Source organism: Gordonia sp. CNJ-863 (assembly GCF_001942325.1).
Taxonomy (GTDB): domain Bacteria; phylum Actinomycetota; class Actinomycetes; order Mycobacteriales; family Mycobacteriaceae; genus Gordonia; species Gordonia alkanivorans.
Genome location: NZ_MKKG01000055.1, coordinates 115,344 through 170,708, shown reverse-complemented (window position 1 = coordinate 170,708; position 55,365 = coordinate 115,344). Strand labels below are relative to the sequence as shown.

The following is a 55,365-nucleotide window of genomic DNA, read 5'->3' as shown; positions in this document are numbered from 1 at the left end:
GGCTTCAGGTGTTTCTCGGAATGGTCGTCACGCGTCGTGGGTCGGGAGTGGTTTGCGCGGGCGGGCTGCGGCGAGTGCGGCCAGTCGATCGAGGTCCTCGGCGAGTGCGGCCCGCCGATCGCGGTGCCCCTTGATCAGGAGCCAGTAGATGCGGTCGAAACCCGGTGCGACATGGAGCACGTCGTAGGCCTGCACGATCCGCGTGCCGCCCGCTTCCGGTTCGAGCGTGATCCGCCATTCGGTGCTGTCGATCTTGCCCATCAGCCCGGTGGTCTTCCAGGACAGTAGATGTGGTCGCTCGACGGTGGTGAACACACACGACCGGCTCCACAGGTAGATGCCGGACTTGTTGGTGCCGCGGAAGCGGACGCCCGGCGCCGCTGCCTGCTCTGGACCGACCCAGTGCGCGCCGCGGCACTCGTGACTCCACTCGCCGACCCGCGTCACATCGGAGACGATGTCGAAGACGGCCTCGGGCGGCGCTTCGGCATACGACTCTGTGCGTCCATGGTGGGCCACGCGCCGCGTCATGATGCGCTCTTCGCGCCGACGGTGACCGGGCCGATCCTCGACGCCCCGCCGTGTCCCCAGATGAGTTCGGCGCGGCGTCGGTAACCCCGCGCGAAGCCGTGGACGAGGATGAACCTCGGTACGGCCGGCACCACGCCGAGGATCAATGCCCGATCGTCATCACTGAGACCGTCGATGGCCCAATGCCCCTCCCGGCCGAGTTCGACGAATCCCTTTGGTTTGACGAAGTATTCGTGTTCGACATCGCGATACTCCGCGGTGCTGATCGTGGCCGCGACGACCGGCATCGCCTCGAGCTCCTCTCGTTCGAGGTGGGGGAGTAGGACTTCGGAGAGCCGATCCAGCGCGTCGAGAAGCGTGTTCCGTGCCTCCGCGTCCGTGCGGTAGGCAGAGGCGGCGTCGACCAAAGCGTCGACGGCGGGGGCGATGCGAAGGTGGTCGGCTTCCATGTCATCGAGAAGTGCTGCGGCACCGGGGTTTCGCGACCGGATGAGCGGCCACAGTCCCTCGTCCTCGCCGGTGTGGTGGAGATGGAGGAAGTGCATCATCCACGTGAGGTGGTCGGCGAGGGCGCGTCGTCGGGCGTCTTCGGGATAGGGCGGTGACGTGAGAACGACACGGGCACGCCTTAAGTCGCGGCGGAGCGCGCTGTGCACGACGCCCATGCTCCGGGTGTCGGCGGGTTCGTGCGGGGTGGTGGACATGGCGCTGTCCTCTCATTCGAAGGGCTGGAGTCAATTTGGACCGAGCAGCCGCAGGGTGGCGTCGGCGAGCCAGTTTTGATAGCGCGTCTGGCTCCATCCGGCGTTGTTGACGAGCAGGTCGTAGACCTCGGTGCTGATCACCGCCCACAGCCCCCCGGCTTCGTCGTCGGTGAGCGTGCGTCCGGCGATCGATTCGCCGGCGGTCCGCACGTCCGACCGTTGACGGCGGTACGCGTCGGCGAGCCGGGCGGCGAGTTCGGGGTCGAAAGAGGCGCCTTCCCGCAGCGCGCGGTACAGACCCGCGGTTCTGCCGTAGACCTCGGCGGCCAGGGCGGCGCCGGCTGCCGCACGTTCACGACGATTGCCGGCGGACATCGCGGCGAACCCCGGGCGCTCGACGAGGGGGACCGGACGATCGTCCCCGACGACCGCCACGTCGAACGCGGCGAGGAAAAGCCTTGTCTTCGAGCCGAATTTGGCATAGACGGTCTCGAAGGACACGCCGGCCCCGGCCGCGATCTCGCGTACCCCGACCGACCATCCACGCTCGGCGAACATCCTGATGGCCGTGTCGAGCACACGTGCGCGGGTTTCAGCCGCCTGGTCACGTCGCAGTGACGAGTCGTAGCTTCTCCGCGTCGCGGTGGCTGCGGAGGACTGCGGGTCTGACGTGCCCATACCTGAGTATGCGACTGGGTTCAATTCAATACAAGGGGTGTCAGACGAAAAGTTCGAGCGAGTGATCTGCGCGGCGCCGTTTCATAGCTCGAAGCCGCGGTGGGCGCGAGTCGGAGCTATGGAACGCGCTGATAATTCCTGCCCGGAACGATCGGGTCCGGGGCCATGCAGAGGGACCATGATCGTGGACGAAAGGAGAGCCATGATCGGCACGCTCAACGCACTCGTCGACCTCGTCGACCGGACCACCGACGAGCCCATCGACCTGGCCGGATTCGCCCGGTCCCACGGGACGACGGAGTATCACCTGCGTCGGATGTTCGCCTCGCTGGCCGGGATGCCGTTCTCGGAGTACGTGCGGCGTCGTCGGATGACCCTCGCGGCAACGGATCTCGTGAGCAGCCACACCGGCCTGCTGGATCTCGCGGTGCGCTACGGCTATTCGTCGGTCGAGGCGTTCGGCCGGGCCTTTCGCACGGTTCATGGAGTGTCACCGTCGGACGTGCGGGCACATGGCGGTCCTTTCGAAACACAAGCCGTACTCAGGTTTCGCCTGATCGTCGAAGGGAGTCGTCCCATGGACGTCACGATCACCGACCGACCCGCATTCGTACTCGCCGGGCACGCAGCACAGGTGCCGCTCATCTACGAGGGGGTCAATCCGCACATCCAGCAGCACATCGCGTCGATCGCGCCCGAGGAACACGCCCGACTCAAGTCGCTCAACGACACCGAACCCGCCGGCATCCTGGCCATCACGGACGGAAGCGAGCCCGACGCGCCCGAAGGGATACTGGTCACCTACCTGCACGGTGTTGCGCTGCAGCACGATTCGACGGTGCCGGCGGACCTGTCGGGCATCCCGGTGACCGCCGGGGCGTGGGCCACATTTCGGTCGTCCGGTCCGTTCCCGCAGACGCTCCAGAAGACCTGGGCCGCGACGGCCACCGAGTGGTTCCCGTCGAATCCGTGGCGACTGCGGCCCGGCCCCACATTCGTGCGCTACCTCGAACTGACCGCGTCGTACGCCGACGCCGAGATCTGGATGCCGGTCGAACGAGCCTGAGCACCACAGAACGGCGGCGAGGCCGACGAGGCGGTCACCAGTTGTAGTCGAGGAACTTCCCGTCGAAGGTCACGACGACGCGGTCGCCACCCGGGTCGGCGCGACGCGCGATGTCGACCTTGAAGTTGATCGCGCTCATGATCCCGTCGCCGAACTCCTCGTGGATGAGTTCCTTGAGCGCCGGACCGTAGACGTCCAGGGCCTCGTAGAAGCGGTAGATCGTGGGGTCGCTGGTCGCGGCTTCGTCGGGGGTCCGGGTCGGTTGTCGGCGCAGGCTCTCGGCGACGCCCTCGCCGAGGCCGAGCATCTCGACCACCGCGGTGGCCTTGTCCGCCGGGACGGGATGTTTGCCGAGCAGGGCCGCGACCGTCCACACCAGCGGCGCGTCGATCTTCTCGGCGATCGCTGCCCAGGTGAGTCCCTGCCGGATTCGGGCCGCGACGATGAGGTCGGCGGCGTCGGACTTCGGCATGATCGGGGTGGTCATCGTGTCTCCTCGGTCGGTTCGGTGATGCCCGTCGACGCGGGGATCGGCGATCTGGTCGAATCCTGTTGATACGTCGAGGGTGATCTCCACCATGCGCACGTGCCGGCGGATTTCCAAGGTGCTGCCGGACTCAGCCGAAGAGTTCACACGACGGACACGGCGGTACGAGGAAGAGGTAATCGCGGTGAAACATCACCGCGGCGAACCGCTCGAGAGAGGTCGATGTAACACCGGGTCGTCCCGACGACACCTCCACGACATGTGGCCTCGTTTCGATGGGGGACAAGAGTCACGAATCGAAACGCTCGGGGAGAATGTCTTGTCTTATGTGAATCCGTCCGAATTCGCGGTGAAGATGGTGGACGCCGGTGAGGCGAAGGTGTTCCTGTCCACCCGCGACACGATCATCCGCGCTTACATGGCCGGAGCGATCCTTGCTCTCGCGGCCGCATTCGCTGTGACGGTCACCGTCCGCACCGGTGAACCACTGCTCGGGGCGTTGCTGTTCCCGGTCGGCTTCTGTCTGCTGTATCTGATGGGTTTCGACCTGCTCACCGGGGTGTTCACGCTCGTCCCGCTCGCCCTGATCGACAAACGACGCGGTGTGACGGTGAAATCCATGCTGCGCAATTGGAGTTGGGTGTTCCTGGGGAACTTCCTGGGCGCCTTCACCGTCGCGGTGATGATGGCGGTGATCGTGACCTACGGCTTCAGTGTCGACCCGGACGAGGTGGGCCGGCAGCTCGGCGAGATCGGGCACAGCCGGACCGTCGGATATGCCGAGCACGGCGCCGCCGGGATGCTCACGCTGTTCATCCGTGGCGTCCTGTGTAACTGGATGGTGTCCACCGGTGTCGTCGGAGCGATGATGTCGACGTCGTTGCCCGGCAAGGTTCTCGCCATGTGGATGCCGGTGATGGTGTTCTTCTACATGGGATTCGAGCACTCGATCGTCAACATGTTCCTGTTCCCCTCGGGTCTGATGCTCGGTGGCGACTTCTCGATCGGCGACTACCTCGTCTGGAACGAGATCCCCACGGTCATCGGTAATCTCGTCGGTGGTCTCACCTTCGTCGGGCTCACGATCTACATCACCCACGCACGCACCGCCGCCGACCGTCGGCCCGTCTCCCATGATGAGACGGCCGAGGTCGACGTCGCGGCACCCGCCGAGATCGAGAGCGTCAAGACGGTCTGACCGGAGTATCCGCTCCCGGGGTTGTCGTCGGCGACCCCGGGACGCGTTCGCCCTGGAGCGCCCTGGCATACCAGGCGCCGAGCCCCAGCAGGATCAGGCCCGTCACGATGAACACGAGGACCCGGAAGATCCCGTCGAGGGTGGCAAGGTCGAACAGGAACAGCTTGGCCATCGCCGCGGCGACGAGCACCAGACCGCCGGTGACCGCGGCGGTGCGCTCGTTGCCGGTATGGCGCCGGGCGAAGGCCAGCGCCGCGCCGGCGAGAACGACCCAGCAGGTGGTCGCGACGACATGCCCGCCGAGGAATCCGTCGGCCCCGGCGAACAACACCCCGGCGTTCACGCTGATGGCGGTCACCGCGTACACCACGACCACGCCAGCCGCGGCGTAGGCGACACGGGCCAGATCCCCAGCGGTCAGCCGGGTCCACCCGACGGCAATCGCGATGGCCCCGACGGCGGCGAGCATGCTGCCCACCAGGATCGACAGGGAGGCGTTGTCCTCGACCAGTCGCGCCTGGGCCAGGACGTAGGGCGGCATGTCGTCGAGCAGTGCCGCGAAACCGATGCCCCAGATCACCGTGCTCCCGGCCAGCAGGACCAGCGACGTCGCCGACCAGGCACGGGCGACCAGGGCGGTCACCGTCGCGAGGCCGAGCACCGCGGACACCGCCACCGTGCCGTCGAAGCACACGAGGATCGCGACGAACAGTACGACGAGCGAGGTCGCGGTCCAGATCTGAGCGACCACGTCGGGGAGTTCGAAGTGCTCGGTCCGGACCGCCGAGCAGGTGACGGCGACACCGATGACGAGCACGGCGACCGCCGCCTGCAGCGCAACCGCACCCGCGGTGTCCAGGACCGCACCGGCGAACAGGACCGGGATCGTCGTGGCCGACGCCAGACCTGCGAACAGCTCACGGAATCGGGTGGTGGGCATCGCCACGAGCGCGCCCGCGAACCCGAGGACGATCACGACGAGTGCGGCACCGGCGAACTGGAATCCGGTGTTCGTGGTGCTCGTTCCGCCCAGGGCGGCCAAGCCGACGACGGTGAGCGGGATCGTGGGCGCGGCCAGTCGCACGGTGTGCAACCAGATCCAGTCGCGGCCCCACTGAACCCACGCCGACGCAGCGGCGAGAACCACCATGAATGCGATCAGGGTCATGTCGAGACCGCCGGTCAGCATCGGACCGAGAACGATGAGCGGAACCACCACGAGCAGGCCGAGATGTTCACTGCGCCAGCGATATGCGAGGACCAGGCCGCCGGCCGCAACGATCCCGGCGACGGTCAGTCCCGCCACGATGGGCAGCCACTCGTAGATCTTGGTGGCGGCCAGGACGTCGAGATAGCCGGCCGCAATTCCTGTTGCGGCCGTGGCGATCGCGCCGATCCGGCCATCCGGCTTGCGGCGCAACCAGATCGCGGTGCCGACGAGCGCAGTCGCGAGCATCGCGCCGCCCGCAACGCGGAACTCTGGGCGCAGGATGCCGGCCTGTGCGGCCAGGACCAGCAGCAGGGCGATGCCGATCAATGTGACGCCCACACCGGCGGTGGCGAGAATCTTGCCGATCAGACCTCGCTCGGCGGCCGCGGCGACACGCTCGGACAACGGGCGCGCGGGGGGACGCGGCTGCGGAGGAGCGGCCGGCGGTCGCACCATCGGACCGTACGCGGGATGCGGCCCCGGACGTGACGGAGCCGGCGGGATGGGCGGTCCGTAGGCGTACGAACCCTGATTCGGCGGACGTCCGGGTGACGCCCACTGAGTTGCCGGTTGCGGGTTGGCCGGCGGCGGGCCCATCGGAGGTGCGGGTGCCGGGGCCACGGTCGGCGGGGTGAGCGGTCCGGCCGGATGCTCCTGCTGGAGAGGTTTCGACTGTACCGGACGGTCGGGCCGCGCGGCGTCGCCGGCAGGACCCTCGACATCTGCGACGATCCGCCGCAGTTCGGCGAACTCGGCCGAGACGGTGGACATCTGGCGGGCGATGGCATCGAACTCGGTGGAGATCCGCGCGAGTGTCGCGGCGCCCGGATCGCCCCCGAACGTGCTGCTGGATGTGGTCATGGAATGACCCTGTCTCCTCGAGGTCCACGGGACATGAGTAGTGCTACTCACCGGGGTTGGGGGTTTCGTGCGCAGGTCGGCATGGGTATGCCATCGGCATGAACGACGTACAGAATCCCACCGACCGCGGGCGACAGGACGTCGAGAAGAGGTGGCAGGACACCGGCAGTTACCGGTCCGCAGCCCTCTACGTGGCCGCCGTCGTCGGAGTCGGAGCCATCGCGTGTGCGATCTTCCTCGCCGTCGATCGCACGAACATCGTCCTCGCATCCCTGGTTCCCGGCGTATTCGTCCTCGGTGGTCTCGGCGCGCTGGTCATCGCCTACCGCACCTACCGCCGCGGCGGAACCTGGCCGATGTGGCAGGGCGCCGCGTGGTTCCTCTTCGCGTTGATGCTGGTGACTCTCTCGTTCCCGGCCATGGCGGGTTGACCGCGCCGGAGTCGCTGAGAAGGGTCTGACCGCGACGACCCCGTCCTCGTGACTGCGGCATGATGTCTGCCATGTCGACCCCGTCGCGCACCGGCACGCTCGCCGTCGGCACCATGGTCCTGCTCACGGCGCTCTACTTCGCGCAGGGCCTGCCGTACGGGTTCTTCAGCCAGGCGGTGCCTGTCATCCTGCGCGAGGAGGGATACTCCCTCACGCAGATCAGCGTGTACGGGCTGCTCTTCGCGCCGTGGGGACTCAAGTTCCTCTGGGCGCCGTATGTCGACCGGTACGGAACCCGACGCCGCTGGCTCCTCGCGATGCAACTGACCTCCGCGACGGTCGCCCTCGTCCTGGCCTGCATCGATCTCTCCGGGACGCTGGTCTGGCTCCTCGTCGGCATCGCCGTCATCAACCTGGCGTCGGCGACCCAGGACATCGCCACCGACGGGCTGGCCGTACAGACCCTCGGACCCCGACAACGCGGTCTCGGCAACGGGATTCAGGTGGGCGCTTACCGGGTCGGCATGATCGTCGGCGGCGGTGGGTTGCTGTGGCTGTTCTCGCTCGCCGGATGGCGGAGCCTCTTCGTCGCGATGTCGATCCTGCTCGTCGCTCTCACAGTGCCGGTCTGGTTCCTTGCCCGCACACCCGCGGACGCGACGACAACGTCGACCGCACAGGCGCATGTCTCGCGGATGACGCCGTCACTGCTCCTCACCGGTTGGCTCGCCCGGCTACGACGCCCCGGCGTTGTGGTGTTCATCCTGGTCGTCGGGGCCTACAAGTTCGGCAACTCGATGGGTTCGGCCCTCGTCGGCCCCTTCATGTCCGACATCGGCCTGAACCTGGGACAGATCGCCCTCGTCGAAGGGGCGTTGTCGTCGGCGGGTGCGCTCGCCGGCGCGGCCCTCGGCGGGTGGCTGGCGTTCCGCTACGGACGGCGTCAGGCCTTGTTGTTCGGCGGTGTCACCCAAACTCTCAGTCTGGCTTTGTATCTGGTGGCCGCATCCGGCGTCGGCGGGTTCTGGCTCGTGGTGAGTGCGAGCCTGGCCGAACACATTCTCGGTGGGGCGGCGACCGTCGCGGTGTTCACGCTCATGATGGACGCGTGTGAGAAGGGATACGAGGGCAGCGACTACACGCTGTTCGCCTGCACGGTCGTCGGCGTCCAGGGCGCGGCCGGGTTCGCGGCGGGCGTCGTCGGTGATCTGTTCGGCTTCCCGACCCTGTTCGGGACGGCCCTGGTGCTCTCGGGTATCGGCGTCGTCGTCATGATCCGCGCGCTCGATCGCGGTATGGGACCGGAGTCGATCCAGGCTCTTGCGCGCACTGGGTCGATCAGCGACGACCGGGGATGAGCGTGGCCAGGGCCTCGTCGACGACCCGTTCGAGATCGTCCCCGAGGCTCCCGGCGAGGAACTGTTGGGCGAGCTCGGCCATGGCGCCGGTGAAGACGGCCGCCCGCACCCGACCGGTGAGCGGATCGGTCTCCCGGGCGTCGGCCTCGGCGAAGGAGAGTTCGAAGAGCATGTTCTGAGTCGCGGCACGCCGCTGCGCGAGCACCGGATTGGTCCGTCCCTCGGTGAACAGGATGCGGCCGCGACGCGGGTCCTCGGACGCGTGACCGAGGACCGCGAGCATGCCGGCGCGGGTGCGTGCTCGGACCGAGTGACCTGCGGTGGTCATGGCGGCTTCGACCACTGCGCCCAGCTCGGCGGCAGTGGCATCGTAGACGGCGCCGAGTAGCTCGTCGGTGTCGGCGAAGCTCTCGTAGAAGTAGCGGGTGTTGAACCCGCAGTGTCGGCACACCGACCGCACCGACAACTCGGTCTCGGGTCCGCTGCCGCCGAAGATGTCGAGAGCCGCGGCGATCAGGATTGCTCGGCGCTCGGCGCGGCGGTCCTCCAGGGGGACGCCGGCCCATCGGGTCGGACTCGACATCGTTTCACCATAGACGGGCTGACCCGGCACGGAGCAAGGTCTGGTCACGTGTGTACCCAAAGCGTTAAAGTGGGTACAACCGTGACCGCATGACGACCGTGCCCATGTGGCGTCGTCGTATCGGTGGTCCGGGTCGGGGATGACCCGCTCCGGACGTCGGTATCGAGAAAGGACGATCGATGAACGTTCCCTTGGCGCCCCTACGGCTGCCGTCGACGGAATGGGTCCCGCTGGACCTGCCGCACGAGATGCTGGGATCGTGGCTCAACGGCAAGTTCGACGAGAACGTCCGCGCGAAGTTCTTCCGCGGGATGGAATTCGAGAACCCGGCCGGTGACCCCGGGTGGTTCGGACCGGACAGCGCCACCTGGTACGTCCACTCGCACACGCCTGCGCTGATCTTCGGACTGCAGAGCGCGTCGTACATCGAGCGCCTCGACCCCAGCATCTTCTGGATGGGCATGCATCACTCCCGTCTGGTCCGGCGACGTGAGGACGGCACCGCGACCACCGCCATCGATCCGGACGGTGCGATGACCCGCCTCGGGCACTCGCTCGCGTTCTTCATGGGGACCGCCTACGGATCGACGGAAACCGCTGAGCGACTCGCCCGTACCGTGCGGGCGATGCACCATACGATCAAGGGGGTCCGGCCCGACGGCGCCGCCTACGACGCCGACGATCCCGAGTGGTTGCGATGGAACTACGCGACGGTCGTATGGGGTATCGCCACGGCACACGAGATCTACCACCCGCGACCTCTGCGCGGAGCCGAACTCGACAGGTACTACGGGGAATTCGTGCGCGTGGGTCATGCGCTCGGCGGAACCGGCCTGCCCACCACCAAGGCCGACACCCTGGAATGTCTCGAGTCGTACCTGCCCCGGCTGGCCCTGACGCACGGCAACGCGATGGCCACGGGCGCCAATCTGCGGAATCGTGCTCAGGCGGCGGTGGATTGGGCGATCCGGGACATCCAGCCGCGCTGGGCCCAGCAACTCATCTCCTACCGGCCGCCGAACCCGGTCGAACGGCGCGCCCGCCGATCCGCCGTGTGGACCATCATCAACTCGGCCCATCTGTCGATGGGGGAGGCGCCGGAGTTCGCCGCCGCCAAGCGCCGCGTCGCCGGCGGCACCGACGTGCCCCATACCTTGCCCCGGTACGAACTCGGCTCCGATCCCGAGCTCAGTCGCACGGAGGTTGAAGCCGCTTTCTCCCACTAGGCCGTCGACTCGAAGGGCGGCGCATCCTAACGGATGTGTCGCCCTTTGTCGTCGAAAAAGCCATTCCCGCAACAAGATTCGCCAGTGTGAATCCGGCGTGAGCCTATCTGAAGCGGAAACAGGGAATTCATCTCACGTCACGCCGGTGTAACAAAGCCTAAATACGTTTACCCGACATACGCGAGATCGCTAACCAAGTAGCGGCGCGTATCTCATCGGGGGGTCGAGGTGCGGAGTTGCACCTGCTATCTGTCATGGCCCGCCTGAGCCGACCTGAGACGTATTGAGAAAGGCCTTCGGATGCCGTTTGATTCATTGCCGTCCGCCGTCACCCCCACACGCCGTAGGCGGTACGGAATCCTCATCCCGGCGGCGCTGTCCGCCGTCGCACTCGCGCTGAGCGCCTGTGGCAGCTCGGCCAGTGAGGACGCGGCTTCGGGCGCCGAGTCGTGCGTCGACACCTCGGGCGACACCATCAAGGTCGGTTCACTGAACTCGCTGTCGGGCACGATGGCGATCTCCGAGGTCACCGTGCGGGACTCGATCAAGCTGGCCGTCGACCAGATCAACGACAACGGCGGCGTGCTGGGCAAGCAGATCCAGCTCATCGGCGAGGACGGCGCCTCCGAGCCCACCATCTTCGCCGAGAAGGCTGAGAAGCTGATCTCGGCGGACTGTGTTGCAGCGGTGTTCGGCGGCTGGACGTCGTCGAGCCGCAAGGCGATGCTGCCGGTCTTCGAGGACAACAACTCCCTGCTGTACTACCCGGTGCAGTACGAGGGCCTCGAGTCGTCGAAGAACATCTTCTACACCGGTGCCACCACCAACCAGCAGATCGTGCCGGCCCTGGAGTACCTGAAGGAGAAGGGCGTCAAGTCCCTCTACCTCGTCGGCAGCGACTACGTCTTCCCGCAGACGGCCAACCGCATCATCAAGGCCTACGCCGCGGCCAACGGCATCGAGATCAAGGGTGAGGACTACACCCCGCTCGGCTCGACGGACTTCTCGACCATCGTCAACAAGGTCCGCACCGCCGACGCCGACGCCGTGTTCAACACCCTCAACGGCGACTCCAACGTGGCCTTCTTCCGCGAGTACAAGAACGTCGGTCTGACCCCGCAGGCGATGCCGGTCGTGTCGGTCTCGATCGCCGAGGAAGAGGTCGGCGGCATCGGTGTCGAGAACATCGAGGGGCAGTTGGTCGCGTGGGACTACTACCAGACCGTCGACAACCCGGCGAACAAGTCCTTCGTCGAGGACTACAAGGCCGCCTACGGCGCCAACAAGCCCACCTCCGATCCCATGGAGGCGGCCTACGTCTCGGTCTACCTGTGGAAGAACACGGTCGAGAAGGCGAACTCGTTCGCGGTTGCCGATGTCCAGAAGGCCGCCGGCGGAGTCACTTTCGAGGCTCCCGAGGGCCTGGTGACCATCGACGGCGAGAACAACCACATCACCAAGACCGCTCGTATCGGTGAGATCCGCGGTGACGGACTCATCTACTCGGTGTGGGATTCGGGCCAGCCGATCGAGCCGGACCCCTACCTCAAGTCCTACCCGTGGGCCGAGGGCCTGAGCAGCTGACGCGTCGTGCCCCGTCTCGCGCCCGTGCGCGGGGCGGGGCACACCCGTTGTTCTCACCGACACCCATGACGAACGGATGGTGACGTGGAAACCGTTATCGGACAGCTCTTCACCGGGCTGAGTCTCGGCTCGATTCTGCTCCTGGCAGCACTCGGTCTGTCCCTGACCTTCGGTCAGATGGGCGTGATCAACATGGCTCACGGGTCGTTCATCATGGCCGGCTCGTACACCGCGTACTCGGTGCAGGAATATCTGATCTCGAACGCCGGCGTGTCCCTGATCGTCTCGCTCGTCATCGGCTTCGGAGTCGGTGGCCTCATGGGTGTGCTGCTCGAGGTCACCCTCATCAAACGCATGTACGACCGTCCGCTCGACACCCTGCTGGTGACCTTCGGCGTCGGCCTGATCCTGCAGCAGCTCGCGCGCGACATCTTCGGTGCGCCCGCGGTCCGCGTGACCGCGCCGCCGTGGCTGTCCGGTGGCGTCGACATCCTCGGAGCGGTTGTTCCCAAGACCCGCCTGTTCATCATGCTGCTGGCCGTCATCGCGGTGGTGGCGATCGCCGTCACCATGAAGTACACCCCGATGGGGCGTCGTATCCGCGCGGTCGTCCAGCACCGTGATCTGGCAGAGACCAGCGGGATCTCCAGCCGGACAACCGACATCACCACCTTCTTCATCGGTTCCGGGCTCGCCGGTGTCGCCGGTGTGGCGCTGACCCTCATCGGTTCCACCAGCTCCAACACCGGTATGACGTATCTGATCGACGCCTTCCTGGTGGTCGTCATCGGCGGTCTGGGCCAGATCAAGGGCGCGGTCATCGCGGCGGTCGCCCTCGGCATCCTGAACTCGTTCATCGAATACAACACGACCGCATCGGTGGCCAAGGTCGCCGTGTTCGTGATCATCGTGATCTTCCTGCAGATCCGCCCCCAGGGCCTGTTCACGGTCCAGTCGAGGAGTCTCGTGTGAAGGACTATTTCAGCGGTCACTGGAAAACCTACGCGGGGTTCGCCGTCGCGGCGGTGCTCCTGTTCGGCGTCGCACCTTCGGTGCTCTCCGACTTCCGACTCAACCTGCTCGGCAAGTTCCTGTGCTTCGGTATCGTCGCGGTCGGCATCGGTCTGGCCTGGGGTCGCGGCGGCATGCTGACCCTCGGTCAGGGTGTGTACTTCGGTCTCGGCGCCTACATCATGGCGATGCACCTGAAGATCGCCGACGCCGAGATCCGCGGCGACGACGTACCGGACTTCATGCAGATCGCCGGTATCCGCGAACTCCCCGGATACTGGAAGCCGTTCGCCTCACCACTGGTGACGATCCTCGGAATCCTCGTCGTGCCCACCCTGATCGCGGTCCTGTTGGGCCTGGGTGTGTTCAAGCGGAAGGTCAAGGGAGCCTACTTCGCGATCCTGTCCCAGGCGCTCGCTGCCGCCTTCGCGATCCTGCTCATCGGACAGCAGAGCACCGGCGGCAGCAATGGCCTCAACCGATTCCGAAGCTTCTTCGGTCTCGCCCTGAACGACCCGGTGAACCGTCACCTGCTGTTCTACATCGCCTCCGCCGCCCTGCTCGTCGTCGTCGCGATCACCCGGCAGCTGATGTACAGCCGCTACGGAGAACTGCTCGTCGCCGTGCGCGACCAGGAGGAGCGCGTCCGCTTCCTGGGCTACGACCCGGCCAACGTCAAGGTCGTCGCCTACGCGATCGCCGCCCTGTTCGCAAGCATCGCCGGCGCCCTGTTCGTGCCGATCGTGGGCATCATCTCGCCCGCCGACGTCGGCATCGTGCCGTCCATCGCCTTCCTGATCGGCGTCGCGATCGGCGGCCGCACAACACTTCTCGGACCGGTTCTCGGCGCCATCGCGGTGGCCTGGGCGCAGACCAGCCTGTCGGAGAACTTCCCGTCCGGATGGACCTACGCGCAGGGCATCCTGTTCATCGTCGTCGTCGGCTTCTTCCCGGCCGGACTCGCCGGGATCGGCGCCGCGCTCAAGTGGCGCCGGAAGAAGTCGGCCGATCCGTCGCCCACCGGTGACATCGACGAACACACCGACAGCAAGGTAGGAGCCTCCTCATGAGCGGATCCGACACGGTGGGCACGGTCGAACCGGTCGCCGGTGGCAACGCCGGGATGGACAGCGACTACCTTCAGGTGCGCGGACTGTCCGTCGAGTTCGACGGATTCAAGGCCGTCACCGACGTGGATCTCACACTGCTGCAGGGTGATCTGCGGTTCCTGATCGGTCCGAACGGCGCCGGGAAGACCACCATCATCGACGCGATCACCGGTCTGGTGAAGGCCACCGGGTCGATCCAGAAGTCGGGTGTGGAACTCGTCGGCAAGAAGGTGCACCAGATCGCGCGCCTCGGTGTCGGCCGAACCTTCCAGACCGCCAGCGTCTTCGAGGAACTGAGCGTGCTGCAGAACCTCGACATCGCTGCCGGCGCGGGCCGATCGGTGTGGACCATGCTGCGCCGTAGACCCACCGAGATCCCCGAGCCGATCGCCGAGGCCCTCGAGACCATCGGCCTGCAGGACCTGCGTGACACCCCGGCCGGCGTCCTCGCGCACGGTCAGAAGCAGTGGCTGGAGATCGGCATGCTGCTGGTGCAGAACGCCTCGGTGTTGCTGCTCGACGAACCGGTCGCCGGTATGAGCCACGAGGAACGAGAGGAGACCGGAAACCTGTTGCGCCGGATCGGCGGTGAGCGGACCGTGGTCGTCGTCGAACACGACATGGACTTCATGCGGGCGTTCGCAACGTCGGTGACGGTCCTCGCCCGCGGTCAGGTGCTGGCCGAGGGCAGCGTCGCCGAGGTGCAGGCCAATCCGAAGGTCCAGGAGGTGTACCTCGGAACCGCCGCCGGCGGTGAGGAACTCGAGGAGATCGCCGCCGGATCCGACGGACCCGAGGCCGGGGACGTCCCCGCCGTGTCGACCGAGAAGAAGGGCTGAGCCGGATGCTGAAACTCTCCGGGGTGCACGCCGGATACGGCCGCACCGAGGTCATCCACGACGTCGACATCGAGGTCCCGTCCGACGGCGTGGTCGCCGTGCTGGGGCACAACGGCGCCGGGAAGACGACGCTGCTCCGGGCCGCCGTCGGACTGGTGAAGACCACCAAGGGCTCCATCACGTTCGACGGCGTCGACATCACCAAGGCCCGTCCGAGCGCGCGGGTCAAGCACGGCATCGCCTATGTCCCGCAGGGGCAGCAGAGCTTCGGCCACCTCACCACCGCGGAGAACCTGCAGGTGGTGGCCGACGGCCGCAAGCGCGGCAAGGAACTCATCGCCGAGATGCTGGACATGTTCCCGGCGCTGGAGGAACTGCTCGGGCGGCGCGCGGGCCTGCTGTCGGGTGGTCAGCGTCAGCAGCTCGCGATCGCGCGGGCCCTCATCACCGAGCCGCGGATGCTCATTCTCGACGAACCGACCGAGGGCATCCAACCGTCGGTGGTCGCCGAGATCGAGCAGACCATCACCACCCTCACCCGGCGGGGCGGACTCGGCGTTCTCCTCGTCGAACAGCACATCGGATTCGCTCTCGAAGCGGCACAACAGTATTACGTCCTCGAGAGTGGCCGGGTCACCTCGTCGGGCGAGGGCGGTACGGCTGCCGAGGCCACCGTTCGCGAGGCCATGACCATCTGACCTACCGGAGATGGACCGCGATCTCCGGTCCGAGGGTGTGCGGGGCGTGGAGGGGGAGGCGGTCGCCGCTCCAGAACCGGCCGGGGTCGAACCAGTTGGAGTCCTTGGTGGTGTCGAGGATGCTCATGTCGCGGTAGGTGATCGCGACCACTTCGGCGCAGTACGCCGCCTCGAGGCTCACCGGATTCGACGGCGAGACCTCGTGCTGCCGTTGCTCACGACGCTCCCGGACCTTTCGGTCGAGATAGGGGATTCCGCGCACCAGATCGGTGGAGTTGGGGACGCGACCACGGAACCACCGACCGGCCAGGCGTGCGGTGGTCGGGAACGGGGTGCCGTCGAGGCGTGCGATCACCTTGAGCAGCTCATCCTCCTGCGCCCGGCTGACTTCCGGACTCAGCTGACGAATCCAGCACGCTTGCTCGTATCGGACCATCCACTGCTCGACGGCCTCGCGCGCATCGTGCAGTTGGACCCCGCGGTGATTCGACCCGGTCCAGACGTCGGTCAGTTTGTCGCCGAGCTCGGCATGCCACAGCAGCGGCGGCAGATCGTCGATGCACACCGCCATGGCCACATGGTTGACCGGCGCATTGGTGAGTGTGCGGATGGCTCGGTCGGGGCCCGACTGGCCACGGAACAACCAGACGTCGCCGGTGCGGGTGGCCTCGAGCGCGGTGGTCAGGGAGACACCGCCGGACTCCCCGGCGAGATCGGCGCGGCGCGGTCTTCTGCTGGTGGGCATCCCCGAAGACTAGAGCGTGCGGGTGAAGACGGCCATCGGCCGCGGATGCGACTTATCCTGCCTCCATGAGGAATCTGTGGAAGTGGCTCGGGCTCGCCGGCGCCGTCGGGGTGGCCACCGGCGGTGTGCTGATCGCACGAGACCAACGCCAGCGCAAGGCCTACTCGGCCGACGATGTCCGCGAGCGACTGCATCAGCGTCTGGCGGAGGTCGACACTGCTGGTGGCGAGGACGAACGAACCTGAGGACACTGGTTGGCACGGTCGGCCCCCACGGCCGGCCGGGCAAGCCGAACCACAGATAGGGAACACCATGACCGACAACAGCGGATTCGGCGGAGGACCGTTCAACTTCGGCCCCGAGGACTTCGACCGCTTCGCACGCGAGGCGGGCGAGGGGCTGCGCGACGTGTTCGGCAAGCTCTTCGAGGGTCAGGCAGCGCCGGGAGCATTCTCCATGTTCTTCGATGAGGCGGCCCGGGGTCGCACTCGGACGCAGCCGCGGCCGGAGACGGCCGGTGAGACCGGGTCGGGTGTCTGGGCCGTGTTCGTCGTCGACGAGGACGGCGGCGCCCGTGTCGAGCAGGTGTATGCCACCGAACTAGACGCGCTTCGCGCCAACAAGAACAACACCGACCCGCGTCGCAAGGTGCGGTTCCTGCCGTACGGCATCGCGGTCAGTGCTCTCGACGAGGCGCTCGACGGGGAGCCGGGCGAGGACGAGAAGTCGGACTGAGAGGCTTCTCGGAGACGAATGAGGCCGGTGAGTCCGAGTGGACTCACCGGCCTCATGCCGTACGAAGCACGGCTCGTGCTTCTGGTGATGCAGTCACGGCACCTCAGGCGCCGGCGCTGCTATCAGAGGTTTGCGCCGCAGGTCGGCCACGCACCGGGGCCCTGGGTGGCAAGGACGTTCTCCGCGACGCGGATCTGCTCCTCGCGCGAGGCGTTCGCCGGGTTGCCGGAGCCGCCGTTGGCCTCCCAGGTGCTCTGCGAGAACTGCAGACCGCCGTAGTAGCCGTTGCCGGTGTTGATGCTCCAGTCGCCACCGCTCTCGCACTGGGCGACAGCGTCCCAGTTGCCGGAGGCGGCCGAGGCGTTGGAAGCCAGCATGCCGAGGGGGGCTGCGGTGAGGGCGCCGACGATGGCGGCGCGGGCGGCGAGCTTGGTCATGTGGGTCTTGCTGATACGCATGGTCTTCGTTCCTCCTGATCACCACCCGGGGTTGGCAAGGTGGTTGATTTCGGACGGGGCCGACCCTACGTGCTTGGTAACGGTCAGGTCACGTCAGGGTCGTGACCTGCAAGATTTCGGTAACGCATGGATAACGCCGTTAGCTTTGGGGTAAAACCCCAGCGCATCGCGGCATTCCGCGAGCGGACGCGAACCCGAGTGTTCGGACGTGTTCGATGACGAAGGTCACACCCTGGTAGTGGTGTGGACCACTTGCTTGCGAGGTCTCGCGAGACTATCGGCGCCGTCGGACGGCAATGCGTCCACCGCGTGCGGGCGCATAGGCGACGCCCCGGGAGAACCACCGCTCGGCACGGGCGTCGGTGGGAAGCAGTTCGAAGTCGCTCAGGATCGTCCGGAGCGCCACGTCCATCTCCATCGTCGCGAAAGCGGCACCGATGCAGCGTCGGGTGCCGCCGCCGAACGGCAACCACGCCGGTGACGGCGCGGTGCCCAGGAAGCGGGTCGGATCGAACCGCTCGGGATCGGTGAACTCGCGGCTGTCGTCGTGGAGCAGAGCGATGGAGACCATGACGTTGTATCCGCGAGGTATGCGCCATTCGCCGAGTTCGAGTTGGTCGGCGACGACGTAGCGGGCGGCGAAGTCGATGACCGGGCGGCTGCGCTGGGTCTCGAGGATGGTCGCGTGCCGGTACTCGGTGCCGCCTTCATCGACCTCGGCGACAAGTCGTCCCAGGACTTCAGGGTGGCGACGCAGGCGCTCGAACGCCCAGGCGAGCGTCGTTCCGGTCGTCTCGTGTCCGGCGGCGAGCATGGTCATCAGCTCGTCGCCGATCTCGTCGTCGCCCATCGACGCGCCGTCGTCGTAGCGGCTGCGCAGCATCAGGGCGAGGATGTCGTCGCGTTCCTCGAGTCGGGGGTCGTTGCGTGACCTGGTGATCAGGTCGCCGAGGAGTGCCTTGCCTTCCGCGCGCATGCGCTCGTACCGATGGTTGGGGTCGACAGCGCGCAGCACGCGGGGCAGGTTGGGGACGGTTGCGGCGCGGGAACCGACGGTGACCATCGGCGGGATGATGCGCCGCAAGTTCTCCAGATCTTCGCCGACAGCGCCGAACACCGCGCGGAGGATCACGTTGAGGGTGATCCGCATCATCGGTTCCATCGAGGCGAACTCGGTCTCGACCGGCCACGTGGAGGTCTCGGCCCGGACCTCCTCCTCCACGATCTGTTCATACGTCTTCATCCGCTTGCCGTGCAGCGGCGGGGTCAGCAGCTTGCGGCGTGCCCGGTGCTCCCGTCCCTCGAGGGAGAAGATCGACCCGGCTCCGAGGATGCGGCCCAGGTTGGGTTGGATGTTGATGACCTTGTCGCCGGCGGTGAACAGCTCGCGGGCGAGTGAGGCGTCGGAGATCACCACGGCCCGCCCGAAGACCGGGAGGTGCACGGTGAAGGCTGTGCCGTGCCGAGCGTGGAGGTGGCCGAAGAACAGTCGTCTAGAGGTAATCGCCGCCAGTCCCTGCATCGCCGAGGGGACGCGCGTGGCGGGCGGCAGATGCGGGTCACTGCGCAGGACGGATGTACTCATCGGCTCGAGGCCTCCCAGGTCTGGTACGTCGGCGTACCGGCGACGGTACGCGTGGGTACCGGGGAGGGCAAGAGGCATATGCTCGCTACGTGGAATTGTGGCCGAACGGTGCGACGTCGACGAGGGAGCGACTCCTCGCGGCGATGCTCGAGTGCATCACCGAATCCGGTTACCGCGAGACCACCATCGCCGACGTCGTTCGCGTGGCCCAGACGTCGCGACGCACCTTCTATCAGGAGTTCGCCGACAAGCAGGACTGCTTTTTCGAGCTGCTGCGGGAGACCAACCGGTTCATGATCGCGCGGATCGCGGAGGGCGTGGATCCCGAGGGGAGCCCGGAAGCGCAAGTGCGACAAGCGGTCACGGCCTACGCCACCACCAGTGACCGATACCCGGGACTCATGCTCTCGTGGATTCGCGAACTACCCGCGCTGGGCGGAGCCGCTGCACAGGTGAAGAACGAGGCGATGGATGACTGGGTCGACCTCTTCGTCGGACTCACCTCCACGCCCACGCTGGCCGCGGCCGGGGTGAAGCCGATCAGCCGGCAGCGCGCGGTGTTCCTGTGGGGCGGGGTGCGCGAACTGACGGCGAGTGCCGTCGAATCCGGATCACCGCTGAGCGACATCATCGAACCGGCAACGGCCGCTTGTTTCGCGCTCATGGGGCCCGCCCCGAGCTGACGATCAGCGCCAGGCACCCCGCAGATACTGCGGCGGGTAGGGCGCTTCGTCGCGGGAGAGGCCGAGTTCGTGTGCGGCGCGCTGCGGCCAGGACGGTTCGCGCAGGGCGACGCGTCCGAAGAGGACGGCTGTGATGTCGGCGTCGCCGGCGACTTTCTCGGCCTGATCGGGCTCGACGATCAATCCGACCGCCGCGGTCGGGACTCCGGAGTCCCGGTGGATGGAGCGGGCCAGGTCGACCTGGTAGCCGGGGCCGACCGGGATGTCGGCGAGCACATTGCCGCCCGAGGAGACGTCGATGAGGTCGACGCCGCGTGCGCCGAGGATCTCGGCGAGCCGGGAGGACTCGGCGACGCCCCAGCCACCGTCGCGCCACTCCGTACCGGAGAGACGGATGAACAGCGGCTTCGACTCGGGCCATACGGCCCGCACGGCCTCGACGACCTCGAGCACGATGCGGGTGCGGCCGGCGAAGTCGCCGCCGTAGGCGTCTGTGCGGGTGTTGGAGAACGGCGACAGGAACTGGTGCAGCAGATATCCGTGCGCTGCGTGGATCTCGACCACGTCGAACCCTGCCTCGTCGGCGCGACGAGCCGCCTGGGCGAAGGCGTCGACGACCTCGGCGATCTGCTCGGTGGAGAGGGCGACCGGATCGGCGTATCCCTCGAACGGCACGTCGGACGGGCCGACGGTCGTCCAGCCCCCGTCGTCGAGGGGGATGCTTCCGGACCGTTCGTCGAACGGCGAGTACGTCGACGCCTTGCGGCCCGCGTGGGCGATCTGGGTGCCGATGGTTGCGCCCTGTGAGTGCACGAAGTCGACGGTCCGCTTCCAGGCCTGCGCCTGGTCGTCGTTCCACAGTCCGGCGTCTTCGGGGCTGATCCGACCTTCAGGGACGACCGCGACGGCTTCGGTGAGGATCAGCCCGAAACCGCCGGCGGCGCGGGCGCCGAGGTGGGCGAGATGCCAATCGGTCGGGATTCCGTCGCCGGCGAAGCAGCTGTACTGGCACATCGGCGCGAGCCAGATCCGGTTGGGGATCTCGACATCGCGGAGCGTGATCGGTTCGAAGAGTGCGGTACTGGTCACGATTAGGGTCAACCGCCTCGACTCCAGGCTATTCCCCGGGCGGTAGGTTGAATTCCATGACGCAGCCCTCGCGAGATGCGCGCCGCATGCTCCTGCCTCTGTCGATGGTGGTGTTCGCCGCGGTGTGGACCGGAGTCGCCGTGCTCGGTTCCGACGAGATGGCCGGGCACATCGGCCTGGACGGTGAGGTCACCCGCTGGGACTCGAAGTGGGGGCTCCTGAGCGGTCTCGGTCTCATCGCGGTGCTGGTCGCGGTGCTCTTCGGTCGCGCCGAGCGGATTCTGTCGCGCATCCCGGCCCGCGCAGTCAACTTCCCGAGCCGGCGGCGCAAGGCGTACTGGATGGAAGGTTCGAATCGGGACGAGTTCAATCGCCGGATGGGCGAGGACCTGGCGTTGATGGGCGGCGCGACACTGCTGATGATGGCCTGGCTGCTCGCGGCGTCGGCGATCATCGGCAGCGGCGACAGCGCGTCGTGGACCTTGGCGATACCGGTCCTGACCTACCTGGTGGCCGTGCTCGGTTACACCGTCCACATCAGCGTCGGGTCGCGGTACGCGATCCCCGGCCACTGACACCGAAGGAGCCCGACGATGAGCGAGACGACAGACGCGGTGTCGGTGGAGGTCGACGCGCCGCTCGGGGTGATCACCCTGCGCGCGGCTCGGCGCCGGAACCCGTTGTCCACCACCACGATGAAGGCCGTCACGGCCGGACTCCGCCGATTCGACGAGGACTCGGACGTGCGGGTCATCGTGATCCGTGCGGAAGGTCCGGCCTTCTCGGCCGGGCACGACCTCGGTGAACTCGTCGACCGCACACTCGACGACGAACGCGCCGTTTTCGACACCTGCGCCGAGCTGATGCGAACCGTCCACGAGGTGCGCCAGCCGGTGATCGCGGAGGTCGCGGGCATGGCCTTCGCCGCCGGATGCCAGCTCGTCGCGACGTGCGATCTCGCGGTCGCCGGTCGCAGCGCGAAGTTCTCGACCCCGGGCGTACGGATCGGCCTGTTCTGCTCGACGCCGATGGTCGCGCTGACACGGGCCGTCGGCCGCAAGCGCGCCATGCACATGCTGCTGACCGGGGAGGCGATCGACGCCGAGACCGCTGCCGATTGGGGGCTGCTCAGCGGCGTCGTCGACGATGCAGATCTCACCACGACGGTCCGGGAGCTGGCGCTGCAGATCGCCGGCTCGAGCGCGCGTACGGTGTCGATCGGCAAGCAGGCCTTCTACAAGCAGATCGAGCTCGACGAGGCGTCGGCCTACGTGGAGATGGCGGAGACGATGGCGGCCAATGCGATGACGTGCGATGCGCAGGAAGGGATGTCGGCGTTCCTCGCCAAGCGTGCACCGGTGTGGACCGACAGCTGATCCCTCCGCTCCTGTTCCGCTGAGCTGAAATCGTGTGGTGCCCGACACATCCCGGTTCTTAGTCTTTCCTCATCCGAGGAAGGGATGGACCAATGCAGCCGCTCGTCTGTCAGACCTGCGACGCCCGCGTGTCAGTCGCGAAATACAGTCCTGCTCACACGAGCATCCAGTGGACCGCCGACGCCAAGCAGTCCTGTCATGAGATGGCGTCCGCGTCCGCCGTCGGGAACGCGAACTGCGGTTACGTTCTGCGCTGTGCGGCATTGGATCGCAGCATCGACCATGCGGTGACGCGCGGGGACATCCCGATGTCGACGAGGTCGGAGCCCCGTGTCCGTCCGCTGTCCGCCGGCGATGTCGTCGCCGGGTCCGCGGCCGTCGTGCCCTCCTGACCGTCGCGAAAACCTCATCCGCTCAGTCATTCTCATCGATCGCTTCGGGCATCACTCCCAGCTCGAGGCGATTTCTCGACGATTTCAGCCCCGTCAGTTCCAGCCCCTACACCCATTGGAGACATCATGACCGTCGAACAAGAAAGAATCGAGATCCGCAGCATCGACACCGGCACCAATCCGACGCGTTTCGCGCGCGGGTGGCACTGCATCGGGTTGGCGAAGGATTTCCGGGACGGCAAGCCCCATCAGGTCCAGGTCTTCGGTACCGATTTGGTCGTCTTCGCCGACTCGACGGGCGAACTCCATGTGCTCGACGCGTTCTGCCGGCACATGGGTGGCAATCTCGCCCGGGGCGAGATCAAGGGCGACACCATCGCCTGCCCGTTCCACGACTGGCGGTGGAACGGCAAGGGCCGCTGCGAATCCGTGCCCTATGCGCACCGGACGCCCAAGGTCGCACGCACCAAGGCGTGGACGACCATGGAGCGCAACGGCGTTCTGCTGGTGTGGCATTGCCCGCAGGGGACCGAACCCACCCCGGAACTCGCGATCCCGGAGATCGAGGGCTACGAGGACGGTGAGTGGAGCGACTGGACCTGGACGACGATCCACGTCGAGGGTTCACACTGCCGTGAGATCGTGGACAACGTCGTCGACATGGCGCACTTCTTCTACGTGCACTACCAGATGCCGGAGTTCTTCAAGAACGTCTTCGACGGTCACATCGCCGGCCAGCACATGCGCTCGTACGGACGCGACGACATCAAGACCGGTGTTCAGATGGATCTGCCGGAGGCACAGACCATCTCGGATGCCTTCTACTATGGCCCGTCGTTCATGCTCGACACCATCTACACCGTCGCCGACGGCACGACCATCGAATCCAAGCTGATCAACTGCCACTACCCGGTCACCACGAACTCGTTCGTCCTGCAGTTCGGCACGATCGTGAAGAAGATCGAGGGCATGTCCGACGAGCAGGCCGCCGAGATGGCGACGATGTTCACCGACGGTCTCGAGGAGCAGTTCGCGCAGGACATCGAGATCTGGAAACACAAGTCCCGCATCGAGAATCCGCTGCTGACCGAAGAAGACGGCCCGGTCTACCAGCTGCGTCGCTGGTACAGCCAGTTCTACGTCGACGTCGAGGAGGTCACCCCCGATATGACCCAGCGGTTCGAGTTCGAGGTCGACACCAGCCGTGCACTCCAGAACTGGCACAAGGAAGTGGAAGAGAACCTGGCTGCTCCCAAGGAATGACAGTCTTCCCCTCGCGATCTGGACAAGGTCGGGCCGAGGGGGCACCAGGTTTCACCCCTACGTGCCGAGATCGCCCGTCGCGCTCGCGGCGGGGTTCCGCATGCCGCTCACGAAGACCGTGATGATGGTGCGTGCCAGGTCTGCCAGGGTGTTCTCCGGCGTCGGGCGGAACCATCGCGAGGCGTGCCAGACCGCGTCGTAGATCAGCTCTTGGAAGACCCTCTGGTCGATGTCGGTGCGGAACTCGCCGAGGTCGACCCCTTCTGCGATCGCCTCCCGCCAGGCGATCTCCATCAGATCCGCGGTCGCCGTCATGTCGGCTTCCACGACCCGCTCGCGCATGTAATCGCCTTCGCGCCGCCAGATCGAGGTGGCGCCGTCGTACTGCTCGTTGGTCTCCAATGCGATCTCGGCGAGTGCCACGAGCCGCTCGACGGGCGCGAGACGGCGTGCCAGCACGTCCTCGCATCGGCTCGAGAGGTCGAGGATGTACTCCCGCATGATCTCGGTGACGATGGCTTCCTTGGACGGGAAGTAGTGGTACAGAGCGCCCGAGTGCACTCCCACCGCATCCGCGATCTCTCGGATCGTGGTGGCGGACACGCCTTTACGTGCGAAGATCGCCGCCGAGCGGTCGAGTATCAGCTTTCTGCGTTGCTGCGGATCCACAAATCCCCACCCCTGCCAGGTTCGGGCACCGTCCGTGCCGTGCACGGAGATTGTGCCACATTCATTGATCAAACGATCAATGAACCGTCTCGGAATGAGGAGTACACATGGTTCTCGATGATCGCGTCGCGCTCGTGACCGGCGCCGGCCAGGGCATCGGCCGGGGAATCGCCCTCGCGTTGGCCGCCGCAGGTGCGACAGTAGCCGTCGTCGGTCGTACGCCGGGCACGATCGAGTCAGTGGCCGGGGAGATCGTCGCCCGTGGCGGCAGCGCCGCACCGTTCACCTGCGACGTCACCGACGAGAGTGCGGTCTCAGCGCTCGTGGCCGCGGTGGCCGGGGAGTTCGGCGGTGTCGACGTGCTGGTCAACAACGCGCAGACGCCGGCGCCGGGGACCCTCCTCGAAATCGACGAGGCCACCTACCGGGCCGCCCTCGACTCGGGCCCGACGGCCACCTGGCGACTGATGCGCGACTGTCACCGGTACCTCCGCGGGGGTGGCGCCGTCGTCAATCTCGGTTCCGCCGCGGGTATCCGGTGGAATCCGTCGGGCACCGGCGCCTACGCTGCCGCGAAAGAGGCGGTGAGGGTGCTGACCCGAACCGCGGCCTGCGAGTGGGCGGCCGACGGTATCCGTGTCAATGCGATTCTCCCGCTGGCGAACTCGCAGACGATGGAGCAGTGGGCGCAGTTCGATCCGGAGGGTGCCGCAGAGTACCTGCAGACGGTCCCGCTGGGGCGTCTCGGTGATCCGGAGACCGACATCGGCCCGGCCGTGGTGTTCCTCTGCAGCGACGCCGCCCGGTACATCACCGGCCACACGCTCGCCGTCGACGGCGGGCAGGCGCTGGTTCGCTGAGGCCGGCCCCGGCTCAGCCCGCGCGCCGGACGGAACCGTTGTCGGACAGGGCCTGCCAGATCGCGTTCGCCGTCGCTCGGACAGGGGTTGCCAGAAGTGCGCCGTCGACCGTCTCCACCGGGCCGGTGACCGCGATCGCGCCGGCGCAGCTGCGCAGGTCGCCGATCGGTGCGGCCACACATGCCACGCCGAGGACGGCCTCGTCGCGCTCATAGGCTGTGCGGCGCTGACGTACGACGGCCATCTCGTTTCGCCGACGCGCCTCCTCGGCCGCCGAGGTCAGGACCTCGACTGTCGGCCTGCGACGCGCGGAACCGTTGTCGCAGAAGGCGAGCAGCGTCTTGCCCAGCGCCGTGCGTCCGGCGGGCTGCAGGCCCCCGATGTGCGTCGGCAGGGCGATGGGGCCGTATCCGACCTTGTCCAGGATTCGGACGTCGTTGCCCTCGAGCACGCCGAGGTGGACGACGAGTCCGGTGGTCGCATACAGCTCGTGCAGGAACGGATGCGCGATCTCCTGGAGTCCTGAACGCCGTCGGGCCAGCGCGCCCCACTCGAACAGTGACCGGCCGAGCGTGTAGGTCTGTCCGTGCCGTTCGACCCACCCCAGGTCGACGAGCTGGGAAAGGAGTCGATGCGCCGAGGATCGGGGGAGGTCCGTTCGATTCGACAGCTGTGAGAGTGTCAGCTCGCCGCCATCGCGGAACTCCTCGAGCAGGACCGCCGCACGGTCGATGACGGCGGGGGAGAAATCGTCACTGTTGCGCATGTGAACCTCCAGCGGGGCAGGCCGGGCGGTGGCCTGAGGGCGCTCGGTGGGGGCGCCCGGGGGACGGTCAGAGATCGATCGGGGCTCATTGATCAAGCGATCAATCAATAGGGAAAAGATAGCAGGACTGTGACGTGTGTCAAAGCCGTTTGCGCGAAAACGTCGAATCACAGCCGCGATGTGCATGGTGACCCGGTGGCGGGCTGTGGCAGCACGAACCGCCCGGCGGCCTGATAGGCCGTCGGGCGAGGCGGGGTGTTCGCTAGGAGAGTGAGTGCACCACGGCGCTCACGCCCCGGCGGAGCTCCTCGTCGGCGCTCGGATGGATGCGGGCGGCCGGGAAGGTCAGCGAGATCACCGCGACGCCCCCCGTGGACTCATGCGTCGCGCCCTGGCCGGCTACGTCGAATGTCGCTGCGAGACAGCGGATGTGTTCGCCGCTGTCGAGGGTGCGGTGGATGTCGTGGAACTGTGTCGGACCGCCGGCCTCATGCCGCGTCAGTGCCGCCCCCTCGGCCGTCTCACCCCGGCCGCGACGCTGGCCGACACGAGTGTCCAGGTTGGCGGCCGCCCACCGTCCGCCGATCTTCTCCAGCAACAGGACATCCTCGCTCGCGGCGACGGCCACGTGAACCGCGCCCCGTGTCCGACGGTAGAGCTGGTAGGCGACGGGCTGCGCCGCTTGGTGGACGCGGTCGTGTACCTGGGCGATCGAGCCCAACTCGGCCATCTTGGGGCCGAGGAGGTAGGTCGTGCCCTCGCGACGGATCCAGCCCACGGCCACCAGTTGCGTCAGCATCCGATGCGTGGTCGAGCGCGGAAAGCCGGTGCGTTCGGCGAGCTCGGTCAGCGTGAGACCTTCGCGATGCCGGAACGGCTCGAGCAGGAGGAGTGCGCGTCCGAGGACGGAGGGGGTCTGGCCGACTGGGGTGGTCACGATGCCTCCGACTATCAGCCCAGGTTCTCGGCCCGCGCTGATTGATTGATCGATCATTCAATGCGATGCTATCGCGCCCGGCGCGCGCAGGGAAGACGCTCGGGGACAAAAACGACGGAGCACCGCGACGACGTCGTCGCGGTGCTCCTCTGTGTGGCCGAGAGGCCGAGTGGTCGGGATGCTCAGCCCTCGCCGACCGGGATGAACGCCTTCAACGGCTCCGAGCCGCTCTGATCATGGCCCCAGTAGGCGTCGGCGGTGATCTCCTCGGAGGTGTAGTGCCGCTCGTCGACGAGCATTCCCTCCGTGCCGAACTCCAGGTCCCAGCCGCCGGGGGCCCGGACATAGAACGAGATCATCTTGTCGTTGGTGTGCCGGCCCAGCGTCGACGAGATCGAGAACTTCTGCTGGTTCACCCGGTCGAGTGCCTGACCGACCGCGTCGAGGGTGTCCACCTCGGTCATCAGGTGCACCAGGCCGGGCTCCTCGGTCGGCGGGGCCGGGCACAGCGCGAGGCTGTGGTGCCGCTCGTTGATGCCGAGGAAGCGGACGCGGGCCAGGCCCTCTTCGTCGAGCCTGATGGAGCCGCGCGGCAGGAAGCCGAGCACCTGGGTGTAGAAGTCGTACGACTCGGCGAACTGGGCGCTCGGGAGCACCACGTGTCCCAGTCCGAGGCCGCCGGTGACCCAGCGTCCGCCGAAGGGCGTCACGACGGGGCTGTGGTCGAGCACCGGACCGTAGAAGACCTCGAGCCGGGTTCCGGCCGGATCGTCGAAGGCGATGGCGCCCTCGGCGTCGATGTAGCCGGCTTCCTTGCGGGACATCACCGTGACGGCGACGCCGGCGGCCTCCACTGCCTGACGGACGCGTTCGAGTGCGAACTCGTCACGCACCTCCCAGCCGACGGCCAGTGCCTTGTCGGAATCGCCGGGCAGTACGGCGATCCGCGAACGACGCTCGTCGATCCGCGCGTACAGTGCGTCGGCTTCGGGGCCGCTGCCCACGGCCATGCCCAGGCCGTCGATCAGCAGCTCGCGCCAGCGCGAGACATCGGTGCTCTGGACTCGCAGGAAGCCGAGTCCGCGTAGTTCTGTCATCGTTGTCATCCTCGAGAAGTGTTGTCGGGTCAGATCATCGCGCGGTAGGCGCCCTGCGGGTCGCCACCGAGTTGGGTGAGGGCGGCCGAGTGGTAGATCAGTCCGGGGACGTGGATCGCGTGGGTCAGGCCGACGTGCGCGTCACGCCAGAAGCGCTGCATCGGGGTGTTGAGATGAGCCGCTGCGCCGCCGGCGCGGGCGAAGATCTCGTCCATCGCCCTGGTTGCGCGCCACGCGGCCGACACCTGCGTCCGGCGCCCCTCGGCCCGCTCGGCGAAGCTGATCTCCACGCCCTTCTCGGTCTTGTCCCAGAACCGGTCGACCATCTCCAGCAGGGAGACCCGCGACGCGGAGATCTCCGCTGCGGCCTCACTGATGGCGAACAGGACGTAGGGGTCCTCCTTGATCGGGATGCCGCTGACCTGGACGCGCTCCTTCTGGGCCGCGACGTAGCAGGCGAGTGCGCCCTCGGTCATGCCGATGAGTGCGGAGGTGATGCCCAGCGGGAAGATGTAGGAGAACGGGAACTTGTAGAGGGTCTCGTCACGTCCGGCGTGCTTCCAGCCCTGACCGCTCAGGACGATTTCCGCGTCGATGGTGCGGTAGGTGGGGATGAAGGCGTCCTTGACGATCAGGTCCTTGGAGCCGGTGCCGCGGAGTCCCACGACATTCCAGCTGTCGGCGTCGATCTCGTAGTCCGAACGCGGCAGCACGACGTGGAGGATCTGACCGGTGCGGTTGCCGTCCTTGTCGCCCACCGCGGCACCGATCATGACCCAGCCGCAGTGGTCGGTGCCCGAGGAGAAGGACCAGCGACCGTTGAGGACGTAGCCGCCGTCGGTCGGCACGGCCACACCCATCGGTGCGTACGGGGAGGCCATCCACATGTCGTTGTCGGCGCCCCAGATCTCGTTCTGCGCCTTGTCGTCGAAGGCGGCGAGTGCCCACGGGTGGACGCCGACGATGCCGGCGACCCAGCCGGTCGCGCCGTCGAGTGCCGCTGTGGCCATGACGGTCTCGGCGAACTCGCGAGGGTGCGATTCGAAGCCGCCGTACTCCTTCGGCTGCAACATCCGGATGACCCCCGAGTCGCGCAGGCTCTTCGCCGACGCATCGGTCAGACGCATCAGCGTCTCGCCCTCAGCGGCATCCGCGCGGATCTCGTCCGCGTGCTGCATGATTCTGTCCAATACCTGGCCCATGATGTGACCCTTCCTCGGGACGGCCTCGAGACGGCCGGAGACTTCCGTGTTCCTCCGAACGCACCCGCCTGGTCGGTGCAGGTGTGATGCGTCCTACATTCGCAGTGAGTGTGCGCTCGGCGCACGGGAGTTTCAGTTGAACGGGACAGCGGTGGTGGCCTCGGCCGGGTAGGCGGTAGGAAAGTGGTTGAACGGCCACCGCTTCCGACACCACAGGTCGTCTCGGAGAAGGGATCGCAGATGACAGACATCCAGGAGAAGCTCGACGCTCTGCTCGACCGGGTTCGGGTCCTCGAGGACAGAGCAGCCATCGGTGACGTGCTGAGTGCCTACGGCCCGGCCGTCGACGCGGGCGATGCCGAGGCGGTGGGCAGGCTGTGGGCGCCGGATGCCGTGTACGACCTCGACATCGGCGTCATGAACGGGCGGGCGGCGATCACCGAGATGGTGCGGACCTCACCCCACCAGGACTACATCCACGGTGGATGCGGACATCTCTTGGACCCCATCAACATCCGCCTCGACGGTGACACCGCGGTGGCGACCTGCCACTCCCTTCTCGTGCGCCGCAACACCGACGAGGATTCGTTCCGGGTGTGGCGCGCGAGCGCCAACCGTTTCGAGCTCGCGCGCATCGACGGGGAGTGGAAGATCACGCGTCGGACCGCCCGGCTGCTCGACGGCAGTGCCGACGCGCGCGAACTGCTCGGGCGCGCGTCGGACTGAACCGGCGGAAGGCGTCTCAGACCAGGCTGCCCTCGTGGACCGCACGATCGAACGCGGTCAGCGGGGCGCCGGTCCGCAGAGCGGTTGCCAGCCCCGGGTTGGCCAGGTGCAGTCGGCCGATCGCGATCAGATCGAACTCGCCGGATGCGATGCGGTCGTCCACCTCGCCGATGTTGTCCACCAGCGGCGCCGCACCCTCGATACGGCTGTCGCGCATGGGCTTACCGAGTCCCACGCTGCCCACGGCCATGACGCGAGCGCCGGTGAGCATCTTCGCCCAGCCCGCCAGGGACAGGTCGCTGCCCTCGAAGGCCGGCAGGTCGAATCGTCGGATGCTGGCGTCGAAGACGTCCACCCCGGCGTCGGCGAGCGTCCCGAGGATCACCCCGAGTTCATCGGGGGTTTCTGCGATGCGGGCGGTGTAGTCCTGCTGTTTGTGCTGGGAGAAGCGGAAGAAGATCGGTAGGTCGGGCCCGATCTCCGCGCGGATCGCCTTGACCACTTCGGCGGGGAAGAGGGTACGCGCGTGCAGGTCTCGTCCCCAGCGGTCATTGCGACGGTTGGTGTCGGCCCACAGGAATGCGTCGAGCAGATAACCGTGACCGCCATGCAGTGCGATACCGTCGAAGCCGACCTCGACCGCGTTCGCGGCCGCTGACACGAAAGCGCCGATGACATCGTCGATGTCGCGCTCGGTCATGGGCGGGGTCTCCGGCAGCGAGCGTGCCACGTAGTCATCGGAGTACGAGGTGACCCCGGGGGTGCCCCACCGGCCCGAGGGTCGCATCGGGCGGATCGCCGGGTCGACCTCACACATCGCGCCCCACAGCGCTCCCACGTGCCAGAGTTGCGGGACGATGCGCCCGCCTGCTGCGTGCACCTCGTCGACGACGGTTCGCCAGCCGGTCAGGGCGGCGTCGCCGTACATCCGCGGGACCGCCGGATTGTCCACCGCCGCCACGTGATCGATCGCCACGCCTTCGGTGACGATCAGACCGGTGCCGCCGGCGGCGCGTCGTGCGTAGTAGTGCGCGACGTCGGAGCCGGGGACACCGCCGGGGGAGGAGGACCGGGTCATCGCCGACATCGCAATCCGGTTGGGCAGCTCCATTCCCCGAATGCGCAGCGGCTCGAAGAGAGCGGAGGGGTTGTCGGGTGGCGCAGTGTGCTCGTCGGACGCGGGAAGACCGTCGGATACCGAAGGATTCTCAGACACGGGCGATCACAGCGCTTTCAGGAAACGGAAGAAGTGGGGGGAGGAGTCCACGCGCAGGCGGGTGAGCTTTCGGTAGCTGATCAGCCACTGGCCATTCACCTTTCGATACTCCTCGTGGTAGTGGCCGAAGCCGCGCAGATGGTACTCGCCGGCGTCGTCGGACCACCAGAGGTTGTCTTCCATCGCCCAGATGCCGCGCGCGGTGGTGGGCGAGGTGAGCACGATCTCGGGACTGTGCCCGTGATGAGCGGTGGTCACGGGGACCGGACCGTCGAGCAACGCGCGGATGGTCGACGCCAGCTTCTCCTTGCCCACCACGCGATTGGACTCGCCGTCGGTACGCGGCTGCTTGTCATCGGGTAGGCCGCCCCACGTCTCGCTGATGACGTCGTCGGTGTGCAGGCCGGCGTAGAGATGCCACTGCTTGGTGTCCATGCAACGCAGGCGGACGGCGAAGACCCGTTTGATCTCCTCGATGGCGAGGAGCGCCTCGGCGGCGGACATGCCGTCCGGGATCCCGCCGGACACGGCGTCGGTCTCGCTCATGCGGTGAGCCGATCGGCGGGGGAGTCGATCCCGAGCTTGCCGCGGAAGAAGAGGAGGGGGCGTTCCTCGTTGGGCGTCTCGAGTTCCAGCACCCGGCCGATCACCACGTCGTGGTCGCCTGCGGTGTGGACATCGTGGATGTCGGCGTGCACGCGCATCAGCACATCGGGCAACGACGGCGTCGACCAGTTGGACAGCTCCCAGTCCAGGCCGTCGAACTTGCGTCCGTCGCGGGACCCGAAGCGCGAACAGATGTCGGCCTGGTTCTCGTGCAGCACGTTCACCGTGAAGCGTCCGGCCCGCAGGATGCGCGGCCACGACCGGCCGCGGTGATCGGCGCAGAACAGGACCATCGGCGGCTCCAGCGACACCGAGGCGAAGGACTGGCAGACGAAACCGGCGGGTCCGGAGTCGTCGAGCCCGGTCACCACGGTCACCCCGCTCGCGAACTGACCAAGCGCCTTACGCATATCAGTCTGGGACATCGCTTCGATCGACATCGTGCACCTTTCCGTTTGTCCGCCGTCGCCGAGAGGCCGGCTCCATCCACCGGGCCAGCGTAGGGTCCGCGGGCGTTCGCGCCCAGCACGCTTTCGTTCAGTGGGAAACCGACACGGCCGGTGTTCCGCTCAACTGGAGCGGTGCTGCACGACGGGGCGCAGCACTGGCAGCCTCACCGTTCATGAGCGTTGACGTCACCTATGGGGGCAGCCGCCGCAGGCTCGAGACGAGCCTGGGCGTGCTGCAGTATCACGAGGCCGGCGAGGGGCCTCCCTTGCTGCTGTTACACGGGTCCGGCCCGGGCGTGACGGGATGGCGGAACTACCGCGGGGTCATCGGCGAGCTCGCCGATCACTTCCGTTGCCTCGTCCTCGAATTCCCCGGCTTCGGCGTCAGCGATCCGGTCGACGGACATCCGATGGTGATGGCCGAGACGGCGGTCGGGGTGTTCCTCGACGGCCTGGGCATCCGATCCGCCGACATGATCGGCAACTCCATGGGCGGGATCGTCGCGACCAAGGTCGCCATCGCCGAACCGGAACGTGTCGGCAAGCTCGTCACCATCGGCGGCATGGGCAAGAACATCTTCTCCCCGGCGCCCAGCGAAGGCATCAAGCTGCTGATGGAGTTCACCGACGAGCCCACCCGCGAACGCCTGGTCCGCTGGTTGTCGGCGATGGTCTATGACCAGTCTCTGGTGACCGAGGAGCTCATCGAGGAACGGTGGGAACTGGCCACCGAACCGGAAACCCTCGAGATCGCTCGACGCATGTACAGCACCAAGGCCTTCGCCGCGACGATGGCCGCCAACGCGATGGCCGACACCGTCCCGTACTGGGCACAGCTGCACAAGGTGACGTCCCCGACGTTGATCACCTGGGGCCGGGACGACCGCGTCAGCCCCGTCGACTCGGCGATCCTGCCGATGCGCGACATCCCCGACGCCGAGCTGCACGTCTTCCCCCGCTGCGGGCACTGGGCGATGATCGAAGCCCGCGAGGCCTGGCTGTCGGCCGTGCTGGCCTTCCTGAAGCGCGGTGCGGCATGACGTCATCGGCCGCGCGGACACAGCCGACCGGGACGCCGGCGAACACCGGGGAGTGGCGCGGCGCCGATCTCGGCAGTCGAACCGTTGCCTATGACGAACGCGACGCGATCCTGTACGCACTCGCCGTCGGCGCTCGGGCGGACGAGCTCGACCTCGTCTTCGAGAAGCGGTTGCGGGTGCTGCCGACCTTCGCGCTGACGCTCGCACAGTGGGCCCCGGACGAACTCGGCGCACGCGGCGCCTTCGATCCGACCACTGCTCTGCACGGCTCGCAGCAACTGGACGTGCTGGCCCCGCTGCCACCGCGCGGTGAGGTGACCATGACGGCCTCGGTGGGCGAGGTGTGGGACAAGGGTTCGGCAGCGGTCATCGAGGTGGTGGTCCGCAGTGACCACTTCGTCGCCACCTGGTCGCTGTTCGCCCCCGGCGCAGGCGGATTCGGTGGCGATCGCGGACCGGGTAGGCCACCGGCATCGGATGCGGCGCCGACGATCAGCGGTCCGGTGCGTACGACCGAGAACCAGGCGGCGCTCTACCGGCTGACCGGTGACCGCCATCCCATCCACATCGATCCCGCGGCCGCCGCACGGATCCACCAGCCGCGCCCGATCCTGCACGGGCTGTGCACACTCGGTGTCGCGGCGCTCGACGTGGCGCGGCTGATCGGTGCCCATCCGGCGGATCTGCGTTCGCTCGACGGGCGATTCGCCACCGCGATCTTCCCCGGCGACGACGCGGAACTGCGGGTCTTCGGCGACGGGCGCGAGGTGATGTTCGACATGGTGAGCGGTGGCAATCCGGTCATCGCGAACGGGGCGGCGGGTTTCCACGAGTCCGAAGGGCGGAACTGACCATGACCATCACCGATGTGGCCGAGCAGGTCACGACTTCCTCGCGTGCGGTGCGGCTGGAGGTGGCCGCCGTGATCGAGGAGACCGCGGATGCACGCTCACTGGTGTTCACGGTGCCGGCCGATCGTCGAGCCGACTTCGCCTACACGCCGGGACAGTTCCTGACGCTGCGCATACCCAGCGAGGAGACCGGCTCGGTCGCCCGGTGTTACTCGCTGGCCAGCTCGCCGTTCACCGACGAGCTGCTGAAGGTGACGGTCAAGCGGACCCGCGACGGTTATGCGTCGAACTGGTTGTGTGACCACATCTCCGCGGGTGACACGCTCGAGGTGCTGCCTCCCGCGGGGGTCTTCACCGCCAAGGACTTCGACGACGATCTGCTGCTGTTCGCCGCCGGTAGCGGGATCACCCCGGTGATGTCGATCCTGAAATCGGCTCTGAGCCAGGGGTCGCGGAAGGTGGTGCTGCTCTACGGCAACCGCGACGAGAAGTCGGTGATCTTCGCCGCCGAACTGCGGGAACTCGCAGCTGCACACGGCGATCGGCTCACGGTGATCCACTTGCTGGAGAGCGTGCAGGGTCTGCCGACCGTGCCCCAGCTCGCAGCGCTCGCCGCCGCCTACGCCGACCACCGCGTCTTCCTGTGCGGCCCGGGCCCGTTCATGGACTCGGTTCACGCGGCGACGGCGTCCGCCGGGTTCACCCGGGACCGGGTGCACGCCGAGGTCTTCACCTCGCTGTCCGGTGACCCGTTCGCCGACGTCGAGCTGCCCGACGTGGACGCCGATGCCGGTGATGCGGCGTCGGTGACGGTGAACCTCGACGGGCAGGAACACGAGTTCCCCTGGCCCCGCACGGCGACCCTGGTGGATGTTCTCCTCTCTAAGGGGATCAACGTCCCGTTCTCGTGCCGCGAGGGTGAATGCGGTTCGTGCGCAGCCACACTGACCACCGGTGAGGTCGACATGGACAACAGTGCGGTCCTCGACGAGGAGGACATCGCCGGCGGGATCATCCTGGCCTGCCAGGCACGGCCCCGCAGCGAGACCGTCAGCGTGGAGTTCTAGCATTCACGTCCCCCGGATCGCACAGCGGCGCAGGCGAGAGACCGCCTGCGCCGCTGTCGTGTTCACCGCAGCAGGTCGCTACCGAGCATGTGATGGACCGCGCGGTACGAGAACGTCATCGCGGTGCCGAGCGGGACTCCCGGACCGGGGTAGATCGCCCCGCTCACCGACGCGCTCGTGTTTCCTGCGGCGTACAACCCCTCGATCGGGCTGCCGTCGACCGTCAACACGCGGGCATCGGCGTCGGTCCGGACACCGCCCTTGGTTCCGAGGTCACTGAGGACGATGCGCGCCGCGTAGAACGGCCCGGTCGCAATCGGCGGCAGCGCCACGTTGGGCAGCTCCCGCGGCGGGCAGAAGAACGTGTCATACGGGTCGCCGCCGCGGCCGAAGTCCTCGTCGACGCCGCGTTCGGCGAAGCCGTTGAACCTCTCGACCGAGGCGCGCAGCGTGGCCGCGTCGACGCCGATCTTGGCGGCCAGTTCCTCGATCGTCTCCGCCGAGACCCAGGTGCCCGCGGCGAAGTGGTCGTCGGCCGAGGCCTCCGGAATCGACATCGCCGGCAGGACCGGGCCGCCCTCGGACGAGTCGAAGATCAGGTACGACGGCAGCGCGGACTCGCCACGCGCGATCATCTCCCGGCCGAACCGGTCGTAGGGCAGCGACTCGTTGAGGTAGCGGTTGCCGGTGGCGTCGACGAGAATGCCACCGCGGACACAGACCATGAAAGCGCCCGAGCCGTCCGGCAATTCGACGCCGGGGCAGAACCACGCCTGATCGAGGAGGGCCGTGTCGGCGCCGAGCGCGACCGCCGCGCGGATCATGTCACCGGTGTTGGCGCCCGCCGGGCCCATGCTCCACTGCGCCTTGCCGGGGGTGCCGTGGGCGGCGCGCATCTCCTCGCTGCCCTCGATGCCGCCGGCGGCGAGCAGGACACCGCGCTCGGCCCGGACACGAAGCGTCCGACCATCGGCATCGGTGGCCTCGACACCCACCACCCGATCGTCCTCGGTCAGGAGCCGGGTGACCGCGGTGCGGGTACGCAGGTCCGCACGACCGGTGCCCCGCAGCGCCAGCAGGAGTCGCCCGATCAGCGCCCGTCCGGCGATGAGGGTCTCGTCGGGGTGCAGCTGTCCGGCGCGGTCGACGATCGGAGCCGGACGCACCAGCTCGCGCACCTCTCCGGCAGCCTCGCTCGGCAGGTCGACCGGGATGATCGACCGGCCGGCATCCATGCGTCCCGGAGCATCGAAGTAGTCGGGGAACGGCTGGTATTCGAACTCCAGGTGCGGATCGCGTTCGAGGAACTCGACCACCGCCGGTGCGGTCGTCACATACGCGTCCTGCCGGTCGGCCTCCGCGTCACCGAGCAGTGCCCGCAGATAGGTGCGGGCGTTGTCGGTGGAGTCGTCGAGACCTGCTCGCTCCTGAACGACGCTGCCGGGCAGCCACAGTGACGCACCCGAGTACGACGATGTGCCGCCGAAGAGCGCGGTCTTCTCCAGAACGACCGTGTCCAGTCCGTTCGCCGCCGCGGTGTAGGCGCCGGCGAGGGCTCCGCCGCCCGACCCGACCACCACGACATCGCAGCGAATATCCCAGTCCTGCATGCTTTCTACCTCCGAGTTGTTCGTAGGTGTCATGCAATCGCACGGTGTGACCCGACGCACGCGGGTTCCCGCCCATTGAACATCCCGGACACAGAACTCCCCCGACGCAACGGGGGCCGTCGCGACGGGGGAGCGGATACCTGGTGTCAGGCGTCGATCTGTGCGGTGGCGGTCGCGAACCGCGCCAGATGCGCATCGGCGGTGCCGAACTCGTACTCGATGGCGGTGAGGCGCTTGAAGTAGTGGCCGATCGCCAGCTCCTCGGTCATGCCCATGCCGCCGTGCAGCTGCACCGAGTTCTGCCCGATGAAGCGTGCGGCCCGGCTGATCGTCGCCTTGGCGGCCGAGACCGCGGCGGCTCGCTCGGCGGGCTCGGCGTCGAGCGACAGGATCGCGAAGTACTGGGCGGCCACCGACTGCTCGAGCCGCAGGTGCATGTCCACCATGCGGTGCTGCAGCACCTGGAAGCTGCCGATCGGGACACCGAACTGTTCGCGTTGCTTGGCGTATTCGACCGTGTCGGTGAAGACCTTGCGCATCAGTCCGACGGCCTCGGAGACCACGGCGGCGGTGGCGGTGTCCCAGGCCTTCTCGAGCAGGTCGATGGCACCGTCGCCGGCGATGAGTGCGTCACCGGGGAGCCGGACGTCGGTGAACGTGATGTCGGCGGCCTGCCGGTCGTCGATGGTGCGCAGCCGCTGCAGTTCGAGTCCCTCCGGCGCGCCGTCGGCGAGATCGATCAGGAACAGCGAAACGCCCGCCGGATCGTGCGGCTCACCCGAGGTGCGGGCACTGACGATGAGGTAGTCGGCGATGGGTGCGGTGGTGACGACGGCCTTGCTGCCGTTGAGCTTCCATCCCTCGCCGTCGCGGTCGGCGCTTGTCTCGATGCGCGACAGCACGCCACCCGAGCCGTCCTCCAACGCGGCGAGCGCGCTCAGGGCCTCCCCCGCGGCGATCCGGCCGGCGGCTTCGAGCGCGACGGCGTTGCCGGTCGAATGCAGCAGTCCGGCACCGAGAACCACCGAGTCGACGAACGGCTCGACGACCAGCGCGTGTCCGAGTGCCTCGGTGACGACCATCAATTCCTCGGCGCCGCCGCCGAATCCGCCGATCTCCTCGGGCAGGCAGGCGCCGACGACACCGAGGTCCTCGACGAAGGCCTTCCAGATCTTGGGCTGCCAGCCCTCGCCGACCTTGGCCGCGTCGCGGCTGACCTGCAGGTCGTAGCGTGCGTCGAGGAACTTGTTGAGTCCGTCGGACAGCAGCTGCTGTTCGGGGGTGAGTGTGAAGTCCATCAGTTTTCTCCTGTGACCCGTCAGAGACCGAGAGCTGCTTTGGCGAGGATGTTCCGTTGAATTTCGTTGCTGCCCGCGTAGATCGAACCCGCGCGGTCGTTGAAGTAGTGCAGCGGGGCGACGGCCTGCCAGGGCTCACCGCTGACGTAGCCGTCGGCGGGCGGCGTGTACTGGAAGATCGGACCGCCCGGGCGGGTCGCATGCGGCTGGAAGACGCGGCCGTGCGGGCCTGCGGCCTCGAGCGCCAGAGTGGTGATCTCCTGGCTCAGCTCGGTGCCCAGGATCTTCAGCATCGACGCGATCGAGCCGGGATCCTTGCCCGACGTCATCGCTGCAAGTGCTCGGTACTCGAGGACTTCGAGGATCTTCGCGCGGATCTGGAGGTCGGTGAGCTTGCCCGCGAACGCCGGGTCCTCCGACAGCGGCCCGCCGTTCGGTGCGGTGACCGTCGCCGCGTCACGGCCGAGCTGCTCGGCCATGACCTGCAGCGCCGGGGCGGCCGCACCGCCGCCGCGCTCGAAGACGAGGAGGTACTTGGCGACGGTCCAGCCGTCGTCGATCTTGCCGAGCACGTTCTTCTTCGGGACGCGCACGCCATCGAAGAACACCTGCGCCTGGACCTGCTCGCCGGAGGCGAAGACGAGGTTCTGGACCTCGATGCCGGGGGAGTTCATGTCGATGAGCAGGAAGGTGATGCCCTGCTGTTTGCGCTCCTGGCGCGAGGTGCGGACCAGGCAGAAGATCCAGTTGGCCTCGGCGGCGTGGGTGGTCCAGATCTTGGAACCGGTGACGACGAGGTCGTCGCCGTCGTCGACCGCGGCCATGGACAGCGACGCGAGATCGGAACCGGATTCGGGCTCGGAGTAGCCCTGGCAGAAGAAGACGCTGCCGTCGAGGATGCCGGGGAGGAAGAAGTTCTTCTGCTCCTCGGTGCCGAACGCCATGATCGCGTGGGAGACCATGCGGATGCCCATCGGCGACAGCGCCGGTGCGCCGGCCAGGATCGACTCGCGGCTGAAGATGTAGTGCTGCGACTGCGACCAGTCGCAACCGCCGTACTCCACCGGCCAGGCCGGCGCGGCCCAGCCGCGCTCGTGCAGGATGGCCTGCCACGTCATCGAGGCTTCGTGGTCGGAGTAGACCGAGGTACGCAGCGTGCCCGCCGCCCGCAGGTCAGGAGTGAGCTTCTCGTCGAGGAAAGCCCGTACCTCGTCGCGGAACGCGGTGTCGGCCGGAGACCAGTTCATGTCCATGGGCGGTGCGCAACCTATCTGTAAACGGTTGTGGTCAGATTGGGGTCGAATGGCAATCTACCGAATGTTCGCTCCGGAGCGTAGTCCGGCTCACGAATCGGTTCCCAGTGTGACGTGCGCGGGGTCGTCCGGGGGCGATTCGGGCGTCGTCGGCGGGGGCGACTCCTCGGGAACCGGCTTGGTGCCCGACGAGGACAACAGGACGTCGGCCCAGCGGGTGGCCGGGTCGATGTCGATGAGCAGGGCCTTGGCCAGCAGCGTCAGCGGTACCGCCAGGATCGCACCCAGGGGCCCGATCGCCCAGGCCCAGAAGATCAGGGACAGGAACGTCAGCGTCGTCGACAGGCCGACGGCGTCGCCGACGAATTTCGGTTGGATGACCGATTGGATGATCACGTTGATGACGCTGTAGACCGCGATGACGACGAGCATCTTGGTGACGCCGCCGTCGAGCAGCGCGAGAAGCGCGGGCGGTACGAGACCGATCACGAACCCGATGTTCGGGATGTAGTTGGTGATGAAGGACAGCAGACCCCACAGGATCGGCAGCGGGACCGACAGCAGTGCGAGGGCGATGCTGTCGAAGACGGCGACGATGAGGCCGAACACCGTCGACACCCACAGGTAGCTCCGGGTGCCCTGGGCGAAGGAGCCGAAGGCCGCGGCGATGTCGGGACGCATCCCGCGCAGGTGTTCCATCCGGGCGTCGAAGCCCACCGAGTCGGCTGCCATGAACAGCAGCAGGGCGAGCACGAGAACGAGGGCCGACGCGACGCTCAGCGTGCTGGAGAGCAACTCGGTGACCACGTTGACGACCTTGCTGGTGTCGACATTGGAGATCATGTCGTGGACCTTGTCCTGGCTGACCCCGTGGGCGGTCAGGAAGTCCTGGAAGCTCGTGATGATGTCGTTGAACTTGTCGTCGTAGTCCGGCAGGATCGATGCGAGTCTGGCCACCGAGAACACCAGTGACGCGAACAGTCCGATCAGGATGCCGTAGACGAGGACGATCGTCGTCAGGAATGCCGCCCAACCGGGAAACCCTTTGGTGCGCAACCATCTCGGCACCGGTTGCACTGCCACGGTCAGCATCAGCGCCAGGAACGTCGGCGCCGCGAACGACGAGACCGCCTTGATGCCGCCGACCGCGACCACCAGACCGGCGATGGTGATCAGGACTATCGTTCCGCGGGGGAGCGTCCAGGCGGGCGGGTCGGTGCGGTAGGGCGGTGCCTCGGGCGCGCGCGTGGTGGCTCTGGAGCGGTTCGTGCCCCGACGTGCCATGCTCTCGCCTCACTCTCTGTACGACGCGGATCGTGCACGGTGTGCGCGACCGTCATCCAGTGTTCAGTACGACGATCTGCGGCGGAGTGCTTTCCGGTGGCGGGGTGTCAGCCGTCGATGATGTGGGCCCGTCGTGCCAGCGTCGAACTCGCCCCCGCCGCGGCGGCCCGGACCGCGGTCGCGTGCGCTCTCGGGTGGAAGCGGTGTACCGGGCCGGTGACGCTGATCGCGGCGAGCGGGGCATCGTCGGCGTCGAGTATCGGGGCGGCGACGCAGACGAGGCCGAGGGTCGATTCCTCGAACTCGAAGGAGACCCCGTCCTCGGCGATCTGGGAGAGCTGTGCACGAAGGAGCCCGGGGGCGACGATGGTGTGCGGTGTGCGCCGGCGCAGTGGGCGAGCGAGCTGCTCGGCGATGACGGGATCCGGCGAATTCGCCAGCAGTGCCTTCCCGATGGCTGTGCAGTACAACGGCATTCGACCACCGAGTCGCGACGGGGCGGCGGCCTGGCGATGTCCGCCGATCTTCGAGACGTAGACGACCTCGAGATCCTCGGGGATGCCGAGATGGACGGTTTCGCCGGTACGGACGTAGAGGTCCTGCATGAACGGCGTCGCGACTTCGATCAGTCCTCGCTCCGGGGATGCGCGCATGCCGAGCTCGAACAGCCCGCTGCCGAGCGCGTACCCGCCCGCTGTGCGGGTGAGAAGACGAGCGGCGACGAGCTGGCCGGCCAGTCGGTGCACGGTCGTCTTGGGGAGCGCGGTGCGCTGGGCGAGGTCGGCGAGCGTGACCTGCCGGTCATTGGAGTCGAAGGCCTGGAGCACGGTGATCGCCTTACCCAGCACGCTCGAATGGTCGAGCTGTTCCTGGCTCATCTGCGACCTCCTGTCGTACCGCTCACCGGAACGCGATGCTCGACCCAGGGTATAGCGGCACCCCACGATGGTGCGGAGTCGCCCGAGGAGATCGCGGCCGACGACCGAACCGACAACAGAGGCAGCACATGAGTTCCCCGACCTCGGCCCCCGACCGAACCGACCGCGACCCCGCGATCGCCGCTGCGGCGCAACGGCTCAGCAGCGCGCTGACGAATCGCCGGCCCTGTGCGCCGATCCGAGATCTCATCGCGGCCGACGACATCGAGTCGGCCTACCGTGTACAGACGCTGTTCAACGCCGACCGGACCGCCGCGGTCGTCGGCCGCAAGATCGGGGCCACCTCGGTGGCCGTGCAGACCCAGCTCGGCGTCGACCAGCCCGACTTCGGAGTGCTGTTCGCCGACATGGCCTTCGGCGACGGTGAGACGATCCCGATGGGGACACTCCTGCAGCCCAAGGCCGAGGCTGAGGTCGCGTTCATGTTGAAGAGCGACCTGGCCGACGGCGACCTCGACATCGAGCAGTGCCGCGCCGCCATCGACTACGCCGCGCCGGCCCTGGAGATCGTCGACAGCCGGATCACCGGCTGGGACATCACCTTCGCCGACACCGTCGCCGACAACGCATCCGCCGGGCTGTACGTGGTCGGTGACGCTCGCCGCACCCTCGACGAGTACTCGCCGGTCGACTCGACGATGACCATGACGATCGACGGCGAGGTCGTCTCGGAGGGCAACGGGGCCGCGTGTCTCGGGGATCCGCTCAACGCCGTCGCGTGGCTCGCGCGCCGGGCCCGCCAGTTCGGGGAACCGCTGCGCGCGGGCCAGCTGATCCTGTCGGGTGCGCTGGGACCGATGCGGCCGATCGCCCCCGGTGCCACGGTGACCGCCGAGATCGGCGAACTCGGTTCGGTGACAGCACATTTCACCTCCAATTGACTCTTCCGCACATCCAAGGAGAAGGACCATGACAACAGACACGCCACGGACCAAGGTGGCGATCATCGGCTCGGGCAACATCGGTACCGACCTGATGATCAAGGTGCTGCAGCAGTCGCAGTATCTCGAGATGGGGGCGATGGTCGGTATCGACCCCGATTCCGACGGCCTCGCGCGCGCCCGCGCAAAGGGCGTGCCGACGACGCACGAAGGTGTCGACGGCCTCACGCGCATGGAGGGGTTCGACGAGATCGAGATCGTCTTCGACGCCACCTCGGCCAAGGCTCACGTCGCCAACGACGCCCTGCTCCGCCCACTGGGCAAGCGGATGATCGACCTGACCCCGGCGGCCATCGGCCCCTTCGTCGTGCCCGCGGTCAACCTCGCCGACCACATCGACGCGGAGAACGTGAACATGGTGACCTGCGGTGGGCAGGCGACGATCCCGATCGTCGCGGCCGTCTCGCGTGTCGCGCCCGTCGCCTACGCCGAGATCGTCGCCTCCATCTCGTCACGTTCGGCCGGGCCGGGTACCCGCGCGAACATCGACGAGTTCACCGAGACCACGTCGAAGGCGATCTGCTCGGTGGGCGGCGCACAGCGCGGCAAGGCGGTCATCATCCTCAACCCCGCCGAGCCGCCGCTGATCATGCGCGACACCGTGTTCTGCCTCGTCGACGCGCCCGACGAGGGCACGCACGAGGAGATCCGGTCCTCGATCGAGAAGATGATCGGCGACGTCGCCGCCTACGTGCCCGGGTACCGCCTCAAGCAGGAGATCCAGATCGCCGCGATCCCGGCCGATCAGCCCGTCCACACCCTGCTCGAGGACGGCACCGAGATCACCCCGACGCACCAGGTGTCGGTGTTCCTCGAGGTCGAGGGCGCCGCACACTACCTGCCCGCCTATGCGGGCAACCTCGACATCATGACCTCCGCCGGCCTGCAGGTCGCCGAGCGGATCGCGCAGCAGAAGGACAACGCACGATGAGCAAGATCTTCGTCCAGGATGTGACCCTGCGCGACGGCATGCACGCCGTCCGCCACCGCATCACCCCGGAGAACGTCGGCAAGATCGTGCGCGCCCTCGACGCGGCCGGTGTCGACGCCATCGAGGTCGCCCACGGCGACGGTCTCGCCGGCGGCTCGGTCAACTACGGGCCGGGCAGCAACACCGACTGGGAGTGGATCGAGGCGGCCGCGGCCAACATCACCAACGCGCGCCTGACCACCCTGCTGTTGCCGGGCGTGGGCACCATCGAAGAACTGCAGCACGCGTACGACCTGGGTGTGCGGTCGGTGCGCGTGGCGACTCACTGCACCGAGGCCGACGTGTCGGCGCAGCACATCGCCAAGGCGCGCGAGATCGGCATGGACGTCTCGGGCTTCCTGATGATGAGTCACATGGCCGAGCCCGCGAAGCTGGCCGAGCAGGCCAAGCTGATGGAAAGCTATGGCGCACATTGCGTCTACGTGACCGACTCGGGTGGCCGATTGACCATGGACGGAGTGGCCGACCGGGTTCGGGCGTACCGCGACGTTCTCGACGCGGGCACCGAGATCGGCATCCACGCGCACGAGAATCTGTCTCTGTCGGTGGCCAATTCGGTGGTCGCGGTGGAGAACGGTGTCTACCGCGTCGACGCCTCACTCGCCGGACACGGTGCGGGAGCGGGTAACTGCCCGATCGAGGCCTTCATCGCGGTCGCGAACATCAAGGGTATGCAGCACGGTTGCGACCTCTTCGCCCTGCAGGACGCCGCCGACGACATCGTCCGCCCGCTCCAGGACCGTCCGGTGCGTGTCGACCGCGAGACGCTGACCCTCGGCTACGCGGGTGTGTACTCGAGCTTCCTGCGCCACGCGGAAGCCGCGAGTGCCCGGTACGGCGTCGACGTCCGGTCGATCCTGCTCGAGGCGGGCAACCGCAAGCTCGTCGGTGGCCAGGAGGACATGATCGTCGACATCGCACTGGATCTCGCGGCAGCGGAGACTGCGCAGGCGGGCTGAGTTCGTCCTTTTGATTCAGGTTGCGTTCTGTCCCGGGAAGCGGGACAGAACGCAACCTGAATCAGGGGCTACCCGGCGAGGATCAGCGGCCCTTCCACTCCGGAGCTCGCTTCGTCACGAACGCCATGATGCCCTCGAGGGTGTCGCCGCTGATGATCAGCGAGTCGAGCACGTTGGTGCTCGCGCGGACCGCTTCGACGGTGTCGGTGATCGCGTCCGACTGCTCCATGGTCGCGATGGACGCGCGGACCGAGGTCGGCGACGCGGCGAGGATCTCTTCGGCCACCTCGCGGGCGGTCTCGAGAACCTTTCCGGCCGGGGCGATCCGGCTGACCAGTCCGGCGGCAGCGGCCTCGGTGGCCGAGATCCGGCGACCGGTCAGGATCATGTCGCGGGCCAGTGCCGGCGGGATCAGCCGCGGAAGGCGGACCAGACCGCCTGCGGCGGCGGCCAATCCGACCTTCACCTCGGGCAGACCGAACGAGGCCTCCTCGTCGGCGACGATGATGTGGCAGGCCATGGCGATCTCACACCCGCCGCCGAGAGCGAAACCGTTGACGGCGGCGATGACCGGCTTGGGCAGGCTCGCACGTGCGGTGAGCCCGGCGAATCCGTTCTTGGGCACGGACAGTGCGGCCGGGCTGGCCGTCGCGGCGAGGTCGTTGCCCGACGAGAAGGCCTTGTCGCCCTTGCCCGTCAGGATCGCGACCCAGAGGTCGTCGTCGGCGAAGTAGGCGTCGAAGATCGAGTCCAGTTCGGCGTTGGCGGCCGGGTTGAGTGCGTTGCGCGCGTCGGGCCGGTTGATGGTCACCTCGAGCAGGTGTCCGTCGCGACGGATCTCGACGTGCGCGTAGCTGTCCCGGAACGCCGGTGCGACCACGGGGTATTTGGCGTCCATCGCCGCCTCGGTCAGCTTGACCCGGTTGCCCTTGTCGAAGGAGCGCACCACGATCTCGGTGCCGGCGGGATCGTCCGACGTCAGCAGGAGGTCGAAGAACTCGTCGTCGTCGGAGTCGAGGTTGGCGACGAACCGGGCGCCGAGGCGATCCGGCGCGGCGTCGTCGATGAGGCGGCCGATCACGACGCCGGTTCGCTTGCCGCTCTTCGACGGGATCACCGTGTAGGTCTCGATGATCGCCGGGCCGTCGGCGTCGCCGACGGTGGGAACGGTGGGCACCGCGTCGAGCTGCGCCTGGACCTTGGCGCTGTTGTCGGCGCGCCACGGTGCCGGGGTCGTCGAGTAGACGCCGGCCGCGTGCTTGCTGAGCACACCGCCGTTGGCGATGACGAGACCGAAGTCTCCGGGGGATTGCCTTACGCGCGAGACGACCTCTGCGATGGCATGCAGCGAGTAGTTGTTGCCCGGACCGCCGAAGAACGGCAGGCCGCCGGTGACGGTGAGTCCGCGCGGGTCGTCGGCGGAGAGGCCGAGCCCGTCGAGGATGTTGAAGACCGCGATCGGGAAGCAGCTGTAGATGTCGATGACCGAGACGTCGTCGAGACCGATCTCGGCGACCTCGAGCGCATGCTTCACGGCAGCGGGGGCGGCCGGTGCGGCGCCGAGGTCGGGGCGGTCCAGCGAGGTGCGCTCGACGGTCTCGGCGTGGCCGTGCAGGAAGACCCACTTCGACGGGTCGATGCCGGCGGCCTGCGCGGCCCGGATCGACATGACGACCGCGGCGGCCGACTGGTTCACCTGGTCGCGGGCGACGATGTAGCGCGTGAACGGATCGGCGACGACCCGGTTCCCGTCGGTCGGGGTGACCAGCTCGGCGGCGTCGCGTTCGGTCGGGGCGGCCGAATGCGGGTTCGCCGCGGCGACCTTCGTGAAGGGTGCGAACAGCTCGCCCATCGCGGTGGCGTACGCCTCGCGGCCCAGGCCGGTGTTGTGGCGGCGGGCGTTCTCCAGCAATGCGTACTGCGGGATCACGGAGGCGAGACCGTGACGCATCTCGGCGACGGTGATGATGCCCTTGAGGCCGAAGCCGCGGTCCTCGAGTTGTCCGCCGACGGTCTCGGCGAAGCTGGGACGCTCGTTGTCGGGCTTGGATTGCAGGTGACGCACGGTCGACATGACCTCGACGCCGAAGATGACCGCGGCGTCGGAGTCGCCCGCGGCGATGACGCCGGCGAGTTCGGTGAGCATCGTCTGCGGGGTCTGGCCGCCGGTGACGGCCTGCACGGCGCGGCGGGGGTCGGCGCCGACGCGCTTGCCCACGGCGCGGGGCATGTTGTCCGGGCGGCCGAGCGGCGACGAGGACAGCGGGCTCGAGATCTCGAACGAACGGATCGCCGCGATGGTGTCGATGGATGACGCGAGGTCGGAGGCACCTGCGTCGTCGAAGGCGGCGGTGACGGCGCGCGCCGCGAGGTCCGCTTCACCCAGCGCTTCGTATCCGGGATCGGTCAGACGCTCAGAGGCCTGGCCGACACCGACCACGACGGGGGTGTTCGGGTCGAGATCAGCGATCGAGATTGGCATACGCATAGATTGACACAAAGCCGCCGGAGACGTTCCAACATGGTCCGGGAAACGCCATACCTGCGGGTTCGGTCATCAGTGTGGCGGCGAAATCGAGACTTGGGAACGTTGCGTTCAGCGCGGTTTCAATCGTGGTTCTCGAGTCGGGCGACGGCCACACTATCGGCCGACAAGTCTGTACCGAAAGGACCATGTGATGACCGCAACCGTGCCCACGAGCACGCCGGCCGCCGGCACCACCGACGAACGGCTCGACGAGGTGTTCGCCCCGATCTTCGCCCGAATCGCCGAAGGAGCGGTGGCGCGTGAAGACGATCGCCGGCTGGCGCACGACGAGGTGTCGTGGCTGCGTGAGTCCCGGTTCGGCGCGCTGCGCGTGCCGGTCGAGCTCGGCGGGTACGGCGCCTCGGTCCGTCAGGTGTTCCGGCTCCTCGTCGACCTGGCCACCGCGGAGTCGAACCTCCCGCAGGCGCTGCGCGTGCACTGGTCGTTCGTCGAGGATCAGCTCACCGCGCTGCCCGATCCCGAGGCCGAGCGCTGGCTGCGCAAGGTCGCGGAGGGCACGCTCGTCGGGAACGCCATCACCGAGCCCGGTGTCGGCGCGATCGACCGCTACCAGACGCGCCTGACCCGGGACTCCGACAGCGATGACGCATGGCGCCTGGACGGCACCAAGTACTACAGCACCGGCAGCCTGTACTCCCACCACATCCTGGTCGCCGCCGACCAGGACGGTGAGCGCGTCTCGGTGCTCGTCGACGCCGACGCGCAGGGCGTCATTCAGCACGACGACTGGGACGGCTTCGGTCAGCGTCTGACCGCCAGCGGGACCACCGAGTTCAGCGGCGTGCAGGTGTCCGCGGACCGCATCCTCGGCCCGGGTTACGGCGTCTCCGGTCGCACCTACGCCACCTCGTACCTGCAGCTCGTGCAGCTGTCGGTGCTGGCGGGCATCGCGCAGCGTGCCACCGAGGACGTGAGCGAATGGGTGCGCGAACGCAAGCGCACCTTCACCCACTCGACCGCCGACCTGCCCCGCCACGATCCGCTGGTGCAGCAGGTCATCGGCCGGTTGACGGCGGCCGCCTACTCGGCGCGCACCATCGTCCTCGAGATCGCCGATCGGCTCGACCGGCTCGCCGAGACCGGCTGGCAGGACGAGAAATTGCTCGACGAGGTCGAATTCGACGTCGCCCGTGCGCAGGCGACCGTCATCCCGCTGGTGCTCGACGCGACCACCCAGCTGTTCGAGGTCGGCGGCGCGTCGATCACCTCCGAGCGGCTGCGCCTCGATCGCCACTGGCGCAACGCCCGCGTGATCTCGGTACACAATCCGCTGATCTTCAAGCTGCAGGCCATCGGCGACCACGTGCTCAACGGCACCGAGCTGCCCTACGCCTGGAGTGCCGGCCAGAAATAGGGGGCTACCCTGGCCGCATGCAGCGGATGGCGGCGGCGGACGCCGCGTCGTACTGGATGTCGGAACGCATTCCGAACGACCAGCTGCTGCTGTACTGCTTTGCCGCACCGTCGATCTCGCTCGACGAGTGCGCCCGGCGACTGTCGGCGCGGGCGAGGCACGTCGACGACCTGTGTCTACGGGTCCACGACGTCCCGGCGACCGCCGACCGTCCGTACTGGGTCTCCGCCGAACCCGCACCCGACCAGGTCCGCGTCGACACCACGACGCGGACCTGGTTGTCGTGTCTGGACACCGTCGGCGACCTCGTCGCAGATCCGCTGGTGCCGTCCCGAGCGGCCTGGCGTCTGCATCTGTTCGGTCCGGTGACCGACCTTCCGGCCGGTTGTGGTGAGTCGGTCACGGGAGTCGTTGTCGTATTGCAGATCTCGCATGCGATCGGTGACGGTCGGCGCGCATCGCAGATCGCCCGGGACCTGTTCACCGCGCCGTACGACAATCGCCGTGGTGGCGGCTTCGGAATGCCCGGGCCGGTTCGCGATGTCGGAACCCTCGCGCTGGGTGCACTGCGGTTCCCCGGAGAATTCGTCTCGACGGTCCGACGCGGAGTACAGGTCGCTCGGATTGGGAAACCGGCGAATCCGGGAAAGCCGGGTTATCCGCTGACGACACTGAACCGCAGCCCCGGGTCGCGGCGACTCCTACGGGTCATCGTGCTCGACCGCGAGCGTCTCACCGCAGCCGGGTCTCCGGTCACCGTCGCCGTGCTCGTTGCCATCTCGCAGGCGCTACCGCGATACCTGGGCGACGATTGCAGACGTCTCGGTGTAGAGCTCACGGTCGGACGATCAAATAAATCGGAAGCGCGCAACAACTTTCGCAATGTGGGGATCGATCTTCACCTCGAAGTCGACGATCCGCATGAACGAGCACGACTCGTCCGCGCCGAGATCGACGCCGCCCGTGCGGCCGACGCCGACCCCGCACGAGTCGCGCAGCGACGCGTATCGGAGGTCACTCCGGCGATCCTCACGCGCTGGGGCATCCGGGCCTTCGACCTCGACACCCGACCCGAGACGGTCACCGGCGTGACCGTGGTGTCCTCCGTCGACCGCGGTGCCGCCGACTTCGACCTCGATGGCGGCGAGATCCTGTTCACCACCGGCTTTCCCGCCCTGTCGCCGGTACAGGGCCTCACCCACGGGGTGCACGGCATCGGCGACCGCGTCGCGGTGTCGGTGACCACGAGCCCGGACGTCATGCCCGACGTCGACCGGTATGTGGAGTTGCTGCGGGCCGGTTTCGATACGACTCGTCGCTAGGGTCAACTGGAAATCGGACGTGTTGACGTTGGGGCGAGTAGGAAGGGCCGGGTTCACACGAACCCGGCCCGGGTGTTGGTCTAGCGGTGGTTTGGTTCCCGCTCAACCGCTTCCTTCCCGCGGTGTCTGTTTCCTTCCCGCGGGTGCTATCCGGTAAGCGGGAAGGGATCGGCCACGCGGAAACATCTACTACCGAAAGTCGTTGACACATCCAACGATTCGACGATCTCAGCGATCACCGTCGTGGCTAACCGTTGGTGTCTGCATCTGCCGGGGAGGCCCCGTTGCCGTTGCCGCCGGAGCCCTTGGGGCCGCGCGTGAGTCGCTTGGGCAGACGGTCGGCGAGACCGCCGAGGGGAGCCACCGTCTGATTCAGGAGGTCCACGGTCTCGGCGAGTTCGTGGACGGTGTCCTGCATGGCGATCAGGTTGGGTGCGAGCTGACCGATGACCTCGGTCAGCTCGGTGATCCGATCCAGCGGACCGCCCGGCGCGATGGCGCGTTCGACCGCGCCGCCTTCGCCGACCAGCTGATCGAGCAGACCGGCCTCGGCGGCGAACCGGTCCAGGATGCCTCCGGGCGCGGTGACCTTCTCCAGCATGCCGTCGGGTGCGGTGAGCTTGTCGACGACGCCGCCCTCGGAGGTGAGACGTTCGAGGATGCCCTCGTTCTCGGTGAACTGGTCGACGACCCCGCCGGGGCGGGTCAGGCGGTCGAGTGGGCCGTCCTTCGCGGTCAGGCGCATCAGGATGCCGCGTTCGTCGGCCATCTGGTCGAGGAGTCCGCCCTTGGCGGTGAGCTTCTCCAGCGGACCGTCGGATGCGGTCAGCCGGTCGATGACCCCGCCCGGGTTGAGGAGCCGTTCCAACGGCCCGCCCGCGGCCAGGATGCGTCCGAAGGGGCGGTCCGGACCCAGCAACTCGGACAGCTGGTTGAGAAGGGCGAGGGGGGTACGGGCCGCACTGAGTTCGTCCTCGACTCCGAAGGCCTGGGTGATCTCGTGCTGGACGCTGCCCGCGGTGATGCGTGCGATGGTGACGGCGGACTCGGCTGCAGCGAGGACCACACCGGTCACGGTGAACCCCAGCCGCAGCGGCATCTGGAGGAGCGCACGAGTCGGGTCGGTCCCGTAGGGTGCGCTTCGGTCGGGAAGAGACTCCATGGTTCCCGACACTAGGCCACCGGCTCGCGATCGTGGGTGAAGCCTGGGCGATTCGTGGGTCAGGTGACCCACGTCGCGTCTCTACTCCGTCGCGGCCTTCGCAGCGGCCTTGGCCGCCTTCTTGAAATCGCGGACCTTCTGCAGCGAGTCGGGGTCGACGACGTCGGCGACCGAGCGGTATCCCTGCTTGCTGTAATCGCCGGCGAACCTTGGTCCAACCGGACGGCTTCACGTCGAGCTGCTTGGCGACGAGCGCGACGAAGATCTTCGCCTTCTGCTCACCGAAGCCGGGCAGATCACGAAGGCGCTTCATCAGGTCGGCGCCGCTGCTCGCCTCGGTCCAGATGCGGGAGGCGTCGCCGCCGTACTCCTCGGCGACGACCTTCGCGAGCGCCTGCACGCGTCCGGCCATCGAGCGGCCGTAGCGGTGGATGGCCGGGGGAGTGGAGCAGAGGTCCGCGAAGGCCTCGGGGTCGGCGTCGGCGATCTCCACCGGGTCCATCGTGCCGAAGCGGTCGCGGATCTTGGCCGGACCGGCGAAGGCACGCTCCATCGGGAACTGCTGATCCAGCAACATCCCGACGAGCAGGGCGAACGAATCGGTCGAGAGCAGTTCGTCGGCCGCGGGTTCCTGGGCGATCTGGATCTTCGGCATGGGATCGATTCTGGCAGACGCGGTGCGCGCGCCGCTCTAGACTGCCCCCATGATCAGCGGGGAGAGCATGACGGGGCGAGCAGGATCACGAGGCGCGTTCCGCGCGGGTGTCGGAGCGGTCATCGCGGCGGTGGTGGCAATGCTCATCGGCGTCGTCGGGCCGGGGAGTGCGAACGCGATCCCGGACTACACCGAGCCGAACTACGTCACGACCCTGAACTGCACCTCGGCGAACCCGTGGCCCGCAGGACCGGTGAAGATCCGCGTCGACGTGTTCAACAACATCCGGTTCCCGGCCGACGGTCTGCCCGGGCCGGCGATCGCGCTCATCGGCACCGATCGTGCGAAACCCGTCGCACTGGAATACACCTACGACATCACGGTGTCGTGGCGGAACCTGCGGACCGGGCGCACCGGCACCGTCTTCGTGCCGGGACGCGGATTCACCGTCAAATGGCAGGTCGACATCCATCCCGGTCGTGGTCCGGTCGCGTTCACGATCAAGCAGAAGCTCGGCGCCCTGGCGTTCAACCCGATGGTCAACCCGCAGTACTCGTCGTGCAGCGGGCGCGCGACCGCCTGACCGGTCTCGATCAGCGTCGACGCAAGCGTTCGGCGAGTCCGCCTATGAGCAGGTACTGCGCGGCGAAGTAGCTGGCGAGCACCCACGCCTCGCCCGCCACCCGGACGCGCGGGTCGGTGACGAGGTGGCGGCGGTTGATGATCGCCAGATCCGACAGCAGGAACGTCACGCCGCCGATCCGCAACCGCGGCTGCGGATCGGACATGGCGCTCGCGGTCGCCGACATCGTCGCGAGGGTGTTGCCGTACGTGCCCAGGACGGGCAGCAGCGCCGGCCGGTGACGGGCCAGCACCGCGGCCGATTCGGCGAGCACCCCGACCCGGGGGAGCAGCTGTCTCGCCGACGGCCGGGCACCCGCGCGCCACATCGTCGCGACGTAACTCAACTGGGCTCCGGCGAACAAGGTCGCGCCGAGTCGCAGGTAGCGGTCCTTGGCGACCGGCTCGGTCTCGAACTCCTCGAGCAGCATCAGTCGGTCGCCGGCCATCGAGAATGCCAGTGCGCCCGCCAATCCGGCGTTGTCGAGGGCGTCGCGCTCACGTGCCCCGGCCGCCGCCTGTGCCACCAGCAGCAGCATCGGCAGTGGCTTGGTCAGGCCCGCCGCCCGCCGGTGACCGAGAGCGCCGGTGACGGTGGCCGCCGCTGTCGTCGCCGCATAGGCGAGATCGAACGCCCGTTGCTTAGACAGGCGACGGTCCGGAAGACGGCGACCCATCATCGACTCACTTCAGGACTTTGGCGATGAAGGCGCGGATGTCGTTGTCGGACAACTTCGCCGACTGCGCAGCGTCGAGGGTGAGGTAGGTGCGGGCCTGCACCTTGCGATCGGCACGCGCCTGGTTCAGGTACTTCAAGGACAGCGGCACGACGACCGACGTGTCCTGGAGCGACTGGGTCATGATCACCGGCTTGACGAAGCCACGGCTCGGCAGGGCGGTGGCCTCGGTCAGCAGATTCGTCAGATCCGTGTTCTCCGACACCGGCTTGGCGAAGAGGGATCCCATGGCGAGACCGTCGACGTTCTTTCGGAACTCGGTGATGCATTCGTTGGCGGCCTTGGCCATCCACTTCTTACCGGTGTCGGTGAGCAGCGAGTCGACGTCGAGTCCCGGACGCACATTGCGGATCGCGCTGAGCGTGTACAGCGCGTCGGCGGCGAGACCGGACGGGATGCTCGCCGACGACGGTCCGAGATTGGCGAGGAGCGCTCCGAACTCGGCGGGGATCGACGTAGCCGCCGCGCCCTTGAAGTCCAGCGAGTTGCGCGCCTGCAGCTTCGGCGCGAGGCGAGCCAGCGTGATCGCGGCCGCGGCACCCTGACCCTCGCCGACGACGGCCCACGAGCGCGACACGGTGTCGGAGACGTCGTGTGCGGCGCTCACCGCGTCGACGATGTTGCGGGCGGTGGCCTCGAGGTCGTAGTACTGCGGGGTTCCCGGTGTGCCGACGCCCGCGTAATCGGTGGAGACGACGGCGTAGCCGCGGCCGAGCCACCGGCTCAGTTCGGTGGTGTCGTCCTTGGTCGGACGCTCCGACGGTGCGCACTTGTCGGCGATGCCGCGCGAGCCGTGCGCCCACGCGACGACCGGCCAGCCGCCGGCAGGTGCCCGGCCGGCCGGGACCATCAGCACGCCGGACGACAGGTGCGCCTTGCCGTCGGCGCCGGTACTCCAGTAGGTGAAGTCGTTGCCGGCGGCGGAGCCGGCGACCGTGCGGTTACGGGGCAGGTCACGGTTGGCGTAGACGGCACCCGGCGCCTGGCCCGGGCCACGGGTGTCGATCGTGCCCGCGTTGTCGTCGGCGGGTGCGCCCGTTTCCTCGTCGGTGGCGTCGGTGGTTGCGCCGGGCGAGGGGGTGCTGGTCGACGGGGTGGTCGTGGTGGGTTCCGCGGCGGCCTCGGCAACGAGGCCGAAGGAGGTCAGGCCCATGGTGAGGGCTGCGGCGACCGCGACCGTGCGGGCGATGGAGGCACTCCGACGGGTGGAAGAGATGCCGTGCGTGTTCATGTGTCGTCTATTCGTTCGGTGTGGCGGTGGGGGTGGAAAGATCAACGGCGAGAAGAGATCTCACGCGTAGACCGGGAGTCAGGCGTTGACGATGCCGACGGCCGGGAGGAACCAGCAGTTCTGGGAGCCGTTCTGCGCGGTGCCGAAGACCGCGGACAGGATGGTGCCCTTACCGGTCTTCACCGGGGCGAGACGCACACCCGAGAGCAGGGGCAGGGCGGTGAGGGTGGCGCCGTTCTTCAGCGGTTCGAGGTCGGCGAAGCCGCCCTGCAGAGTGCTGGTGTTGAACCAGGCGACCTGCATGGTGCCACCCTTGCCGGCCTTCGGGGAGGCCGGCACGAAGGCGTATGCGGTCTCGCCGTTCTCGACCACGTTCATCTTGTCCGGGATGCCTGCGATCGGCAGCATGTCGAGGAGCGGCTTGAGCCCGGCTATCGGATCGGTCTTCAGCGGCCACGGGCCCGCGACCGCGCCGGCGCCCGCGGTGACCAGACCGAGCGGGTTGTCGGGGGTGGGGGTCGTGCAGAAGGGGGCGACGGACGGGGTCAGGGTCTGGATGCCCAGGCTCTTCAGCAGTGCCAGCGGATCGGTGGAGGCCACCGGCCGGGGTGTCCCCGCAGCGGGAGCGGCGGCCGGCTGGGGCTGCGATGCGTCGAAGGGCAGCGCACCGGCACGTCCGACGACGTCCTGGACGGACAGCTGTCCGGAGCTGCCCATGACCGCCTGCGCGGCCTGGAGGGCCATCTGGTCGACGCCCGCCGACTTCAGCAGACGGACCGCGCCGGCCAGTTCTGCGTCGAACGGGATGGAATACGCGCTCAGCATGTTCGGCGGGAGGAGGGGGAGCGATGGGGCGGCCGAGGCCGGGGCGGCCGAGGTGACCGCTGCTGCGGCCATCGCCACGCCCACCAGGCCCACGCCGCAGCGCCGGATTCCGCGCCGACCGATCAGTGGACGTGTGAATCGAGACGTGATGGACATGGCACTCCTTCGAACAGCCGAACACCCCGCCACGTGTGGCGGGTGTGACAGATGGGACTTGAGTTAAAAGAGACCACGTGTGAGACGACTGCGG

At 67.7% G+C, this 55,365-nt stretch carries 56 protein-coding genes and 1 pseudogene; 28 read left to right on the top strand and 29 right to left on the bottom strand.

Going from position 1 to position 55,365, the window contains the following annotated elements; genetic code table 11:
* Positions 1-27: 27 nt before the first annotated feature.
* From BJF87_RS25550 to BJF87_RS21060, 3 genes are read right to left on the bottom strand one after another with little or no spacing between them, the layout of a single operon-like run.
* A complete protein-coding gene (locus BJF87_RS25550; RefSeq protein ID WP_035751095.1) occupies positions 28-531 on the bottom strand; it encodes an SRPBCC family protein in 504 nt (167 codons plus the stop codon).
* Positions 528-1,235 carry a hemerythrin domain-containing protein gene (locus BJF87_RS25545; protein ID WP_035751097.1) on the bottom strand — a complete coding sequence of 236 codons (708 nt, stop codon included), beginning with the start codon at positions 1,233-1,235 and terminating at the stop codon, positions 528-530. The genes BJF87_RS25550 and BJF87_RS25545 overlap by 4 nt, the downstream gene beginning before the upstream one ends.
* A 30-nt stretch (positions 1,236-1,265) precedes the next feature.
* The gene (locus tag BJF87_RS21060; RefSeq protein WP_035751099.1) at positions 1,266-1,913 is read right to left on the bottom strand and encodes a TetR/AcrR family transcriptional regulator; all 648 of its coding nucleotides are present in this window, start codon (positions 1,911-1,913) and stop codon (positions 1,266-1,268) included.
* A 202-nt stretch (positions 1,914-2,115) separates the two neighbouring features.
* On the opposite strand from BJF87_RS21060, the gene BJF87_RS21055 reads away from it, so the two are divergent.
* Positions 2,116-2,979 (top strand): GyrI-like domain-containing protein, encoded by an 864-nt coding sequence (locus tag BJF87_RS21055; protein WP_035751101.1) that lies wholly within the window; start codon positions 2,116-2,118, stop codon positions 2,977-2,979.
* 34 nt (positions 2,980-3,013) lie between these two features.
* Here BJF87_RS21055 and cynS read toward each other — a convergent pair whose 3' ends face one another.
* On the bottom strand, positions 3,014-3,466 hold the full coding sequence (cynS, locus tag BJF87_RS21050) for a cyanase (protein ID WP_006357409.1): 453 nt from the start codon (positions 3,464-3,466) through the stop codon (positions 3,014-3,016).
* A gap of 319 nt (positions 3,467-3,785) precedes the next feature.
* On the opposite strand from cynS, the gene BJF87_RS21045 reads away from it, so the two are divergent.
* Positions 3,786-4,664, top strand: a complete 879-nt coding sequence (locus tag BJF87_RS21045; protein ID WP_035751103.1) for a formate/nitrite transporter family protein — start codon at positions 3,786-3,788, stop codon at positions 4,662-4,664.
* On the opposite strand, the gene BJF87_RS21040 is transcribed toward BJF87_RS21045, so the two are convergent.
* Positions 4,651-6,735, bottom strand: a complete 2,085-nt coding sequence (locus tag BJF87_RS21040; RefSeq protein ID WP_035751105.1) for a DUF2339 domain-containing protein — start codon at positions 6,733-6,735, stop codon at positions 4,651-4,653. The genes BJF87_RS21045 and BJF87_RS21040 overlap by 14 nt on opposite strands.
* 98 nt (positions 6,736-6,833) lie before the next feature.
* Here BJF87_RS21040 and BJF87_RS21035 point away from each other — a divergent pair, with 98 nt between their 5' ends.
* Both BJF87_RS21035 and BJF87_RS21030 read left to right on the top strand, forming a co-directional pair.
* A complete protein-coding gene (locus BJF87_RS21035) occupies positions 6,834-7,166 on the top strand; it encodes a hypothetical protein (protein WP_006357412.1) in 333 nt (110 codons plus the stop codon).
* A gap of 71 nt (positions 7,167-7,237) precedes the next feature.
* The gene (locus BJF87_RS21030) at positions 7,238-8,524 is read left to right on the top strand and encodes an MFS transporter (protein WP_075863871.1); all 1,287 of its coding nucleotides are present in this window, start codon (positions 7,238-7,240) and stop codon (positions 8,522-8,524) included.
* Here the strand turns inward: BJF87_RS21030 and BJF87_RS21025 are convergent.
* Positions 8,505-9,107 carry a TetR/AcrR family transcriptional regulator gene (locus BJF87_RS21025; protein WP_006357414.1) on the bottom strand — a complete coding sequence of 201 codons (603 nt, stop codon included), beginning with the start codon at positions 9,105-9,107 and terminating at the stop codon, positions 8,505-8,507. The genes BJF87_RS21030 and BJF87_RS21025 overlap by 20 nt on opposite strands.
* A gap of 179 nt (positions 9,108-9,286) precedes the next feature.
* On the opposite strand from BJF87_RS21025, the gene BJF87_RS21020 reads away from it, so the two are divergent.
* The 6 genes from BJF87_RS21020 to urtE all read left to right on the top strand — a co-directional run bounded on the left by BJF87_RS21020 (position 9,287) and on the right by urtE (position 15,574).
* Positions 9,287-10,333 carry an oxygenase MpaB family protein gene (locus BJF87_RS21020; RefSeq protein ID WP_006357415.1) on the top strand — a complete coding sequence of 349 codons (1,047 nt, stop codon included), beginning with the start codon at positions 9,287-9,289 and terminating at the stop codon, positions 10,331-10,333.
* 300 nt (positions 10,334-10,633) lie between these two features.
* Positions 10,634-11,917: an urea ABC transporter substrate-binding protein gene (urtA, locus tag BJF87_RS21015; protein WP_035751107.1), complete on the top strand. Its 1,284-nt coding sequence runs from the start codon at positions 10,634-10,636 to the stop codon at positions 11,915-11,917.
* An 84-nt stretch (positions 11,918-12,001) separates the two neighbouring features.
* Positions 12,002-12,889: an urea ABC transporter permease subunit UrtB gene (gene urtB, locus BJF87_RS21010; protein WP_006357417.1), complete on the top strand. Its 888-nt coding sequence runs from the start codon at positions 12,002-12,004 to the stop codon at positions 12,887-12,889.
* Entirely contained in the window at positions 12,886-13,998 is a 1,113-nt protein-coding gene (gene urtC, locus BJF87_RS21005) for an urea ABC transporter permease subunit UrtC (RefSeq protein WP_006357418.1), read from the top strand. The genes urtB and urtC overlap by 4 nt, the downstream gene beginning before the upstream one ends.
* The gene (gene urtD, locus BJF87_RS21000) at positions 13,995-14,876 is read left to right on the top strand and encodes an urea ABC transporter ATP-binding protein UrtD (protein WP_006357419.1); all 882 of its coding nucleotides are present in this window, start codon (positions 13,995-13,997) and stop codon (positions 14,874-14,876) included. The genes urtC and urtD overlap by 4 nt, the downstream gene beginning before the upstream one ends.
* 5 nt (positions 14,877-14,881) lie before the next feature.
* A complete protein-coding gene (gene urtE, locus BJF87_RS20995) occupies positions 14,882-15,574 on the top strand; it encodes an urea ABC transporter ATP-binding subunit UrtE (protein ID WP_006357420.1) in 693 nt (230 codons plus the stop codon).
* A gap of 1 nt (position 15,575) precedes the next feature.
* On the opposite strand, the gene BJF87_RS20990 is transcribed toward urtE, so the two are convergent.
* Positions 15,576-16,319, bottom strand: coding sequence for a hypothetical protein (locus tag BJF87_RS20990; protein WP_035751111.1), 744 nt, complete (start codon positions 16,317-16,319; stop codon positions 15,576-15,578).
* A 65-nt stretch (positions 16,320-16,384) separates the two neighbouring features.
* Between BJF87_RS20990 and BJF87_RS20985 the strand changes: the two genes are divergently transcribed.
* Positions 16,385-16,564 carry a hypothetical protein gene (locus BJF87_RS20985; RefSeq protein ID WP_035751114.1) on the top strand — a complete coding sequence of 60 codons (180 nt, stop codon included), beginning with the start codon at positions 16,385-16,387 and terminating at the stop codon, positions 16,562-16,564.
* 67 nt (positions 16,565-16,631) lie between these two features.
* Complete coding sequence (locus BJF87_RS20980) at positions 16,632-17,054, top strand: hypothetical protein (RefSeq protein ID WP_035751115.1); 423 nt, start codon at positions 16,632-16,634, stop codon at positions 17,052-17,054.
* Between the two features lie 122 nt (positions 17,055-17,176).
* On the opposite strand, the gene BJF87_RS20975 is transcribed toward BJF87_RS20980, so the two are convergent.
* Positions 17,177-17,512 carry a transglycosylase family protein gene (locus BJF87_RS20975; RefSeq protein ID WP_035751117.1) on the bottom strand — a complete coding sequence of 112 codons (336 nt, stop codon included), beginning with the start codon at positions 17,510-17,512 and terminating at the stop codon, positions 17,177-17,179.
* A 274-nt stretch (positions 17,513-17,786) separates the two neighbouring features.
* A complete protein-coding gene (locus BJF87_RS20970; RefSeq protein ID WP_075863837.1) occupies positions 17,787-19,097 on the bottom strand; it encodes a cytochrome P450 in 1,311 nt (436 codons plus the stop codon).
* A gap of 89 nt (positions 19,098-19,186) precedes the next feature.
* Between BJF87_RS20970 and BJF87_RS20965 the strand changes: the two genes are divergently transcribed.
* Positions 19,187-19,780, top strand: a complete 594-nt coding sequence (locus BJF87_RS20965; RefSeq protein WP_035751122.1) for a TetR/AcrR family transcriptional regulator — start codon at positions 19,187-19,189, stop codon at positions 19,778-19,780.
* 3 nt (positions 19,781-19,783) lie between these two features.
* Here the strand turns inward: BJF87_RS20965 and BJF87_RS20960 are convergent, their stop codons facing one another.
* Positions 19,784-20,869, bottom strand: coding sequence for an NADH:flavin oxidoreductase/NADH oxidase (locus BJF87_RS20960; protein ID WP_006357427.1), 1,086 nt, complete (start codon positions 20,867-20,869; stop codon positions 19,784-19,786).
* A gap of 56 nt (positions 20,870-20,925) precedes the next feature.
* On the opposite strand from BJF87_RS20960, the gene BJF87_RS20955 reads away from it, so the two are divergent.
* The 4 genes from BJF87_RS20955 (at position 20,926) to BJF87_RS20940 (ending at position 23,900) form a co-directional block, all read left to right on the top strand.
* On the top strand, positions 20,926-21,444 hold the full coding sequence (locus BJF87_RS20955; protein ID WP_230461820.1) for a hypothetical protein: 519 nt from the start codon (positions 20,926-20,928) through the stop codon (positions 21,442-21,444).
* 18 nt (positions 21,445-21,462) lie between these two features.
* On the top strand, positions 21,463-22,245 hold the full coding sequence (locus BJF87_RS20950; RefSeq protein WP_006357429.1) for an enoyl-CoA hydratase-related protein: 783 nt from the start codon (positions 21,463-21,465) through the stop codon (positions 22,243-22,245).
* Positions 22,246-22,448: 203 nt separating this feature from the next.
* Positions 22,449-22,637, top strand: coding sequence for a hypothetical protein (locus tag BJF87_RS26970; protein WP_231380820.1), 189 nt, complete (start codon positions 22,449-22,451; stop codon positions 22,635-22,637).
* Positions 22,638-22,763: 126 nt separating this feature from the next.
* Complete coding sequence (locus tag BJF87_RS20940) at positions 22,764-23,900, top strand: Rieske 2Fe-2S domain-containing protein (protein WP_006357431.1); 1,137 nt, start codon at positions 22,764-22,766, stop codon at positions 23,898-23,900.
* A 57-nt stretch (positions 23,901-23,957) separates the two neighbouring features.
* On the opposite strand, the gene BJF87_RS20935 is transcribed toward BJF87_RS20940, so the two are convergent.
* The gene (locus BJF87_RS20935; RefSeq protein ID WP_035751127.1) at positions 23,958-24,569 is read right to left on the bottom strand and encodes a TetR/AcrR family transcriptional regulator; all 612 of its coding nucleotides are present in this window, start codon (positions 24,567-24,569) and stop codon (positions 23,958-23,960) included.
* A gap of 107 nt (positions 24,570-24,676) precedes the next feature.
* On the opposite strand from BJF87_RS20935, the gene BJF87_RS20930 reads away from it, so the two are divergent.
* Positions 24,677-25,429, top strand: coding sequence for an SDR family NAD(P)-dependent oxidoreductase (locus tag BJF87_RS20930; protein WP_035751129.1), 753 nt, complete (start codon positions 24,677-24,679; stop codon positions 25,427-25,429).
* Positions 25,430-25,442: 13 nt separating this feature from the next.
* Here BJF87_RS20930 and BJF87_RS20925 read toward each other — a convergent pair whose 3' ends face one another.
* From BJF87_RS20925 to BJF87_RS20910, 4 genes are all read right to left on the bottom strand, one after another.
* Positions 25,443-26,195 (bottom strand): IclR family transcriptional regulator, encoded by a 753-nt coding sequence (locus BJF87_RS20925; RefSeq protein ID WP_035751131.1) that lies wholly within the window; start codon positions 26,193-26,195, stop codon positions 25,443-25,445.
* 262 nt (positions 26,196-26,457) lie between these two features.
* Complete coding sequence (locus BJF87_RS20920; protein WP_006357435.1) at positions 26,458-27,132, bottom strand: IclR family transcriptional regulator; 675 nt, start codon at positions 27,130-27,132, stop codon at positions 26,458-26,460.
* Positions 27,133-27,314: 182 nt separating this feature from the next.
* The gene (bphC, locus tag BJF87_RS20915) at positions 27,315-28,229 is read right to left on the bottom strand and encodes a biphenyl-2,3-diol 1,2-dioxygenase (RefSeq protein ID WP_035751133.1); all 915 of its coding nucleotides are present in this window, start codon (positions 28,227-28,229) and stop codon (positions 27,315-27,317) included.
* A gap of 29 nt (positions 28,230-28,258) precedes the next feature.
* Positions 28,259-29,431, bottom strand: a complete 1,173-nt coding sequence (locus BJF87_RS20910) for an acyl-CoA dehydrogenase family protein (RefSeq protein WP_006357437.1) — start codon at positions 29,429-29,431, stop codon at positions 28,259-28,261.
* 240 nt (positions 29,432-29,671) lie between these two features.
* Here BJF87_RS20910 and BJF87_RS20905 point away from each other — a divergent pair, with 240 nt between their 5' ends.
* A complete protein-coding gene (locus BJF87_RS20905) occupies positions 29,672-30,157 on the top strand; it encodes a nuclear transport factor 2 family protein (RefSeq protein WP_006357438.1) in 486 nt (161 codons plus the stop codon).
* Positions 30,158-30,173: 16 nt separating this feature from the next.
* Here the strand turns inward: BJF87_RS20905 and BJF87_RS20900 are convergent, their stop codons facing one another.
* The 3 genes from BJF87_RS20900 to BJF87_RS20890 all read right to left on the bottom strand — a co-directional run bounded on the left by BJF87_RS20900 (position 30,174) and on the right by BJF87_RS20890 (position 32,419).
* Positions 30,174-31,283, bottom strand: coding sequence for a 12-oxophytodienoate reductase (locus BJF87_RS20900; RefSeq protein WP_262339096.1), 1,110 nt, complete (start codon positions 31,281-31,283; stop codon positions 30,174-30,176).
* Positions 31,284-31,379: 96 nt separating this feature from the next.
* Positions 31,380-31,919 (bottom strand): nuclear transport factor 2 family protein, encoded by a 540-nt coding sequence (locus tag BJF87_RS20895; RefSeq protein ID WP_035751136.1) that lies wholly within the window; start codon positions 31,917-31,919, stop codon positions 31,380-31,382.
* On the bottom strand, positions 31,916-32,419 hold the full coding sequence (locus BJF87_RS20890; RefSeq protein WP_035751138.1) for a flavin reductase family protein: 504 nt from the start codon (positions 32,417-32,419) through the stop codon (positions 31,916-31,918). The genes BJF87_RS20895 and BJF87_RS20890 overlap by 4 nt, the downstream gene beginning before the upstream one ends.
* 182 nt (positions 32,420-32,601) lie before the next feature.
* On the opposite strand from BJF87_RS20890, the gene BJF87_RS20885 reads away from it, so the two are divergent.
* The 3 genes from BJF87_RS20885 to BJF87_RS20875 are packed head-to-tail and all read left to right on the top strand — an operon-like array spanning position 32,602 to position 35,386.
* Positions 32,602-33,468, top strand: coding sequence for an alpha/beta fold hydrolase (locus BJF87_RS20885; RefSeq protein ID WP_035751139.1), 867 nt, complete (start codon positions 32,602-32,604; stop codon positions 33,466-33,468).
* A complete protein-coding gene (locus tag BJF87_RS20880) occupies positions 33,465-34,319 on the top strand; it encodes a MaoC/PaaZ C-terminal domain-containing protein (RefSeq protein WP_006357443.1) in 855 nt (284 codons plus the stop codon). Before BJF87_RS20885 ends, BJF87_RS20880 begins: the two co-directional genes overlap by 4 nt.
* A gap of 2 nt (positions 34,320-34,321) precedes the next feature.
* Positions 34,322-35,386, top strand: a complete 1,065-nt coding sequence (locus BJF87_RS20875; protein WP_035751141.1) for a ferredoxin--NADP reductase — start codon at positions 34,322-34,324, stop codon at positions 35,384-35,386.
* Positions 35,387-35,448: 62 nt separating this feature from the next.
* On the opposite strand, the gene BJF87_RS20870 is transcribed toward BJF87_RS20875, so the two are convergent.
* The 5 genes from BJF87_RS20870 to BJF87_RS20850 form a co-directional block, all read right to left on the bottom strand.
* Positions 35,449-36,996 carry an FAD-dependent oxidoreductase gene (locus BJF87_RS20870; RefSeq protein ID WP_035751145.1) on the bottom strand — a complete coding sequence of 516 codons (1,548 nt, stop codon included), beginning with the start codon at positions 36,994-36,996 and terminating at the stop codon, positions 35,449-35,451.
* A 146-nt stretch (positions 36,997-37,142) separates the two neighbouring features.
* The gene (locus tag BJF87_RS20865; RefSeq protein ID WP_006357446.1) at positions 37,143-38,294 is read right to left on the bottom strand and encodes an acyl-CoA dehydrogenase family protein; all 1,152 of its coding nucleotides are present in this window, start codon (positions 38,292-38,294) and stop codon (positions 37,143-37,145) included.
* A 20-nt stretch (positions 38,295-38,314) separates the two neighbouring features.
* Positions 38,315-39,547, bottom strand: coding sequence for an acyl-CoA dehydrogenase family protein (locus BJF87_RS20860; RefSeq protein ID WP_035751147.1), 1,233 nt, complete (start codon positions 39,545-39,547; stop codon positions 38,315-38,317).
* A 90-nt stretch (positions 39,548-39,637) separates the two neighbouring features.
* Entirely contained in the window at positions 39,638-40,831 is a 1,194-nt protein-coding gene (locus BJF87_RS20855) for an AI-2E family transporter (RefSeq protein WP_006357448.1), read from the bottom strand.
* A 107-nt stretch (positions 40,832-40,938) separates the two neighbouring features.
* Complete coding sequence (locus BJF87_RS20850) at positions 40,939-41,709, bottom strand: IclR family transcriptional regulator (protein WP_035751149.1); 771 nt, start codon at positions 41,707-41,709, stop codon at positions 40,939-40,941.
* Between the two features lie 128 nt (positions 41,710-41,837).
* Here BJF87_RS20850 and BJF87_RS20845 point away from each other — a divergent pair, with 128 nt between their 5' ends.
* From BJF87_RS20845 to dmpG, 3 genes are read left to right on the top strand one after another with little or no spacing between them, the layout of a single operon-like run.
* Positions 41,838-42,650, top strand: coding sequence for a 2-keto-4-pentenoate hydratase (locus BJF87_RS20845; protein WP_035751151.1), 813 nt, complete (start codon positions 41,838-41,840; stop codon positions 42,648-42,650).
* A 28-nt stretch (positions 42,651-42,678) separates the two neighbouring features.
* On the top strand, positions 42,679-43,641 hold the full coding sequence (locus BJF87_RS20840; protein ID WP_035751154.1) for an acetaldehyde dehydrogenase (acetylating): 963 nt from the start codon (positions 42,679-42,681) through the stop codon (positions 43,639-43,641).
* The gene (dmpG, locus tag BJF87_RS20835) at positions 43,638-44,660 is read left to right on the top strand and encodes a 4-hydroxy-2-oxovalerate aldolase (protein WP_035751157.1); all 1,023 of its coding nucleotides are present in this window, start codon (positions 43,638-43,640) and stop codon (positions 44,658-44,660) included. The genes BJF87_RS20840 and dmpG overlap by 4 nt, the downstream gene beginning before the upstream one ends.
* A gap of 82 nt (positions 44,661-44,742) precedes the next feature.
* Here dmpG and BJF87_RS20830 read toward each other — a convergent pair whose 3' ends face one another.
* Entirely contained in the window at positions 44,743-47,142 is a 2,400-nt protein-coding gene (locus BJF87_RS20830; RefSeq protein ID WP_084813242.1) for an acetyl-CoA acetyltransferase, read from the bottom strand.
* A 196-nt stretch (positions 47,143-47,338) separates the two neighbouring features.
* Between BJF87_RS20830 and BJF87_RS20825 the strand changes: the two genes are divergently transcribed.
* Positions 47,339-48,562, top strand: coding sequence for an acyl-CoA dehydrogenase family protein (locus BJF87_RS20825; RefSeq protein ID WP_006357454.1), 1,224 nt, complete (start codon positions 47,339-47,341; stop codon positions 48,560-48,562).
* A 17-nt stretch (positions 48,563-48,579) separates the two neighbouring features.
* Positions 48,580-49,884, top strand: a complete 1,305-nt coding sequence (locus BJF87_RS20820) for a WS/DGAT domain-containing protein (RefSeq protein WP_006357455.1) — start codon at positions 48,580-48,582, stop codon at positions 49,882-49,884.
* A 247-nt stretch (positions 49,885-50,131) separates the two neighbouring features.
* On the opposite strand, the gene BJF87_RS20815 is transcribed toward BJF87_RS20820, so the two are convergent.
* Together BJF87_RS20815 and BJF87_RS20810 are read right to left on the bottom strand one after the other, a co-directional pair.
* Complete coding sequence (locus BJF87_RS20815) at positions 50,132-51,046, bottom strand: hypothetical protein (protein WP_006357456.1); 915 nt, start codon at positions 51,044-51,046, stop codon at positions 50,132-50,134.
* 81 nt (positions 51,047-51,127) lie between these two features.
* A pseudogene (locus BJF87_RS20810) lies at positions 51,128-51,701 on the bottom strand (HhH-GPD-type base excision DNA repair protein).
* A gap of 139 nt (positions 51,702-51,840) precedes the next feature.
* On the opposite strand from BJF87_RS20810, the gene BJF87_RS20805 reads away from it, so the two are divergent.
* On the top strand, positions 51,841-52,284 hold the full coding sequence (locus BJF87_RS20805) for a hypothetical protein (RefSeq protein WP_006357458.1): 444 nt from the start codon (positions 51,841-51,843) through the stop codon (positions 52,282-52,284).
* Between the two features lie 10 nt (positions 52,285-52,294).
* Here the strand turns inward: BJF87_RS20805 and BJF87_RS20800 are convergent, their stop codons facing one another.
* The 3 genes from BJF87_RS20800 to BJF87_RS20790 form a co-directional block, all read right to left on the bottom strand.
* A complete protein-coding gene (locus BJF87_RS20800) occupies positions 52,295-52,999 on the bottom strand; it encodes a lysoplasmalogenase (RefSeq protein ID WP_035751167.1) in 705 nt (234 codons plus the stop codon).
* A 7-nt stretch (positions 53,000-53,006) separates the two neighbouring features.
* Positions 53,007-54,290: a lipase family protein gene (locus BJF87_RS20795; protein ID WP_075863834.1), complete on the bottom strand. Its 1,284-nt coding sequence runs from the start codon at positions 54,288-54,290 to the stop codon at positions 53,007-53,009.
* 78 nt (positions 54,291-54,368) lie between these two features.
* Complete coding sequence (locus tag BJF87_RS20790) at positions 54,369-55,271, bottom strand: hypothetical protein (protein WP_006357461.1); 903 nt, start codon at positions 55,269-55,271, stop codon at positions 54,369-54,371.
* Positions 55,272-55,365: the final 94 nt, after the last annotated feature.

Coding starts and splice junctions, on each gene's coding strand:
- BJF87_RS25550 (WP_035751095.1), bottom strand. CDS start 531: ATGACGCGGCGCGTGGCCCACCATGGACGCACAGAGTCGTATGCCGAA.
- BJF87_RS25545 (WP_035751097.1), bottom strand. CDS start 1,235: ATGTCCACCACCCCGCACGAACCCGCCGACACCCGGAGCATGGGCGTC.
- BJF87_RS21060 (WP_035751099.1), bottom strand. CDS start 1,913: ATGGGCACGTCAGACCCGCAGTCCTCCGCAGCCACCGCGACGCGGAGA.
- BJF87_RS21055 (WP_035751101.1), top strand. CDS start 2,116: ATGATCGGCACGCTCAACGCACTCGTCGACCTCGTCGACCGGACCACC.
- cynS (WP_006357409.1), bottom strand. CDS start 3,466: ATGACCACCCCGATCATGCCGAAGTCCGACGCCGCCGACCTCATCGTC.
- BJF87_RS21040 (WP_035751105.1), bottom strand. CDS start 6,735: ATGACCACATCCAGCAGCACGTTCGGGGGCGATCCGGGCGCCGCGACA.
- BJF87_RS21035 (WP_006357412.1), top strand. CDS start 6,834: ATGAACGACGTACAGAATCCCACCGACCGCGGGCGACAGGACGTCGAG.
- BJF87_RS21030 (WP_075863871.1), top strand. CDS start 7,238: ATGTCGACCCCGTCGCGCACCGGCACGCTCGCCGTCGGCACCATGGTC.
- BJF87_RS21025 (WP_006357414.1), bottom strand. CDS start 9,107: ATGTCGAGTCCGACCCGATGGGCCGGCGTCCCCCTGGAGGACCGCCGC.
- BJF87_RS21020 (WP_006357415.1), top strand. CDS start 9,287: ATGAACGTTCCCTTGGCGCCCCTACGGCTGCCGTCGACGGAATGGGTC.
- urtA (WP_035751107.1), top strand. CDS start 10,634: ATGCCGTTTGATTCATTGCCGTCCGCCGTCACCCCCACACGCCGTAGG.
- urtD (WP_006357419.1), top strand. CDS start 13,995: ATGAGCGGATCCGACACGGTGGGCACGGTCGAACCGGTCGCCGGTGGC.
- urtE (WP_006357420.1), top strand. CDS start 14,882: ATGCTGAAACTCTCCGGGGTGCACGCCGGATACGGCCGCACCGAGGTC.
- BJF87_RS20990 (WP_035751111.1), bottom strand. CDS start 16,319: ATGCCCACCAGCAGAAGACCGCGCCGCGCCGATCTCGCCGGGGAGTCC.
- BJF87_RS20985 (WP_035751114.1), top strand. CDS start 16,385: ATGAGGAATCTGTGGAAGTGGCTCGGGCTCGCCGGCGCCGTCGGGGTG.
- BJF87_RS20980 (WP_035751115.1), top strand. CDS start 16,632: ATGACCGACAACAGCGGATTCGGCGGAGGACCGTTCAACTTCGGCCCC.
- BJF87_RS20975 (WP_035751117.1), bottom strand. CDS start 17,512: ATGCGTATCAGCAAGACCCACATGACCAAGCTCGCCGCCCGCGCCGCC.
- BJF87_RS20970 (WP_075863837.1), bottom strand. CDS start 19,097: ATGAGTACATCCGTCCTGCGCAGTGACCCGCATCTGCCGCCCGCCACG.
- BJF87_RS20955 (WP_230461820.1), top strand. CDS start 20,926: ATGACGCAGCCCTCGCGAGATGCGCGCCGCATGCTCCTGCCTCTGTCG.
- BJF87_RS20950 (WP_006357429.1), top strand. CDS start 21,463: ATGAGCGAGACGACAGACGCGGTGTCGGTGGAGGTCGACGCGCCGCTC.
- BJF87_RS26970 (WP_231380820.1), top strand. CDS start 22,449: ATGGCGTCCGCGTCCGCCGTCGGGAACGCGAACTGCGGTTACGTTCTG.
- BJF87_RS20940 (WP_006357431.1), top strand. CDS start 22,764: ATGACCGTCGAACAAGAAAGAATCGAGATCCGCAGCATCGACACCGGC.
- BJF87_RS20930 (WP_035751129.1), top strand. CDS start 24,677: ATGGTTCTCGATGATCGCGTCGCGCTCGTGACCGGCGCCGGCCAGGGC.
- BJF87_RS20925 (WP_035751131.1), bottom strand. CDS start 26,195: ATGCGCAACAGTGACGATTTCTCCCCCGCCGTCATCGACCGTGCGGCG.
- bphC (WP_035751133.1), bottom strand. CDS start 28,229: ATGACAGAACTACGCGGACTCGGCTTCCTGCGAGTCCAGAGCACCGAT.
- BJF87_RS20910 (WP_006357437.1), bottom strand. CDS start 29,431: ATGGGCCAGGTATTGGACAGAATCATGCAGCACGCGGACGAGATCCGC.
- BJF87_RS20905 (WP_006357438.1), top strand. CDS start 29,672: ATGACAGACATCCAGGAGAAGCTCGACGCTCTGCTCGACCGGGTTCGG.
- BJF87_RS20895 (WP_035751136.1), bottom strand. CDS start 31,919: ATGAGCGAGACCGACGCCGTGTCCGGCGGGATCCCGGACGGCATGTCC.
- BJF87_RS20890 (WP_035751138.1), bottom strand. CDS start 32,419: ATGTCGATCGAAGCGATGTCCCAGACTGATATGCGTAAGGCGCTTGGT.
- BJF87_RS20885 (WP_035751139.1), top strand. CDS start 32,602: ATGAGCGTTGACGTCACCTATGGGGGCAGCCGCCGCAGGCTCGAGACG.
- BJF87_RS20880 (WP_006357443.1), top strand. CDS start 33,465: ATGACGTCATCGGCCGCGCGGACACAGCCGACCGGGACGCCGGCGAAC.
- BJF87_RS20875 (WP_035751141.1), top strand. CDS start 34,322: ATGACCATCACCGATGTGGCCGAGCAGGTCACGACTTCCTCGCGTGCG.
- BJF87_RS20870 (WP_035751145.1), bottom strand. CDS start 36,996: ATGCAGGACTGGGATATTCGCTGCGATGTCGTGGTGGTCGGGTCGGGC.
- BJF87_RS20865 (WP_006357446.1), bottom strand. CDS start 38,294: ATGGACTTCACACTCACCCCCGAACAGCAGCTGCTGTCCGACGGACTC.
- BJF87_RS20860 (WP_035751147.1), bottom strand. CDS start 39,547: ATGGACATGAACTGGTCTCCGGCCGACACCGCGTTCCGCGACGAGGTA.
- BJF87_RS20855 (WP_006357448.1), bottom strand. CDS start 40,831: ATGGCACGTCGGGGCACGAACCGCTCCAGAGCCACCACGCGCGCGCCC.
- BJF87_RS20850 (WP_035751149.1), bottom strand. CDS start 41,709: ATGAGCCAGGAACAGCTCGACCATTCGAGCGTGCTGGGTAAGGCGATC.
- BJF87_RS20845 (WP_035751151.1), top strand. CDS start 41,838: ATGAGTTCCCCGACCTCGGCCCCCGACCGAACCGACCGCGACCCCGCG.
- BJF87_RS20840 (WP_035751154.1), top strand. CDS start 42,679: ATGACAACAGACACGCCACGGACCAAGGTGGCGATCATCGGCTCGGGC.
- dmpG (WP_035751157.1), top strand. CDS start 43,638: ATGAGCAAGATCTTCGTCCAGGATGTGACCCTGCGCGACGGCATGCAC.
- BJF87_RS20830 (WP_084813242.1), bottom strand. CDS start 47,142: ATGCCAATCTCGATCGCTGATCTCGACCCGAACACCCCCGTCGTGGTC.
- BJF87_RS20825 (WP_006357454.1), top strand. CDS start 47,339: ATGACCGCAACCGTGCCCACGAGCACGCCGGCCGCCGGCACCACCGAC.
- BJF87_RS20820 (WP_006357455.1), top strand. CDS start 48,580: ATGCAGCGGATGGCGGCGGCGGACGCCGCGTCGTACTGGATGTCGGAA.
- BJF87_RS20815 (WP_006357456.1), bottom strand. CDS start 51,046: ATGGAGTCTCTTCCCGACCGAAGCGCACCCTACGGGACCGACCCGACT.
- BJF87_RS20805 (WP_006357458.1), top strand. CDS start 51,841: ATGCTCATCGGCGTCGTCGGGCCGGGGAGTGCGAACGCGATCCCGGAC.
- BJF87_RS20800 (WP_035751167.1), bottom strand. CDS start 52,999: ATGGGTCGCCGTCTTCCGGACCGTCGCCTGTCTAAGCAACGGGCGTTC.
- BJF87_RS20795 (WP_075863834.1), bottom strand. CDS start 54,290: ATGAACACGCACGGCATCTCTTCCACCCGTCGGAGTGCCTCCATCGCC.
- BJF87_RS20790 (WP_006357461.1), bottom strand. CDS start 55,271: ATGTCCATCACGTCTCGATTCACACGTCCACTGATCGGTCGGCGCGGA.